53 protein-coding genes are annotated in these 56,752 nt (G+C 49.8%); 28 read left to right on the top strand and 25 right to left on the bottom strand.

Features of this window, described 5'->3' with window-relative positions:
- Positions 1–229: 229 nt before the first annotated feature.
- Positions 230–1,336, top strand: coding sequence for a phosphoserine transaminase (gene serC / locus ACTHUF_RS03295; protein WP_440407039.1), 1,107 nt, complete (start codon positions 230–232; stop codon positions 1,334–1,336).
- 62 nt (positions 1,337–1,398) lie between these two features.
- On the opposite strand, the gene ACTHUF_RS03290 is transcribed toward serC, so the two are convergent.
- The 3 genes from ACTHUF_RS03290 to rnhA all read right to left on the bottom strand — a co-directional run bounded on the left by ACTHUF_RS03290 (position 1,399) and on the right by rnhA (position 3,822).
- Positions 1,399–2,592 carry an LD-carboxypeptidase gene (locus ACTHUF_RS03290; protein WP_440407037.1) on the bottom strand — a complete coding sequence of 398 codons (1,194 nt, stop codon included), beginning with the start codon at positions 2,590–2,592 and terminating at the stop codon, positions 1,399–1,401.
- Positions 2,593–2,665: 73 nt separating this feature from the next.
- A complete protein-coding gene (locus ACTHUF_RS03285; RefSeq protein WP_036491586.1) occupies positions 2,666–3,064 on the bottom strand; it encodes an HIT family protein in 399 nt (132 codons plus the stop codon).
- A 320-nt stretch (positions 3,065–3,384) separates the two neighbouring features.
- The gene (gene rnhA, locus ACTHUF_RS03280; protein ID WP_036473212.1) at positions 3,385–3,822 is read right to left on the bottom strand and encodes a ribonuclease HI; all 438 of its coding nucleotides are present in this window, start codon (positions 3,820–3,822) and stop codon (positions 3,385–3,387) included.
- Positions 3,823–3,941: 119 nt separating this feature from the next.
- Here rnhA and ACTHUF_RS03275 point away from each other — a divergent pair, with 119 nt between their 5' ends.
- Together ACTHUF_RS03275 and tehB are read left to right on the top strand one after the other, a co-directional pair.
- On the top strand, positions 3,942–4,331 hold the full coding sequence (locus tag ACTHUF_RS03275) for a PH domain-containing protein (protein WP_154954311.1): 390 nt from the start codon (positions 3,942–3,944) through the stop codon (positions 4,329–4,331).
- A gap of 12 nt (positions 4,332–4,343) precedes the next feature.
- Positions 4,344–5,213 (top strand): SAM-dependent methyltransferase TehB, encoded by an 870-nt coding sequence (gene tehB, locus ACTHUF_RS03270; RefSeq protein ID WP_315094759.1) that lies wholly within the window; start codon positions 4,344–4,346, stop codon positions 5,211–5,213.
- Positions 5,214–5,269: 56 nt separating this feature from the next.
- Here the strand turns inward: tehB and ACTHUF_RS03265 are convergent, their stop codons facing one another.
- Positions 5,270–5,770, bottom strand: coding sequence for a GNAT family N-acetyltransferase (locus ACTHUF_RS03265; protein WP_315094761.1), 501 nt, complete (start codon positions 5,768–5,770; stop codon positions 5,270–5,272).
- A 13-nt stretch (positions 5,771–5,783) separates the two neighbouring features.
- A complete protein-coding gene (locus tag ACTHUF_RS03260) occupies positions 5,784–6,320 on the bottom strand; it encodes an isochorismatase family protein (protein WP_315094763.1) in 537 nt (178 codons plus the stop codon).
- Positions 6,321–6,473: 153 nt separating this feature from the next.
- On the opposite strand from ACTHUF_RS03260, the gene argS reads away from it, so the two are divergent.
- Complete coding sequence (gene argS, locus ACTHUF_RS03255) at positions 6,474–8,192, top strand: arginine--tRNA ligase (RefSeq protein ID WP_315094765.1); 1,719 nt, start codon at positions 6,474–6,476, stop codon at positions 8,190–8,192.
- A 155-nt stretch (positions 8,193–8,347) separates the two neighbouring features.
- Here argS and ACTHUF_RS03250 read toward each other — a convergent pair whose 3' ends face one another.
- Complete coding sequence (locus ACTHUF_RS03250; RefSeq protein ID WP_003686136.1) at positions 8,348–8,704, bottom strand: STAS/SEC14 domain-containing protein; 357 nt, start codon at positions 8,702–8,704, stop codon at positions 8,348–8,350.
- 18 nt (positions 8,705–8,722) lie between these two features.
- Complete coding sequence (locus ACTHUF_RS03245; RefSeq protein WP_003745712.1) at positions 8,723–9,613, bottom strand: DMT family transporter; 891 nt, start codon at positions 9,611–9,613, stop codon at positions 8,723–8,725.
- Between the two features lie 174 nt (positions 9,614–9,787).
- On the opposite strand from ACTHUF_RS03245, the gene ACTHUF_RS03240 reads away from it, so the two are divergent.
- Positions 9,788–10,135 (top strand): hypothetical protein, encoded by a 348-nt coding sequence (locus ACTHUF_RS03240; protein ID WP_315094768.1) that lies wholly within the window; start codon positions 9,788–9,790, stop codon positions 10,133–10,135.
- 73 nt (positions 10,136–10,208) lie between these two features.
- Here the strand turns inward: ACTHUF_RS03240 and ACTHUF_RS03235 are convergent, their stop codons facing one another.
- Positions 10,209–10,961 carry a CPBP family glutamic-type intramembrane protease gene (locus tag ACTHUF_RS03235; RefSeq protein ID WP_440407031.1) on the bottom strand — a complete coding sequence of 251 codons (753 nt, stop codon included), beginning with the start codon at positions 10,959–10,961 and terminating at the stop codon, positions 10,209–10,211.
- 204 nt (positions 10,962–11,165) lie between these two features.
- Between ACTHUF_RS03235 and ACTHUF_RS03230 the strand changes: the two genes are divergently transcribed.
- Positions 11,166–11,564: a DUF350 domain-containing protein gene (locus ACTHUF_RS03230; protein ID WP_039861961.1), complete on the top strand. Its 399-nt coding sequence runs from the start codon at positions 11,166–11,168 to the stop codon at positions 11,562–11,564.
- A gap of 201 nt (positions 11,565–11,765) precedes the next feature.
- Here ACTHUF_RS03230 and ACTHUF_RS03225 read toward each other — a convergent pair whose 3' ends face one another.
- The gene (locus ACTHUF_RS03225; RefSeq protein WP_039861962.1) at positions 11,766–12,596 is read right to left on the bottom strand and encodes an outer membrane beta-barrel protein; all 831 of its coding nucleotides are present in this window, start codon (positions 12,594–12,596) and stop codon (positions 11,766–11,768) included.
- Positions 12,597–13,026: 430 nt separating this feature from the next.
- Here ACTHUF_RS03225 and ACTHUF_RS03220 point away from each other — a divergent pair, with 430 nt between their 5' ends.
- The 8 genes from ACTHUF_RS03220 (at position 13,027) to ACTHUF_RS03185 (ending at position 20,830) form a co-directional block, all read left to right on the top strand.
- Positions 13,027–14,040 carry an SPFH domain-containing protein gene (locus ACTHUF_RS03220; protein ID WP_049335400.1) on the top strand — a complete coding sequence of 338 codons (1,014 nt, stop codon included), beginning with the start codon at positions 13,027–13,029 and terminating at the stop codon, positions 14,038–14,040.
- Positions 14,041–14,201: 161 nt separating this feature from the next.
- Positions 14,202–15,722: a DUF4178 domain-containing protein gene (locus ACTHUF_RS03215; protein WP_224783367.1), complete on the top strand. Its 1,521-nt coding sequence runs from the start codon at positions 14,202–14,204 to the stop codon at positions 15,720–15,722.
- 1 nt (position 15,723) lies between these two features.
- On the top strand, positions 15,724–15,870 hold the full coding sequence (locus ACTHUF_RS03210; protein ID WP_162837292.1) for a hypothetical protein: 147 nt from the start codon (positions 15,724–15,726) through the stop codon (positions 15,868–15,870).
- Positions 15,867–16,250, top strand: a complete 384-nt coding sequence (gene speD, locus ACTHUF_RS03205; protein WP_049335402.1) for an adenosylmethionine decarboxylase — start codon at positions 15,867–15,869, stop codon at positions 16,248–16,250. Before ACTHUF_RS03210 ends, speD begins: the two co-directional genes overlap by 4 nt.
- A 25-nt stretch (positions 16,251–16,275) precedes the next feature.
- Positions 16,276–16,857 (top strand): hypothetical protein, encoded by a 582-nt coding sequence (locus ACTHUF_RS03200; RefSeq protein WP_440407029.1) that lies wholly within the window; start codon positions 16,276–16,278, stop codon positions 16,855–16,857.
- Between the two features lie 167 nt (positions 16,858–17,024).
- On the top strand, positions 17,025–18,716 hold the full coding sequence (locus ACTHUF_RS03195) for a DUF4178 domain-containing protein (protein ID WP_315094775.1): 1,692 nt from the start codon (positions 17,025–17,027) through the stop codon (positions 18,714–18,716).
- Positions 18,717–18,783: 67 nt separating this feature from the next.
- The gene (locus ACTHUF_RS03190) at positions 18,784–20,394 is read left to right on the top strand and encodes an NAD(P)-binding protein (RefSeq protein ID WP_315094776.1); all 1,611 of its coding nucleotides are present in this window, start codon (positions 18,784–18,786) and stop codon (positions 20,392–20,394) included.
- A 199-nt stretch (positions 20,395–20,593) separates the two neighbouring features.
- Entirely contained in the window at positions 20,594–20,830 is a 237-nt protein-coding gene (locus ACTHUF_RS03185; RefSeq protein WP_315094777.1) for a hypothetical protein, read from the top strand.
- 103 nt (positions 20,831–20,933) lie between these two features.
- Here the strand turns inward: ACTHUF_RS03185 and ACTHUF_RS03180 are convergent, their stop codons facing one another.
- Entirely contained in the window at positions 20,934–21,572 is a 639-nt protein-coding gene (locus ACTHUF_RS03180) for a bifunctional 4-hydroxy-2-oxoglutarate aldolase/2-dehydro-3-deoxy-phosphogluconate aldolase (protein ID WP_003745733.1), read from the bottom strand.
- 194 nt (positions 21,573–21,766) lie between these two features.
- Entirely contained in the window at positions 21,767–23,602 is a 1,836-nt protein-coding gene (gene edd / locus ACTHUF_RS03175) for a phosphogluconate dehydratase (RefSeq protein ID WP_003745735.1), read from the bottom strand.
- A 481-nt stretch (positions 23,603–24,083) separates the two neighbouring features.
- On the opposite strand from edd, the gene zwf reads away from it, so the two are divergent.
- The 5 genes from zwf (at position 24,084) to pgi (ending at position 29,961) form a co-directional block, all read left to right on the top strand.
- Entirely contained in the window at positions 24,084–25,529 is a 1,446-nt protein-coding gene (gene zwf, locus ACTHUF_RS03170) for a glucose-6-phosphate dehydrogenase (RefSeq protein ID WP_063076069.1), read from the top strand.
- A 63-nt stretch (positions 25,530–25,592) separates the two neighbouring features.
- The gene (gene pgl / locus ACTHUF_RS03165) at positions 25,593–26,288 is read left to right on the top strand and encodes a 6-phosphogluconolactonase (RefSeq protein WP_440407026.1); all 696 of its coding nucleotides are present in this window, start codon (positions 25,593–25,595) and stop codon (positions 26,286–26,288) included.
- Entirely contained in the window at positions 26,269–27,249 is a 981-nt protein-coding gene (locus ACTHUF_RS03160) for a glucokinase (RefSeq protein WP_003745741.1), read from the top strand. Before pgl ends, ACTHUF_RS03160 begins: the two co-directional genes overlap by 20 nt.
- A gap of 76 nt (positions 27,250–27,325) precedes the next feature.
- The gene (hexR, locus tag ACTHUF_RS03155) at positions 27,326–28,174 is read left to right on the top strand and encodes a DNA-binding transcriptional regulator HexR (protein ID WP_004519348.1); all 849 of its coding nucleotides are present in this window, start codon (positions 27,326–27,328) and stop codon (positions 28,172–28,174) included.
- 143 nt (positions 28,175–28,317) lie between these two features.
- Entirely contained in the window at positions 28,318–29,961 is a 1,644-nt protein-coding gene (gene pgi, locus ACTHUF_RS03150) for a glucose-6-phosphate isomerase (protein ID WP_440407024.1), read from the top strand.
- Between the two features lie 51 nt (positions 29,962–30,012).
- On the opposite strand, the gene ACTHUF_RS03145 is transcribed toward pgi, so the two are convergent.
- The 6 genes from ACTHUF_RS03145 to ACTHUF_RS03120 form a co-directional block, all read right to left on the bottom strand.
- Positions 30,013–31,110 (bottom strand): NnrS family protein, encoded by a 1,098-nt coding sequence (locus tag ACTHUF_RS03145; RefSeq protein WP_440407022.1) that lies wholly within the window; start codon positions 31,108–31,110, stop codon positions 30,013–30,015.
- Between the two features lie 31 nt (positions 31,111–31,141).
- Positions 31,142–31,756: a CadD family cadmium resistance transporter gene (locus ACTHUF_RS03140; RefSeq protein WP_036491903.1), complete on the bottom strand. Its 615-nt coding sequence runs from the start codon at positions 31,754–31,756 to the stop codon at positions 31,142–31,144.
- A 309-nt stretch (positions 31,757–32,065) separates the two neighbouring features.
- Complete coding sequence (locus ACTHUF_RS03135) at positions 32,066–32,758, bottom strand: ATP-binding cassette domain-containing protein (protein ID WP_009310824.1); 693 nt, start codon at positions 32,756–32,758, stop codon at positions 32,066–32,068.
- Positions 32,758–33,555, bottom strand: a complete 798-nt coding sequence (locus ACTHUF_RS03130; protein ID WP_440407020.1) for an ABC transporter permease — start codon at positions 33,553–33,555, stop codon at positions 32,758–32,760. Before ACTHUF_RS03130 ends, ACTHUF_RS03135 begins: the two co-directional genes overlap by 1 nt.
- 234 nt (positions 33,556–33,789) lie before the next feature.
- A complete protein-coding gene (locus ACTHUF_RS03125; protein ID WP_440407018.1) occupies positions 33,790–34,767 on the bottom strand; it encodes an ABC transporter substrate-binding protein in 978 nt (325 codons plus the stop codon).
- Positions 34,768–34,825: 58 nt separating this feature from the next.
- Positions 34,826–36,745 (bottom strand): TonB-dependent receptor, encoded by a 1,920-nt coding sequence (locus tag ACTHUF_RS03120; protein WP_440407016.1) that lies wholly within the window; start codon positions 36,743–36,745, stop codon positions 34,826–34,828.
- Between the two features lie 308 nt (positions 36,746–37,053).
- Here ACTHUF_RS03120 and fumC point away from each other — a divergent pair, with 308 nt between their 5' ends.
- Positions 37,054–38,442 carry a class II fumarate hydratase gene (fumC, locus tag ACTHUF_RS03115; RefSeq protein WP_440407014.1) on the top strand — a complete coding sequence of 463 codons (1,389 nt, stop codon included), beginning with the start codon at positions 37,054–37,056 and terminating at the stop codon, positions 38,440–38,442.
- 50 nt (positions 38,443–38,492) lie between these two features.
- Here the strand turns inward: fumC and ACTHUF_RS03110 are convergent, their stop codons facing one another.
- Positions 38,493–39,017 (bottom strand): hypothetical protein, encoded by a 525-nt coding sequence (locus ACTHUF_RS03110; RefSeq protein ID WP_315093828.1) that lies wholly within the window; start codon positions 39,015–39,017, stop codon positions 38,493–38,495.
- 167 nt (positions 39,018–39,184) lie between these two features.
- Positions 39,185–40,564, bottom strand: coding sequence for an argininosuccinate lyase (gene argH, locus ACTHUF_RS03105; protein ID WP_440407012.1), 1,380 nt, complete (start codon positions 40,562–40,564; stop codon positions 39,185–39,187).
- 92 nt (positions 40,565–40,656) lie between these two features.
- On the opposite strand from argH, the gene ACTHUF_RS03100 reads away from it, so the two are divergent.
- A complete protein-coding gene (locus ACTHUF_RS03100) occupies positions 40,657–41,694 on the top strand; it encodes a sensor histidine kinase (protein ID WP_049344383.1) in 1,038 nt (345 codons plus the stop codon).
- Positions 41,695–41,893: 199 nt separating this feature from the next.
- On the top strand, positions 41,894–44,479 hold the full coding sequence (acnB, locus tag ACTHUF_RS03095; RefSeq protein WP_440407010.1) for a bifunctional aconitate hydratase 2/2-methylisocitrate dehydratase: 2,586 nt from the start codon (positions 41,894–41,896) through the stop codon (positions 44,477–44,479).
- Positions 44,480–44,663: 184 nt separating this feature from the next.
- Here the strand turns inward: acnB and ACTHUF_RS03090 are convergent, their stop codons facing one another.
- Positions 44,664–46,127, bottom strand: coding sequence for a DEAD/DEAH box helicase (locus tag ACTHUF_RS03090; protein ID WP_371464924.1), 1,464 nt, complete (start codon positions 46,125–46,127; stop codon positions 44,664–44,666).
- Positions 46,128–46,487: 360 nt separating this feature from the next.
- Here ACTHUF_RS03090 and ACTHUF_RS03085 point away from each other — a divergent pair, with 360 nt between their 5' ends.
- The gene (locus ACTHUF_RS03085) at positions 46,488–46,820 is read left to right on the top strand and encodes a hypothetical protein (RefSeq protein WP_137040409.1); all 333 of its coding nucleotides are present in this window, start codon (positions 46,488–46,490) and stop codon (positions 46,818–46,820) included.
- A 206-nt stretch (positions 46,821–47,026) separates the two neighbouring features.
- On the opposite strand, the gene clpX is transcribed toward ACTHUF_RS03085, so the two are convergent.
- Complete coding sequence (gene clpX / locus ACTHUF_RS03080; protein WP_440407008.1) at positions 47,027–48,292, bottom strand: ATP-dependent Clp protease ATP-binding subunit ClpX; 1,266 nt, start codon at positions 48,290–48,292, stop codon at positions 47,027–47,029.
- A 313-nt stretch (positions 48,293–48,605) separates the two neighbouring features.
- Here clpX and ACTHUF_RS03075 point away from each other — a divergent pair, with 313 nt between their 5' ends.
- Together ACTHUF_RS03075 and ACTHUF_RS03070 are read left to right on the top strand one after the other, a co-directional pair.
- On the top strand, positions 48,606–49,514 hold the full coding sequence (locus ACTHUF_RS03075; RefSeq protein ID WP_371440889.1) for a serine hydrolase: 909 nt from the start codon (positions 48,606–48,608) through the stop codon (positions 49,512–49,514).
- Positions 49,515–49,622: 108 nt separating this feature from the next.
- Complete coding sequence (locus ACTHUF_RS03070; protein WP_049329845.1) at positions 49,623–50,396, top strand: M48 family metallopeptidase; 774 nt, start codon at positions 49,623–49,625, stop codon at positions 50,394–50,396.
- 63 nt (positions 50,397–50,459) lie between these two features.
- Here ACTHUF_RS03070 and ACTHUF_RS03065 read toward each other — a convergent pair whose 3' ends face one another.
- The gene (locus ACTHUF_RS03065) at positions 50,460–50,954 is read right to left on the bottom strand and encodes a DMP19 family protein (protein WP_049352179.1); all 495 of its coding nucleotides are present in this window, start codon (positions 50,952–50,954) and stop codon (positions 50,460–50,462) included.
- Between the two features lie 113 nt (positions 50,955–51,067).
- Here ACTHUF_RS03065 and ACTHUF_RS03060 point away from each other — a divergent pair, with 113 nt between their 5' ends.
- Positions 51,068–51,265 (top strand): zinc-finger domain-containing protein, encoded by a 198-nt coding sequence (locus ACTHUF_RS03060; protein WP_036491686.1) that lies wholly within the window; start codon positions 51,068–51,070, stop codon positions 51,263–51,265.
- A 3-nt stretch (positions 51,266–51,268) separates the two neighbouring features.
- Complete coding sequence (locus tag ACTHUF_RS03055; protein ID WP_070823323.1) at positions 51,269–51,625, top strand: hypothetical protein; 357 nt, start codon at positions 51,269–51,271, stop codon at positions 51,623–51,625.
- A gap of 6 nt (positions 51,626–51,631) precedes the next feature.
- Here ACTHUF_RS03055 and mutY read toward each other — a convergent pair whose 3' ends face one another.
- Entirely contained in the window at positions 51,632–52,666 is a 1,035-nt protein-coding gene (gene mutY / locus ACTHUF_RS03050; RefSeq protein WP_315093838.1) for an A/G-specific adenine glycosylase, read from the bottom strand.
- 162 nt (positions 52,667–52,828) lie between these two features.
- Between mutY and ACTHUF_RS03045 the strand changes: the two genes are divergently transcribed.
- Complete coding sequence (locus tag ACTHUF_RS03045; protein ID WP_440407005.1) at positions 52,829–53,869, top strand: zinc-dependent alcohol dehydrogenase family protein; 1,041 nt, start codon at positions 52,829–52,831, stop codon at positions 53,867–53,869.
- Positions 53,870–53,938: 69 nt separating this feature from the next.
- On the opposite strand, the gene trmA is transcribed toward ACTHUF_RS03045, so the two are convergent.
- Together trmA and pta are read right to left on the bottom strand one after the other, a co-directional pair.
- Positions 53,939–55,021 carry a tRNA (uridine(54)-C5)-methyltransferase TrmA gene (gene trmA / locus ACTHUF_RS03040; protein WP_070849400.1) on the bottom strand — a complete coding sequence of 361 codons (1,083 nt, stop codon included), beginning with the start codon at positions 55,019–55,021 and terminating at the stop codon, positions 53,939–53,941.
- Between the two features lie 117 nt (positions 55,022–55,138).
- Positions 55,139–56,641: a phosphate acetyltransferase gene (gene pta / locus ACTHUF_RS03035; protein ID WP_315093843.1), complete on the bottom strand. Its 1,503-nt coding sequence runs from the start codon at positions 56,639–56,641 to the stop codon at positions 55,139–55,141.
- Positions 56,642–56,752: the final 111 nt, after the last annotated feature.

Genomic DNA, 56,752 nt, shown 5'->3' with positions numbered 1-56,752 from the left:
TGGATTTTTTGAAGTGATTGCTTAACTGGAAGAGATTGGGATGAGGCAGTCTGGAAAGGGAATTGTTGACAAGTTTTGATGTGGTGTTTCTGAAATTATTTTGGAAAACAAATAATTGGTATTGCTTTGTTTTCAGACGGCCTTGGATTTCCTGATTTTTCATGCTTGCACAATGTGCAAGGCGGTTCTACAATTTCTTCATACCCTCCGAATAAGAAAGATGGCCGCTATGTCCGCACACCCGATTTATAATTTTTCCGCAGGTCCTGCCGTATTGCCGGAAGCCGTATTGCGTACCGCGCAACAGGAAATGCTCGACTACAACGGTACGGGTTTCCCCGTGATGGCGATGAGCCACCGTTCGGATATGTTTTTGAGTATTCTGCATCATGCCGAACAAGACTTGCGCCAGCTTTTGAATATTCCGTTCAACTATAAAATCCTGTTTTTACAGGGCGGTGCGACCACGCAATTCAATATGGCGGCCATGAATTTGGCGCACGGTTTTGCGACTGCCGACGCGGTGGTAACGGGCAACTGGAGCCGTATTGCCTATGAACAGATGAGCCGTTTGAGCAATGCCGAAATCTGTTTGGCCGCGCATGGTGGCGAGCAATATGCCTATAAAAACCTGCCTGCGGTTGAGGATTGGGATGTCAACCCGAATTCCGCGTTTGTTCATTTTGCGATTAATGAAACCGTAAACGGCTTGCAGTATCAAAACGTCCCCAAACTTTCAGACGGCCTGCCGCCGCTGGTGTGCGATATGTCCAGCGAGATTTTGTCGCGTGAGTTTGATGTATCAGATTACGGCTTGATTTATGCCGGCGCGCAAAAAAATATCGGCCCTGCCGGTGCGACCGTGGTCATTATCCGCGAGGATTTGCTGGAGCGTTGTCCGAACGATATCCCCGATGTGTTCAACTACCGTTCTCATATCAACCGCGACGGTATGTACAACACGCCGTCCACTTATGCGATTTATATGTCGGGCTTGGTGTTCCGCTGGCTGCAAACGCAGGGCGGTGTGAAAAAAATTGAAGCGGTCAATCGAATGAAGGCGCAAACCTTGTATGAGGCGATAGACGGCAGCAGCGGTTTTTACATCAACGATATTCATCCTGATGCGCGTTCCAAAATGAACGTGGTCTTCAAAACCACAAGCGAGGATTTGGACCGCCGCTTTGTGTTGGAAGCCGAGTTGCAGGGCTTGTGCCTGCTCAAGGGCTATAAAACCGTCGGCGGCATGCGCGCCAGCATTTACAATGCGATGCCGCTTGAAGGTGTGAACGCGTTGGCCGAATTTATGAAAGATTTCCAACGACGTTACGGTTAAGACTTAAGATAAAAAGGCCGTCTGAAACTGGGTTTCAGACGGCCTTTTGATTTGAACAAGCCTTATTCGGTCACTTCTTCAGTAATGCTGTCGCGGTAGATGGTGCTGTCGTAAGTCGGTACGGGAGGTGGCAGCAGGTTGTCGAGTGTCAGCGCGGACGGGTTCAGTGTCGGGTAGCTGCTGAAGGTGACGGAATAACCGCCGTTGCCGGTACTGCGGACTTTGGCATGCGCGCCCAACGGGAAAGTGGTTTTGTTGGTGATGTGGCCGAATGGGAAGCCGGTCAACACAGGAATCTTGGCGGTGCGCGAAATGTGGTTGACAACGGCGGAGAAGTCGTAGCTGGAATCGTACGCGTCACGGATGGTGCCCATGCGGAAATCGCCGAAGATGATGGCGCGTTGTTTTTGCAAAACACCTGACAGATAAAGCGTATTGAGCATGCGCTCGATGCGGTAAGGCTGCTCGCTGACGTCTTCGATAAAGAGGATGCCGCCTTGAATATCGGGCATGTAGGGCGTACCGGCGAGGGAAGCGAGTACGCTTAGGTTGCCGCCCCATAATGTACCTTCGACGTTGACATCAGCGCGTTGGATGGTTGGAACATCAACGATGTTGACGTTGTTGGTCGTGCCGCGGATGAAGGAATCCATGGTAAAGACGCTGGGGTCTGCTTTGCCGAATTCGCTGTACACCATCGGGCCGGCAAAGCTCATCATATTGCCTTTGGCCAACAGGGCGAGTTGGACGGCGCACACGTCGCTGAAGCCGAAGAACAATGTGCCGCGTTCGCGCATTCTGGCGCCGAGTGAGGCAAAGTCGATTTGCGGCAGGATGCGTGCCGCACCGTAGCCGCCGCGCAGACCCATCAAGACTTTAGGCGTTTCGACGCGGCCGCCGGCAACGTCTTGGAAGTCGGCGGCGCGTTGGGCATCGGAGCCGGCAAAGCGTTGATAGCGTCGGCTGCCTGCTTGTTGGTTAGTCACGGTAAAGCCTGCATTGTAGAGGCGGGTCAGGCCGGTGGTCACGCGGTTGGGGTCTTCGGCAAAGCCTGACGGCGCAACAATGCGCAGGAGGTTGTCGCCGGAACGTGGCGGATGGGGTTGCTTAGGTTGCACGGTTTGGGCTTTCGCGGTGGTGGAAGTGGTTTTGGTTTGCGGCGTGGTGGTCGTGCCTGTACCGCAGGCTTGCAACAACCCTGCGCCTGCCGCGGCAGAGCAGGTGCGCAGGAAATGGCGGCGCGTGGTGGAAGTCATTGAGGTTTTCCTTTCGTTATATGTTCAGACGGCCTGAATTGGGCGTGTCGGACCTTGCAGGCCGTCTGAAAGTTTAAGCGATTAAGTTTTTGATTTGTTGCGGCCAATTTTCGGGCAGGGTCATGCCGTGTTCGCGTACGGGCGCGGCCCAAATCGGCGCGGGGAAGTTGGCGTCGTTTTCAAAGCGGGCGATAACGTGCCAATGCAGATGGGGCACAACATTGCCGAGGCTGGCCAGATTGATTTTGGCCGGGCGGAAGACTTGGCGCATTGCGGCTTCAACCTGATACACCATTTCCATGATTTCGTTGCGCTCGGCAGGAGAAAGGTCGGTCATCTCGGAAACATGGTTATTCCAAATCACGCGGCAGAATGCCGGTGCGCCGGCTTCGTTGTGGACGGCGATCACGCGCAGGTTTGGCGTTTGCAGCAAAATGTCTTCGTTGTCGGCAGTGCAGATGGGGCAGGTCATGGGTTTTTCTTTCTCAGTCTGAATAGGAATCGGATGATTGCCATCAGGATTTTTAGAACGAGGTAAATGGCAGTCAGAGATATGAATGCGAAAAGCCACGGTTCAGGTATAAACCACCAAAATAAATAGGCGGGCGTGATTAAGTCGGCACATTCTTTGGCACTCTTAACGTGATCGCACAAGCCAAAGCGAAAAAAATCATCGACATCATGAAAGGGCGAATAGGCGAACATAAGCGCTATGGGCATCACACAAATCAATGCAATGATGGCAATCCAAAAGAATGGTTTGAGATGTTTGAGTGCAGTTATGGACGAAGTTTATGCAAATTTTGCCGCCCCCTGATTGGCAAGTTCGTCGGCTTTTTCGTTTTCAGGGTGTCCGGCATGGCCTTTCACCCACGTCCAGCGGACATCGTGCTGTTGAACCAGACTATCCAGTTCTTTCCATAAATCATCGTTTTTGACCGGTTTCTTGGCGGCGGTTTTCCAGCCGTTTTTTTTCCAGCCGTGTATCCAGCTTTCCATGCCGTTTTTGACGTATTGCGAGTCGGTGCAGATGACGACTTGGCAGCGGCGTTTTAGGGACTTCAGCCCTTCGATGACGGCGGTCAGCTCCATGCGGTTGTTGGTGGTTTCGGCTTCGCCGCCGAACAATTCTTTTTCATGTGTGCCGTAGCGCATAAATACACCCCAGCCGCCTGCGCCGGGGTTGCCTTTGCATGCGCCGTCTGTGTAGAGGTAAACGGGTTTATCCATGGGCATGTCTTTGTCGAATAAGGCGGTATCATAACATAAGGCCGTCTGAAATATCGGCAAATACGGTTTGCGCGTGTAAAATACCCTGCACTTATCACTCGTATAGAAAGCAGGCAGATATGGGATTATTCAGCGGCCTTTTGGGCAATGCTTCGCAAAAAGACGCCGATGCGGTGGAACGCGATTTGGCGAATATCCTGATTGATGGCGAACAGGTAAAAATGGCATTCAGCCTGGTGCGCGATTTGATTGTGTTTACCGAATATCGGCTGGTGTTGGTGGATAAGCAGGGTTTGACCGGCAAGAAAGTGTCTTACCGTTCGATTCCGTATCGTTCCGTATCGCGCTTTTCGGTGGAAACCTCAGGTCATTTCGATTTGGATGCCGAGCTGAAGATTTGGATTTCTTCTAGCGAGGCGCCAACCGAAACCTTGCAGTTTAAAAGCGACAAGAGCGTGATTGCCATTCAGAAAGCCTTGGCAGAAGCCGTATTGAAACCGTCAAAATAGAAAGGAAATATGATGAGCGAACAGCAAGAATTGTTTTGTTACAAACAGATGCCGGTGTGGACGGCGGACGAGATTCCCGAAGCCTTGTTGTCCAAACACAATACCGCCGCCGGTACTTGGGGCTGCCTCAATGTCCTCCAAGGCCGTCTGAACTTCAATGAATTGGACGAGGCGGGCAATGTTACGGCCACGCATGAGCTGACGCCTGAGAGCGGCGATTGGATTATCCATCCGCAAGCATGGCACTTTATTGCGCCGCAAACGCAAGACACGGAAATTCAACTGTCGTTTTACTGCGAGGCGGCGGACTATTTCAATAAGAAATACGGCATGAGCGCGACACATTCGGCCGTCCGCGCCGCCGAAGGCATCGTGCCTGTCGGCAAGGTTTTGGATATGGGCTGCGGCCAGGGGCGCAATGCGCTGTATCTGGGTTTGAAAGGTTTTGACGTTACCGCTGTCGATAATAATCCCCATGCGGTTCAAAACGTGGAAGAGCTGGCGCGTATTGAAGAGTTGAATGTTCGCGCGTTTGAATACGACCTCAACGCCGCCAATATTCAGGAAAACTTCGATTATATGGTGGCGACCGTAGTGTTTATGTTCCTGATGCCGCGTTATGTTCCTGATGTGATTGCCAATATGAAGGAACACACCAACCCCGGCGGCTACAACCTGATCGTGTCTGCGATGGATACGGAAGATTTTCCTTGTCCGATGCCTTTCCCGTTCAAGTTTGGCGAGGGCGAGCTGCGCGAATACTATAAGGATTGGGAATTGGTGGAATACAAGGAAGAGCTGGGTTCGATGCACGCGAAAGACGAATTCGGCAATCCGATTCAGTTTAAATTCGTTACCATGCTGGCGAAGAAACCGGAATAAAGGTTTTTCCGTCAAAAGGCCGTCTGAATTCAGTTTTCAGACGGCCTTTGCCGTAATCAATCCACAATCTTTTTGCCCAAAATCACCACATCTGCCAACATGGTTTCCAAATCGCAGACTTGCGGCAGCCGCCCCCATTCTTCAAAACCGAAACGGTGAAACAGGTTTAGGCTCGGATAGTTGTGGCCGAACACAAGCGCGATGACGTTGCGGATGCCTAAGGACGGCGCGCGTTCGAGCATATGGCGCAACAGGATTTTGCCCACGCCTGCGCCGCGCATATCGTGGCGGACATAAATGCTGACTTCCACGCTGATATGGTAGGCGTAGCGCGGATGGTAGTCGCTGAAACTGCCCCAGGCCAATACGGTGCCGTCGGCATCGTAAAGGGCGTAGATCGGCCGTTTGTCCGTGTGCGCGGCAAACCATATTTCGCGTTCGGCAACCGTGGTCGGCGACAAATCGGCCGTGGATTGGCGCGTGGCCACGGTGCTGTTGTAAATATCGACGATGGCGGGCAAGTCTTGGCGCAGGGCAGGGCGGATGGTGTATTGCATTTCAGACGGCCTTTTATTGAATCAATTTAGAGATGGTCTTAAAGGCCGGATGTTTGGCATCGCCGAGTAGTTGGAACAAAATACTTTCGACATTGGAAACGGTAATGCCCTGACGGCTCATTTGCGCCAAACCATTGTCGCGGTTCGCCGTTGTACGTGAGGCGGTGCATTCAAAAGGCAGGGATACGGCGTAACCTTGCGTTTTCAAATCCAAGGCCGTCTGAAGCATACAGATATGCGCTTCTGCGCCCACTAAAATAACGTTTTTAATGTCGTTTTTGCGTAAGATTTCCTGAATTTCGGGCAAAAACGCAGAAAATCGGGTTTTCTCGGCAACAGGCGTGCCTTCGGGCAACAGCAGCGATACAGCGGACACGGTGTTGCCCAAACCTTTCGGATATTGTTCGGTTACGGCAAAGGGTACGTCCAAAGCCGTTAAGCCTTGAATCAGCAGGCGGCAGCGTTCCAACATTTCGTCCGCGCCGGAAAGGGCGGGCAGCAGGCGTTCTTGAATATCGACAATCAGACAAAGCGTATTTTTAGAGTTCATGGCTTTTCCTTTCAGACGGCCTTTACAGCAAAATCGTTGAATCAGAATGCAATCATATAACAAGCCGCTGGAAAAGTATTGCAGCTTGCCCTGTTTTAAAGACTGAAATTCTTTTAAAATACCGCCTGATTTGAATTGATAGAGACCGACAACATGAATTTATACCAAACCGTCGAACGTGAAGCCCAAGCAGCCTTTGCCGCTGCCGGTTTGTCCGACAGCCCCGTCGTATTGCAGGCGGCGAAAAATCCCGACTTTGGCGATTTCCAAATCAACGGCGTAATGGGTGCGGCGAAAAAAGCCAAACAAAATCCGCGCGAATTGGCGCAAAAGGTGGCCGAAGCATTGGCCGACAACGCCGTAATTGAAAGCGCGGAAGTCGCCGGACCCGGCTTTATCAACCTGCGCTTGCGTCCTGAATTTCTTGCCCAAAACATTCATGCGGCTTTGAACGACGCGCGTTTCGGTATAGCGAAAACCGACAAACCGCAAACCGTCGTTATCGACTATTCCTCGCCCAATCTGGCCAAAGAAATGCACGTCGGCCATCTACGTTCCAGCATCATCGGCGACAGCATTTCGCGCGTATTGGAATTTATGGGCAACAACGTTATCCGCCAAAACCACGTCGGCGACTGGGGTACGCAGTTTGGCATGTTGGTCGCTTATTTGGTCGAGCAGCAAAAAGACAATGCCGCGTTCGAGCTGGCGGATTTGGAGCAGTTTTACCGCGCCGCCAAAGTGCGCTTTGACGAAGACCCTGCCTTTGCCGATACCGCACGCGAATACGTTGTGAAGTTGCAAGGCGGCGATGAAACCGTGTTGGCATTGTGGAAACAGTTTGTCGATATTTCGCTCTCGCACGCCCAAGCCGTTTATGACACACTGGGCTTGAAACTGCGCCCCGAAGACGTGGCGGGCGAGTCGAAATACAACGACGATTTGCAACCTGTGGTCGATGATTTGGTCGAAAAAGGCTTGGCAGTCGAAGACGACGGCGCAAAAGTCGTGTTCTTGGATGAGTTTAAAAACAAAGAAGGCGAACCTGCCGCATTTATCGTGCAAAAACAAGGCGGCGGCTTCCTATACGCTTCCACCGACTTGGCGTGTTTGCGCTACCGCATATGCCGTCTGAAAGCCGACCGCCTGCTGTACGTCGTCGACCACCGCCAAGCCCTGCATTTCGAACAACTTTTCACCACTTCCCGCAAAGCAGGCTATCTGCCGGAACATGCAAAAGCCGAGTTTATCGGCTTCGGCACGATGATGGGTAAAGACGGCAAGCCGTTTAAAACGCGCAGCGGCGACACCGTGAAACTGGTTGACCTGCTGACCGAAGCTGTTGAACGCGCCACTGCTTTGGTGAAAGAAAAAAATCCCGAATTGGGTGCGGACGAAGCGGCAAAAATCGGCAAAACCGTCGGCATCGGCGCGGTCAAATACGCCGATTTGAGCAAAAACCGCACCAGCGATTATGTGTTCGACTGGGACGCCATGCTTTCGTTTGAAGGCAACACCGCTCCTTACCTGCAATACGCCTACACACGCGTGCAAAGCGTGTTCCGCAAAGCAGGTGAGTGGGATGCGGCCGCGCCAACCGTTTTGACCGAACCTTTGGAAAAACAACTGGCTGCCGAGCTGCTGAAATTTGAAGACGTGCTGCAAAGTGTGGCAGATACCGCGTATCCGCACTACCTCGCCGCCTACCTCTATCAAATCGCCACCTTGTTCAGCCGCTTTTACGAAGCCTGCCCGATTTTGAAATCAGAAGGCGCAACCCGCAACAGCCGCCTGCAACTGGCGAAGCTGACCGGCGACACGCTGAAACAAGGCTTGGAGTTGTTGGGCATTGATGTATTGGATGTCATGTAAGTTTTTGAATAAAAACGATGAAAGGCCGTCTGAAACTTTGCAGGTTGCAAGGTTTCAGACGGCCTTTTTTATGCTTTGAAAAATATTGTAATACCATTGTTTGAACCTAAGCGGTTTTGAATTTGCTCAGGTAATGCGCTTAGACAGCCTTATCTTTATTTCAAATTGCTTGCCAACAGCCAAGCCTGTGCTTCGGTGGCGTCGCTGAAATATTTGGGATGTTGGTTGGTCAAGAGGCTGGACAGGCGCGCGCCGAGTTTGATCCAAATGTCGTCGGTAATGACGGCAACGCGGCCGAAGTCGGTTTCGTGTTGGTTGAGGAATTTGATTTGCTCGACCGCCATATCGATGGTGAAGTCTTTCAGCATGGACAAGTCTAACAGGATGTCGGGCAGATGGACTTTTTGTTTCGCGGCCAACAAGGCTTCTTCCAATTGGCGGAAATCGTCCAAAGTGAACTCGTTGTACAGCGCTACGTTTAAGCCGTAAGATTGTTCGCGGATGGAAATCATGGTGTTCTCCTTGTTAAATTATTGCTTCATCAGAAATTTTTTGATTGAGGCCGGAGTAAAGCTGCTGAACACGCCGCCTGCAACAATGATAACCATGCCGACAGCTTCCTGCCAAGTGATTTTATCGCCGAAAAGCAGTACGCCGGACAGGGCGGAGAAAACGACGGTCAGGTAGGAAAGCGAGGCAACGGTAAATTTCTTGCCGACCTTGTAGGCGCGGGTCATGGCCAGTTGGGCAATCATGGCGGAGATACCGATGCCGGCCAGATAGGGCAGGGAAGAGACGGTCAGCGGATGCCAGCCTGTGATGGTGCTCCAGACTGCGCCCATAATCAGGCCGGTAAGCGAGAGGTAAAACACCACGCGCCAGCCCGGCTCGCCCAAAAGCGAGAGTTCGCGCACCTGCAAATATGCCCAGCCCGACATGGCGCCGCCTGCCAAACTGACCAGTGCGGCAAACTCCTGTCCGCCTTGAAAAGAGGGGTTGAGCAAGAGGATAACGCCGATAAAGCCCATAACCAAAATGGCTTGGGTATAAAGCGTAATTCTTTCTTTTAAAATGAAAAATGAAAAGATGGCCAGCCAGATGGAAGACGTGTAGTTGAGTGTGACGCCTGTTGCCAGCGGCAGATGCATGACGGAATAAAACGTGCACATCATGGCAAGCGTGCCGATGACGCTGCGGTTGAGATGGGTTTTCCAATACGGCGTGGAAAACGTGTTGCCTTGCGCTTTGGCCATGATGCCTAAGAACAGGGTGGAGACCAGCATACGCCAAAAGACCAGCTCGCCGCTGGAAAAGCCGAATTGCGTTGAGGCGGCTTTGATGGAGAGGTTCATGACGGTAAAGCCGAGCGCGGCGATAACCATCCATGCCGAGCCGAGCGGATCTTTTCTGACGGTTTCCATTTGATGGTATGTAAAGCGGTTTTATTAATAAGAGAATATTATACAGGCCAATCAGGCCGTCTGAAAAATATCGTTGGATTTCAGACGGCCTTTAGATTAAGAAATGAGAATTATTATTGAACAATATAGTGGTTTTTTGTAGAATAAAAGCCCTGTTTTCAAGAAAGGCTTGTTATGAAAGTTGCCAATATTGCTGCCGTATTGCTGTCCGCTTTGTTTTCTGTTGCCGTTTCTGCCACGCCTTTGGGAGAGGTTTCTTCTGAAAACGGTAAGATTTTCAGCGGTGAAAATTACATGGTCGTTAAGAAAGACATGAAAAAAGGGGAGCAGATTAAGCCGCACGATCATCCGGGTTTTAAAACGCTGATTTTTGCCGTTGGAAAAGGAAGCTTTGACGTAACCTTGAATCAGAAGGAAAAACATACGGTCGGTGCAGGCTCGGTGTTGCGGTTTGGCGGCGATGTCGTGATTGAGGCCGTTGCAACGGAAGATGCGGATGTGGCGATTACTTTAATTAAGTAAGCCGATTAATCATAAAAGGCCGTCTGAAAGATGATGTTTCAGACGGCCTTTTTTATTCAGTCAACCGTTGCCATTAAGCGCAAATCAAATAGATGAAGCCGGAGCCGAAGATATCTGCCAAGGCATGAATCAGGAAAAACGGCAGCAGGTTTTTGACTTTGTATTTGTAGAAGAAGTAGTACATCAAGCCGAAAACGACGCCGATAACGGTCGCCCAAAGCATACCTTGGTAAGTATGGAAGGAGACGCGCACCAAGGTTGAATAGGCCAATGCCTGCCATTTGTATTTGTCTTCCACGCAGGTTAAAAGGCCGAGGAAACAGAATTCCTCATAAAAGCCGTTTAAAAGGCCGTAGAGGATGGCCATCGGCGCAAGGGCGGCGAATTTGTCGAAGATGGATAATGGTTTGATGTATTGAAAGATTTCAGTGGTAAAGTAATTGTAGCCGCCGCTTAACGAAGTTACCGCATCGGCGGTCAGACCCATCAGGATAAAAATCACAGGCGTCCAAAACAACACGCCTAAGTTAAAACGAATCGGCAATTGTTTGAAGTCGAAACGGCGGATAATGAGGTAAATCAGAGCAATAGCAAGCAGTGTCAACTGCAGGCTCATGTTTTCCGAATAAGCCACGCCGGTTACCGCAGTATCGCGTGCCTCTTCGGCAACGGCGGCCGTTTCCACTTGCGGCATCAGGCTGGCGATATAAAGTTGGGTGGAGCGGTAGGCAAATTGACCGAACAGGATAGCGGTTACAATCAGCATATCAAACCAGCGCAAATGGCGCAAAGGCTCTTTAGGGCGGATAGCGGCGAGTATGCTCATATTCTCCTCTTTAATCTAATAAATAGCGGTGTGCAATAGTTACATAAATATACAAAAATCGTCAACAATTATCACAATAAAACATGAATTAAAAATCAGGCTGTTTCAGACGGTCTGAAGTGCTTCCAAAATGCCGTATTTTCTAAAGGGATTATCTTCAAAAGTATGGCATAATCACTTTATTGCAAACCAAGGAATCTTATCGTGAGTATTTCTCTGTCCCAATATCTGCTCTACCTGCAATATATGTTGGCAGGTATCGCCATGACTGTTGTTTTTGCCGCCGTATATCTGCGGATTACACCCGTTGAGGAATTGCGCCTGATTAAAAACGGCAACCTTGCCTGCGCCTTATCATTTGGCGGCGCGTTGGTCGGTTTCTGTCTGACACTGGCTTCAAGTATTGCACACAGCGTCAGCTTCATCGATTTTATCCTGTGGGCCCTTGCCGCAGCCGTAATTCAGATTTTTGTCTATTTCGCTGCGACAATGATGATTAAAGGCGCTACCGCAGAACTCATCGGTAACAATGTTGCCGTCGGCGCGTTGTTTGGTGCAGTGTCCATCTCGATCGGCATTTTGAATGCGGCTTGCTTGACTTGATTTTGATGGTCGGTTGGATAGCAAAAGATGTGCTGTTCCTGACTCCTACCTAGAAAAATTATCGGTAGATTTTTTTGACTGATAAGGTCTTATGTCTGATGGTATTGGCGTTATAGTGAAATTCTGAAAGCATCAAAAAATTCAGACGGCCTGTTATATACAAGGCCGTCTGAAATGTTTTAACTACTTAAGTTTGCTAAATTAGAACGAGTATTGCAATCTTATGCCTGTTTCACGGGTGCGGTTTTTAGGTTCGATCGCGCCCAATTGAATGAAGCCATAGTCTTCTGTAACGGTGAAGTTTGAATCTTTGACTTTCCAGCCGCGATAGAACGGGGTCAGACTGATTTTAGAACCGTTAGAGAATTTTTTAGATACAGGTACTTCAACCTCAATACCTTGTCCACCGCCTTGTTTCATTCTGGTTTCTTCTCGATCTGGCTCGTAAGAATACTGGCGGCCCTTAACGGCACGATTGTAGGCAATACGAGGAGCAATCTCAAAGTTTGCTGGAAGTGCGATATTTACACCGGCATTGATTTGCGCATATGTGGTTCGGTTTTTGCGGTCATAATCATCAGGATCGACACGTCGGCTCAAATCTCTCAGAACACGGTGTCCCAAGCCTGCACCGGCAGTCAGGCTAAAGCGATCGTTAATTGGATGTGTATATTCATATAAGGCACGGATATCGTATGCGCGGCGAGGTGCATTTTTGAGTGTGGCAGAACCATAACCTGTGGATTCACCAAATCCATTTTGGAAGCTTCCTGTGTAATCTGATTTACCACGGGAATAACGGCCTTCCAATTTTGCCGCATGGCGATCGTTGAAACGGTATTTAACCCCCGCATTAATAGACCACAGGTTGCCTTTTTGTTGCATTATTCGACTACCATCTTGTTCATATTCGCGATAGGTTTCGTTGTAATATTCGCTGCCAACGGTAAATTCAACAGGGCGGGCAGCCTGTGCGCCTACTGCAGCAGACAGTGCTAACACAGCAAGACAGAAATGAGCAGAATTTTTCATGTAAATTCCTTTTAGTTTGGGAAAATCAGTGTGATAATTTAATGTTATTGCATGGCAAAGTTTATAATATTTAATGAACATTAACAATGCTGATGGGGTAATATATTTACTTTTATTATATTCTTTAATGATTTATCGCAAATATTTGTCTTTTTTATGAGACAGTATGGATAAAAAACCTGGAAATAGTGTAAAACTGAGTCGGTAAGAGGTTTAATTTCGAAGTTTTCAAAAGTTAATATCTATATAGTTATTATTTAGTTTGCGATAAAAGTATATGCAGCCACCCACTCTATTCCCATGCATAAAGACATTTTGAATGTTAATATCGTATGACATTCTATTTATATAAAATAAGCGATATAACCGACTAGGCAAATTGACCTGACTGCCCATAAGTTATCCTTTCTTCTTCAAATAAGGAACTGCGATGTTCAACTTTATCAAGAAACAGTTTATCGACGTCATTCAATGGCCGAATCCCGATGACAGCCTGCTGATGTGGCGTTTTCCGATTGCCGATGAGGAGATCCAAAACGGTGCAAGCCTGACTGTGCGTGAGGCGCAGATGGCGATGTTTGTCGATGAAGGCGTAACCGCGGACGTGTTCGGTCCGGGGCGTTACACGCTCAATACGCAAACTCTGCCAGTGCTGACCAACTTGAAAAACTGGGACAAGCTTTTTGAGTCTCCGTTTAAATCGGATGTTTACTTTTTCAATACCAAACAACAGCTCGCACGAAAATGGGGTACGTCTCAACCAGTTACCGTGCGCGATGCTGAGTTTGGCGCGGTGCAACTGCGTTCGTTCGGTATGTATTCTTACCGCATCAGCGATCCGGCAAAATTCTTTAAAGAAGTCAGTGGTGTGGCGGCGCAATACAGCGGCGTAGACTTGGAAAACCAACTGCGCAATATCGCAGTCACCCAGTTGGCGGCCGCGTTCGGCAGCTCCGGTATCCCATTCTTGGATATGGCGGCGAACCAAGTTTTGCTGTCGCAAAAAATCGGCGAATTGCTTGGCGCGGAATTTGCCAAGCTGGGTTTGGCACTGGAAAACTTCACTGTTGAAAGCATTACTTTGCCCGCGTCTATTCAGGCTGCGTTGGATAAGAAAATTTCGATGGGTGTTATCGGCGATTTGGGACGCTACACCCAATATCAAACCGCCGAATCTATTCCGCTTGCGGCACAAAATGAAGGCGGACTTGCCGGAATCGGTGCAGGTTTGGGCGTAGGTGCCGGTATTGGTCAGGCGATGGCGGGTGCCATGGCTGGCATGATGCAGCCGAATGCGCAACAGGCTCAGCAAAATGCTCAGCCGGTTGCCGAAGATCCGCAGGCTAAATTGGTGAAACTCAAGTCTTTGCTGGATGGCGGTTTGATTTCGCAAGAAGATTTTGACAAAGCCAAGGCTGAAGTGTTGAAACAGCTGATTGGTTGATCAATTGAAGGCCGTCTGAAAAATATCATTCAAAAGAAGCGTTGAGCTGCTTCTATGAAAAGGTTTCAGACGGCCTTTCAAATGATTTGATTAAGCCTGTCCGACTTCAAAAACGTTAAGGCCGTCTGAAACACTCCAACCCATTCTGAAAAAGCAAACCCATGTCTCAAACTCCTTTCTTCAAAACCGACTGCCCAAGCTGCGGAGCACCTGTCGAGGCGCATTCTGCTTCTGCCGTGACGCTGGTGTGCGGCTATTGCAACAGCATGCTGGTGCGGAAAGATAACGGCGTTGTCGACTCCGGCCGCGACTCCGCATTGCTGGAAGATTTTAGTCCGCTGCAAATCGGAACCAGCGGCACATTTGTCGCACAACGCTTTACCTTGGTTGGACGGCTTCAGGTGCAATACGACGATGGCGCGTGGAATGAATGGTATGCGCTGTTTGACGACGGCAGAGCCGGTTGGCTTTCTGAGGCGGGCGATTTGTATGTGATGACCATGCCGGTCGAAATCGATAATCCGCCGAAATTTGAAGATACGCGAGCCGGATTTAGCGAGCTGACTTTTCAAGATAAGCACTATATTGCCTCCGATGTCCGCAACATCAGCTTGAAACATGCGGCTGCGCAGGGCGAATTGCCGTTTGTTTTGAAAGAGGATACAGAAAATCGGGTTTCCGACTGGCGTTGCGAAAACCTTTTCATCACGCTCGATTACAACAATAAAACTCCCGAAGCCTTCTTCGGGCGGATGGTAAACCTAGATGGTTTGAAGCTGGAAAACACGCGCCACGAAGATGAAATTAAAGAAAGCGCAGGCCGTCTGAAAGGCAGTATTACTTCAGAAAACTGTCCTAACTGCGGCTCGTCCATTCATTGGGTAAACGGGCTGACTTCCCATCTGAACTGTCAAAGTTGCGGCAGCGAATTGGCAGTCGGCAAAGATAAAGCGGAGCTTATTACCGCCAATAATCTGCGTTTGTCGCAAAATACGATGTTTACTTTGCCTGTCGGCTCGACAGGCAGTCTGAAAAATAAAGAGTTTCATGTTATCGGCGCAATTAGATATTTAGAAACAGATGCGCAGGAAACATTTGATAACTTGTTCAAAGGTGCCAAACATACATTGGCACCAGAAGGGCAGTGGACAGAGTATCTGCTTTACAACCCAACTCAGGGTTTCTTATGGCTGGTTGAAGCTGATGAAGGTTGGAATATTTCCGAAACCTTGAACGATTGGCCGCGCCTCGACCGCAACCGCCAACCGCAAGGCTATGGCAAACTTTATGACTATGGCGGACGGGTCAGGATTGCCAGCGGAGCGTTTTATTGGCGTGTCCGAAACGGTGATTTGAACTATTACAGCGATTACAGAGACGGACAAAGCCGTAAGATTGGCTCCGAACTAAACAGTCACGAAATGGCATGGACTAGAAGTGCCCCAATTGCTTATCGGGAGATTGCAGACGCGTTTAATCTGACCAGCCAAGCTCCGCATTACACTGCAAACATGGCGGCGGACGGCATTGATAAATCATTAAGAATCATAATGACCGTCATCCTGGTTGTCGTCAATCTCCCTGCGCTTCTGACCGGCGATAGTTCTGCCGCACTTACCGTCATCTTTATAGGATGCTGGTTGTTGTGGACCATGGGCAAAAAAGACGAGGACGAGGATTAACATGTCGAGAATCACTTACATCATTTTCAGTACCATCATCATCGTCATCTCCATGATCATCAGCTACGGCTCTTCCGATTCCGACGGCTCGCGTATGCACTCCGGCGGCTATTATGGCGGCAGCGGTTATTCCGGAGGCCATAAATGACCCATGCGCCCGGTAATCATGGCCTATTGGACTTATACGGTTGCGATGAAGCCATCTTAAAAGATGAAGGCCGTCTGAAAACCGCTTTGGTGGCTGCCGCACAGGCTGCAGAAGCCACCATATTGACCGAACACTTCCACACCTTCGGTGGCGCAGGCGGCGTAACCGGTGTTTTGCTGCTCGCCGAGTCCCATATCAGTATCCACACTTGGCCTGAACACCGCTTCGCTGCTATTGATGCATTTATTTGCGGCGGTATGAAATTGGAAAAAGTGAAGGAAATCTTGTGCAGGGAGTTGGTGGCAGCAAGGGCTGTTTGGACGGTTGTGCAACGTGGCGAAGGTATACTGGACGATGTACAACCATCGGTTGAACAATAAAATCTGTCGGGCCGTCTGGAAAAAATTGGCTGATAGTAAATTAGATAACAAATTTTGTATAAAAAGGCTTTTAAACAAAATGCTTAAAATAAAAGATTGGAAGAGAAACAGAAGTTTGCCATTGGTTATTTACTTGCTTGCAGGTTTGTTTTTGCTTGGAGTGGAAAGTGCCGAAGCAAAAAAATTAACACATGATCGTACCGAGTATTGCCGTAATCAAGTTTATGTCAGTAATAACCAAGGCGCATCCCTGCAAGCTCAACCGGACGATAAAGCATCTTCAATCACTCAATTGCACCATATGCAATACCTTTGCGTTGTCGGTAATGACAGCAAAAATACCGAAGAAGGATACTCTTGGATAAAAGTAAAAAAAGTACCTTTGGCAATCAAAGAAAACCAAATCAGTTGTCATGATATGGGCCTGCCTGACAACTGCACCAAACCTACCGATTTCCCGACTGAATGGAAAATCAAACCGCCCAAAGGCAAAAAATGTCGTCTTTCCACTCATGTTGATGATGAAAGTCAGTTGCTTATTGTCGCAAAAGGCGTTTGCCCGACCGGATGGGTAAAAGAGAGAGATGTACAATTTTTTGCCGATTAGTAAACTTGGCTTTAGTTAAAGAAAACAAAGTTCATCATATGGCAGAACAATCAAGAAAAAAGATTTAACTTATTCTTTATTAAAAGACAGGCCGTCTGAAAGCATATTCAATCCGTTTTCAGACGGCCTTAAACCTTGTGCTGATTAAACTGAAATATTGACGTTATATGGAAAAAACGCCTTTTTTTAAAACCGATTGCCCAAGCTGTGGCGCGCCTGTGGAGGCATATTCCGCTACTGCCGTGACGCTGGTGTGTGGCCATTGTCACAGTATGCTGGTTGCTAGAAGCGGTAAGGGGAGGAGCGGATATTTTGTTGCCAATTCTGGGCGTGATTCTGCGTTGCTGGAGGATTTTAGTCCGTTGCAGATTGGAACGAGAGGCGTTTTTGATGATCGGAAATTTACGCTGATTGGGCGATTGCAGGTGCATTACGATGTCGGCGCATGGAATGAATGGTATGTCTTGTTTGATGACGGGCAGACCGGCTGGCTTTCTGAGGTTGGCGATTTATATGCGATGACATGTTTGCTTGCCCAGAAGAGGAGACGGGGGCCGAAAAATTTTAAGTCGGTGAAAGTCGGATCCAGTTCGTTGATCTTTAATGGCCAAACCTTTATTGCGTCAGACGTCCGCACCATACATTACCGTAATACCGATGCGCAAGGCGAGTTGCCGTTCAACCTATCTGGGAATCAAGCGACAGGCGAGGTTTGCGACTGGCGACGCGGCAATTTGTTTTTGACCTTGGATTATTCGACTTTTCCAATGGACTCCTACTTCGGACGCATAGTCAGTTTGGACAGTTTGAAGCTGGAAAATAAGCGCAGTGATGATGAAATCCGTGAAAGTGCAGGCCGTCTGAAAGGAGAGATTCTTTCTGAAAACTGTCCTCATTGCGGCGCTCCTGTCCATTGGCCAAGTGGTGTTACTTCTTTCCTTTTGTGTCAGTCTTGCGGCAGCAGTTTGAACACGACAAAAGATACTGTTGCGTTGATGAAGGCAAATGCCCAAAGGAAAGAACAAGAAAACCTGTTTACGCTTTCCATTGGTACGAAAGGCCGTCTGAACGATACAGAATATCTGATTATCGGGGCTGTAAGATTTGCCGAAATATCGTCCTATAACCAAAATCAGTCCGAATACTGGACGGAATATCTGCTTTATAACACTCAACAAGGGTTTGCCTGGCTGATTGAGTCTGGAAAACGCTGGCGGCTGTCAGAAACCTTACACACATGGCCGGACTTTGATTCAAGTGGCAATCCTGCCGGTGAAATGTTGATTGATCATTACCGCGGGCGGGTCGAGGCAGCGGCTGGCGCTTTTTATTGGAAAGTCAAACAAGGCGATTTGCTTCATTACAAGGAATATAGCGGCAAGAAAAGTTATGGCCGGAATGTCATTCTGTGTTCCGAGCAGAGCAAGGATGAAATTGTCTGGAGTAAAAGCATTCCTGTGTCTTACCGTCAAATGAGAAAGGCATTTGGCCTGTCTTTTGATACTAAGGAGATGCTCTCTTACTGGCTGAAGGGCGAAAATAGAAATGTTGGGAGTAGAGATAATGTAGCCCGTATCATTGCTATGCTGATTCTTATCATCGTCAACCTTCCGGCCTGGCTGTCGCCGCACCTACGTAGTCCTGTCGGCATAGTGGTCAGTCTGTGTGCGTTGGTATGGATATGGATTTCTGACAGATATAAAAACGATCGTGATTACGAAGAAGAACGGGTGGGGACGATTATTTTCTTTGCTTTCATCATTTTCCTTACCGTCTTGTTCAACTATGTCAAAGCGGAAGACAGCGACTCATCGCATTCCGGCAGCTCCTATCATGGTTATTCGGCAGGGCATAAATAATGTGAGATCTGTTTAACCTCGTTGTACCGTTTTACTTTTATTTTTTCAGACGACCTTTTTATAAAACATGTTAACCCGCCGTCAATTTCTCAGCTATACCGCCGCGCTTGGTGCTGCCTCTGCTTTCTCTTGGCAGACTTACCAATACCTCAACCGCAAACCGCCGGTTTCTATTAACCGTGTCGGCTTGCCGTTGGGGCATTTGTTGCGCGACGGGAAATTACTTAGTCCGCCGACTCGTCGTTATGAATGCAATACGCTGATACTCGGCGGCGGTGCGGCGGGTTTGGGGGCGTTGTGGTATTTGGCGAAGCATAATCACCGCGATGTATTGTTGGCAGAAGGATTTGAACGCAATGGCAACAATGCCGCCTATACATCTTCAGACGGCCTGAAAGCGCCGAGCGGTGCGCATTATTTGGCTTTGCCGTCGAAAGAAAGCGTGTATGTGCGCGAGATGTTGGCAGATTTTGGTATCTTGCAGTCGGACGGGAGCTTTAGGGAAACCGATTTGGTCTATGCGCCCGAATCGCGCCTCTTGTATCAGGATAGATGGGTGGAACATTTATTTCCGAAAGAAGATGCGGATTCCAAACGTTTTTTTGATTTAATCGGCCGTCTGAAACAGGCTTACGGCAATGACGGTAAGAAAATTTTTGCCATTCCGATTGCGTTGTCATCGACAGATGAAACATGGCGCAAACTTGATAGCTTGACGTTCAAACAATGGCTTGAGCAGGAAGGTTATAACTCGTCCGAGCTTTTGTGGTATCTCGATTATTGTTGCCGCGACGATTACGGACAGGGCATAGCGCAAGTATCCGCCTTTGCCGGACTGCATTATTTTGCCGCCCGCAACAGTGCAGAAACCGTCCTCACTTGGCCCGAAGGTTTGGCACATCTTTCTGAAAACCTGCGCCGTCATGCCGGTTTGCAGGAAGGTTGGCAATGGCCGTCTGAAAATCGTATCTATTTGGAGAAACCCGCTTCGGTTAATGCTTCCGCCGTTAAAATCAAACCGCTTTCAGACGGCCGGATTGAAGTGTGGCTGCGTGATAATGCAAAAGGAGAAACCGTTGCCGTCACTGCGCAACACCTTATCTCCGCCATGCCGCTGATGGTTGCCGCCCGCATTATTGAATCTCCTGAAAAATTTGGTCTGGATATTCCCGAATACGCGCCATGGCTGATTTCCAATTTTGAACTGCACAGTTTCCCGAAAGAAAAAAACAACAGCGAACTTGCGTGGGACAATGTGGTTTACGGCAGCCAAGGGCTGGGCTATGTTGTTGCGACCAACCAGCTTATCCGGGTTGTCCGCCCCGAATGCACGATTTTTACCGCCTACGCCGCGCTCAACCACGATACGCCGCAAGCCGTCCGCCGCCAGCTGCTTGAAGCAAGCGACAAAGAGCTGCTCCGGCTTGCTGCCCAAGATCTGCTTACCGCTTACGGCGAAGGCTTTTGGCGGCATGTTTCCCATGTTGACATTACCGTCCGCGGGCATGGCATGAGTGTGCCGAAACCCGGCTATTTAAGCGATGAGGCTTTATTAAAAATCAGAAATCGAAATACTGGATTATTGTTTGCACACAGTGATTTAAGCGGCTATTCGGTATTTGAAGAGGCTTTGTATTGGGGCGTGGAGGCGGCACGGAAAGTGTTGGAACAGGGATAATTTGAATTAGGCGGATACTGGACTAAATATTTGTTTGTATTTAAATTTCAATTCTAAAAGGAAATATATGAAATATTTGAGTTTTTCTTTGATTTTTGCATTAGGGTTAGGGAGCGCGGCATTTGCCTCTGCTGAAAAAATACTGCCTCTGAACGAAACAGGCTGAATTGACCAACCCTTACAGGTTAAACGTGGCCAAGTGTATGGTTTTAATAGCTCGGCAGATGCCGGTTTAGTGCTTTCATTCGCGCCTGTCAGTCCCGGTGTCGTTGTAAAAGACCCGAAAGGCAAACGGATTGCTTTGGAAGTAGGGGCTGATGGTGATGCGCCTGAAAACCGCTTCAGCTTTGCCGAAATCGATCAAAAAGGACGTTACACCATCCGCTTCCCGAGGACAGGTAAGATTGAATCTTTGTGTGTCAATGCCGCCAGTTAGGATAAATATCAAGCTGAATAATGCTTGATTCAGTATGCTTGCAGTAAAGAAAAGGCCGTCTGAAATCATATTCAGACGGCCTTTTCTCTTTCCTATAACCTGATTAGGCTTTGGGTTTCAAAGCGGCAGCTTCGCGAGCCAGACGGGTGATGGTATCCCAGTCTTTGTTTTTGATGGCTTCTTTCGGAGTCAGCCATGAGCCGCCGACGCACAAGACATTAGGCAGTGCCAAGTATTCGGGTGCAGTTGCCAGGCTGATGCCGCCGGTCGGGCAGAAGCGCACGTCGGCGTAAGGGCCGTACAGGGCTTTGAGCATGGCTTTGCCACCGACGACTTCGGCAGGGAAGAGTTTGAGGGTGTCGATGCCGTGTTCCAAAGCCAGTTGGACTTCGCCCGGGGTGGCAACGCCGGGAATCAGGGGGATGCCGCTGTTGTGGCTGGCTTTGGCAAGGGATTCGTGCAAACCCGGGCTGATGGCAAAAACCGCACCTGCGTCTTCAACGGCTTTGAGTTGCTCAGGGTTGGTAACCGTACCTGCGCCGACGATGGCGTTGGGCACTTCTTTGGCAATCAGGCGGATGGCGTCGAGGCCGACGGGGGTGCGCAGGGTGATTTCGAGGGTGGGGATGCCGCCTTCGACAAGGGCGTGGGACAAATCGACGGCGGTGCTTAAGTCGTCAATCGCCATCACAGGCACAACTGCGCCGGCGGTCAGGATTTCGCGTGGGGTCAGTTTGGACATTTCAGTTCTCCAAGTGGGATAGGGGCATTTTTGTTGAGGTCAAACGGGAAGGGGCTAAGTTTTCAGACGGCCTTTTTGAGAAATGGAGGAAGTTGTTTATTCGCGGGAAAGCTCACGCTGCGTCTGATCCGTTTAAACAGCTTCAATAATTTTTCAGACGACCTTCTATTCACGAAGGCCGTCTGAAACGGACATCAGGCAAATTCGCCGCCGAAGCTCATGGCACCGGTTTCTGCGCTGCTGGTCATGCTGCGGAAGTTGGCGAAGAGTTCGCGGCCGCAGCCTTGTTGGTTTGCGCTCAAGTCGATGTGTTCGACTTCGCGGGCGTTCCATTCGGCTTCATCAATCAGGACGTTGAGTTCGCCGGTAACGGAGTCGAAGCGGATCAGGTCGCCGGTACGGATTTTGGCGATGTTGCCGCCCATCAGGGCTTCGGGCGTCATGTGGATGGACGCGGGCACTTTGCCGGATGCGCCGGACATACGGCCGTCGGTTAGCAGCGCCACTTTGAAGCCGCGGTCTTGCAGGATGCCCAAAGGCGGGGTCAGTTTGTGCAACTCGGGCATACCGTTGGCGCGCGGGCCTTGGTAGCGGACGACGCAGACAAAATCGCGTTCCAACTCGCCGCGCTCAAATGCAGCCAAAACTTCGCGTTGGTCGTTGAACACGATGGCAGGCGCTTCGATGATGCGGCAGCCTTCGCGCACGGCGGACACTTTAATCACGCCGCGACCGATGTTGCCTTTCATCAGGCGCAGACCGCCGTCCGGGGAGAACGGGTTGTCGGCTTTGCGCAGGATGTCGTCGTTGCCGCTGGTTTCGGGAGCTTCACGCCATTCGAGTTTGCCGTCGATGAGGAAAGGCTCTTTGGTGTAGTGGCGCATACCGTGTCCGACGACGGTATCGACATCGTCGTGCAACAGGCCTGCGTCCAGCAATTCGCGGATAACGAAAGGTAAGCCGCCGGCAGCAGTAAAGTGGTTCACGTCGGCTTTGCCGTTGGGGTACACGCGGATGAGCAACGGGATGATGGAGGAAATTTCGTCGAAGTCGTCCCAGTTCAAAATCACGCCTGCGGCGCGCGCCATGGCGACGAGGTGCATGGTGTGGTTGGTCGAGCCGCCGGTCGCCATCAGGCCGATCAGGGCGTTGATGAAGGATTTTTCGGTCAACATTTCGCCCAAGGGTTTGATGGTGCCGTTTTTGATGCCCCGCGCGAGGTGTCCGGCAGCGTAGCGGGTCAGTGCTTCGCGCAGGTCGGTATAAGGGTGGACGAAGGCGGCGGCAGGCAGGTGTACGCCCATCATTTCCATCATCATTTGGTTGGAGTTGGCGGTGCCGTAGAAGGTACAAGTACCCGGGCTGTGGTAAGAACCCATTTCGCTTTCAAGCAGGGCATCACGGCCGACTTTGCCTTCGGCGAAAAGCTGGCGGGTACGGGCTTTTTCCTTATTGCCGATACCGCTGGACATCGGGCCTGCAGGGACAAAGATGCCTGGGATATGGCCAAACGACAACGCACCAATCATTAAGCCGGGAACGATTTTGTCGCATACGCCCATAAACAGACCGCCGTCAAACATTTGATGCGACAGACCGATGGCGGTACTCATGGCAATCACGTCGCGGGAAAACAGCGATAATTCCATGCCGGCGTAGCCTTGCGTGATGCCGTCGCACATGGCGGGTGTGCCGCCGGCGACTTGGGCGGTCGCACCGTTTTTTTGTGCTTCGTCTTTGATTTGGTCGGGGAAGTCTTTAAACGGCTGGTGTGCGGAAACCATGTCGTTATAGGCGGTGATGATGCCTAAGTTGGGGACGGTTTCCTGAAGCATTTCGATTTTGATGCTTTTGGGCATGGAGGCGTAGCCGTGTGCCAAGTTGCTGCAGCCGAGCTGGTTGCGCTCTAAGCGTCCCATCTGTTTGGCGCTGCGGATTTTCGCCAAATATTTCTCACGCGTCGGGCGGCTGCGCTCGATGATGCGCTCGGTAATTTCGGCGAGTTTCGGGTGAATAGGAGTGGGGTTCATGTGCGGTCTCCTGGCTAAACGATATGATAGGGATTTTGTTTGCGCGTTTCTGATTTTTGTATTGGGTATGTTTCAGACGGCCTTGAGCTGTGGGAATGAATAATAAGGGCCGTCTGAATATTTGAAGATTTCTCTTCGAAGCGTCCGCATATTATAGTACAAAATCTGTAATTTTGTTACAAAATAATTTGCTAAATGTAAGAAATTTGATTTAAATCGAGGTATGGTCAATTCGTAAAACGATGGGCTGTAAAAGTCATCAAACTTTTATGTTAAATCAAACAATTTGTAAAAATGAGAATAGACAAAATGTGTAGCCATGTGTAGTATTACTACTCATTAGCCCGCTTGTTTGAAATTTTGGTGCAGGCGATTGGTTTTTTACTGCTTATTGCTTAAAGGCTTTTGATTCTAATCGATTTTTATGGATGATGACAGTCCAAAAGTTTTGAAGCAAGCTTCCTCAACGAGAGATGAAACAATGAGTACACAGACAAATTTTGATTTGGTGTTGTTTGGCGCGACCGGCGATTTGGCAATGCGTAAACTTTTGCCTTGCCTGTATCAGGCGCATGTAGCCGGTTTGCTTCATCCCGAAGGTCGTATTTTGGGCGTAAGCCGCAGCGAATTGGATACCGCCGGCTTTTTGGCCAAAGTGGAAACGAATTCTAAAATCCATGTCAAACAAAACTTTTCAGAAGAAGCGTGGGCATCGTTCATCCAACGTCTCGAGTATTTAAAAGTCGATGTGACAAAGAAAGATGACTTTATTGCTTTGGGCGACTTGGTAAAAGCACGTAAGAATACTGAAAATGTCGTGATCTACCTCTCAACTGCGCCGAAATTCTTTGCACAAGCCTGTGAAAACCTTGCCGAAATCGGTTTGAATGCCGATAACGTGCGCGTGGTTCTGGAAAAACCGCTGGGTACAGACCTGGCCTCTTCCCAACAGATCAATACAGATGTGGCCCGTTATTTCAAAGAAGAACAAATCTACCGTATCGACCATTACTTGGGTAAAGAAAGCCTGCAAAACCTGCTGGCCCTGCGTTTTGCCAATGTGATGTTCGAGCCTTTGTGGAACAACAAATACATTGAAAGCGTACAGCTGACCATTGCCGAGCAGTTGGGTGTGGAAGAGCGCGGCGAGTTCTACGATATTACCGGCGCATTGCGCGATATGGTGCAAAACCACTTGATGCAAATGCTTTGTATGACCGCCATGGAAGCGCCCGCCAGCTTGGATGCCGATGCCGTGCGTGATGAAAAAGTGAAAGTCATCAAGGCTTTGAAACCGCTGACCATCGAATCCGTCAATGAAAATGTTATTCGCGGCCAATATGTTGCGTCAAACGGCATGAACGGCTATCTGGAAGAAGTCGATGTACCGAAAGACAGTTTCACTGAAACCTATGTCGCCATCAAAGCCGAAATCGAAAACGAACGTTGGAAAGGCGTACCTTTTTATCTGCGTACCGGCAAACGCATGGCAGGCAAAGTAGCGGAAATCGTGTTGAATTTCCGTCCGCTGCAAAACCATATTTTCGACAACAGCCAAGCTGCGCCGAATCGTTTGGTTATTGAACTACAACCGACCGAATCTGTCCGCCTTTACACGCAAGTGAAAACCCCGGGTGCAGGCAATAAAGTGGAAGTAACGTCTTTGGGCGTGGATTTGGGCAAAGCCGTAGAAGGCCGCCGCGCCGAGGCTTATGAGCGTCTGCTGCTGGATGTGATTAACGGCAAACTCGCTTTGTTCAACCGCCGCGACGAACTCGAAGCCGCTTGGGAATATGTGATGCCGATTTTGGAAAACTGGGCGAACAATACAACGCCTCCGCATGCTTACGAAGCCCATTCTTGGGGCCCTGAAGCTGCGCGTGCGCTGTTGGCGCGCGACGGCAACAAGTGGCACGAAGAGCAATAATATTTCTTTCAGACGGCCTTGTTTTCCAACAAAAGGCCGTCTGAAACCATGAAAGGACGAAACATGTTTGTTTGGCACGAACAAGAAAACGCCGCAACTGCCGCGCAAGCTTTGGCCGATGCCGTTGCCGCCGCACTGCAAACCGCATTGAATGAGAAAGGCCATGCGGTTTTGGCCGTTTCCGGCGGTCGTTCGCCGATTGCGTTTTTCGAGGCTTTGTCGCAAAAAGATTTAAATTGGCAAAACATCGGCATTACTTTGGTGGACGAGCGTATTGTCCCGACCACGCATGCCGACAGCAATACGGGCCTGGTGCGCGAATATCTGCTCAAAAATAACGCGGCCGTTGCCACATGGATTCCGGTTGTTGAAGACGGAAAATCTGAAACTGAATTACAACCTGAAGTTGTCGTTGCTTACGCATTGAAACATTACAAGCAACCTGACGTGCTGGTGTTGGGCATGGGTTCAGACGGACATACGGCGTCGTTGTTCCCTCAAGCGCCTCAATTACAGGCTGCAATCAATGAAGCCGATGACCCGACATTGATTCATACCACGCCGGTTACCGCGCCGCATGAGCGCGTAAGCATGACTTTGGGTGCGATTGCCAAAACGCCGAATGTGTTTTTGGCCATTCAAGGCGCAGAGAAAAAAGCAGTATTTGATAAAGCTGCCGTAAGGGCCGATACCGAATATCCGACCAGCCTGATTCTCAATCATCAAGGAATTAACTGTCATGTCTACTATGCACACTGAAGCTTATCCCCGCCTGGTCGCCGATATCGGCGGTACGAATGCCCGTTTTGCGCTTGAAACTGCACCGCAAGTGATTGAGAAGGCTGAAGTTTTACCATGCAAAGATTATGATACCGTCGTTGATGCCGCCAAAACTTATTTGGAACGCGCAGGCAGCCCGAAAGTTTTGCATGCCGCCTTTGCGATTGCCAATCCGATTTTGGGCGACTGGGTGCAGATGACCAACCACCACTGGGCGTTTTCCATCGAGACCACCCGTCAGGCTTTGGGTTTGGAAACCTTGATTCTGTTGAATGACTTTACCGCCCAAGCTTTGGCAGTGACCAAAACCGAAAAGAAAGACCTGGTACAAATCGGCGGGCAAAAGCCCATCGAATTTGCGCCTAAAGCCGTCATCGGCCCGGGTACAGGTTTGGGTGTCAGCGGTTTGGTGCACAGCGCCGCAGGCTGGGTGGCTTTGTCAGGCGAGGGCGGCCATACCAGTTTTCCGCCGTTTGACGATATGGAAGTGTTGATTTGGCAATACGCTAAAAACAAATACGGCCATGTTTCCGCCGAGCGTTTCTTGAGCGGCGCAGGTTTGAGCCTGATTTACGAGGCATTGGCCAAACGCGACAACATCAAGCAATACCGTCTGAAGCCGTCTGAAATTACCGATAAGGCATTGAGCGGGACTTCTCCGCTTTGCCGTCAGACTTTGGATATTTTCTGCGCCATGCTGGGTACGGTTGCTTCCAATTTGGCTTTGTCATTGGGTGCGCGCGGCGGCGTGTATTTGTGCGGCGGCATTATCCCGCGCGTGTTGGATTACTTTAAAACGTCCCCGTTCCGCAGCCGCTTTGAAAATAAAGGCCGCTTTGAGGCTTATCTTGCCGCTATTCCCGTGTATGTCGTATTGAGCGAGTTTCCGGGCATCGTCGGCGCAGCGGCGGCATTAGATAATCATTTAAATAACGTTTAAACACACAAACGGCGGTGCAGGGCAGGGGTGGAGAAAACCTTTGTCCTGAACGTCAAAAAATCAAAGGGTAGAGTATATGTTAAGCAAAATCAGCGAATCATTGTCCAACCTCTCCGGCGCAGAACGCAAAGTTGCCGAATCTGCGCTGGCCGAGCCGAAGTGGTTCGTTCATGCCGCTGTGGCCGAAATCGCCGAGCGTGCATCCGTCAGTCAGCCGACAGTAATTCGTTTCTGCCGCAGTTTGGGTTATAAAGGCTTGCCTGAGTTCAAACTCGCTTTGTCTGCCAGCATCGGCCACGAAGGCATGCCTTACGTTCATGAAGAATTAAACGCCGATGACAACATGGGCAGCGTGGTCGAAAAAGTATTGGGCAATGCCGCAGCCTCCCTCTTGGGCGAGCGCCGTTTCCTGAAAGAATCCGAGCTGGAAAACGCGATTGCCATTCTGATGCACGCGCGACGCGTTGAGTTTTATGGTGTCGGCAACTCCGGCATCGTTGCCCAAGATGCGCAACACAAATTCTTCCGCTTCGGTATGTCCACCGTTGCCTATGTCGATACGCATACCCAGCTGATGGCGGCTTCCGTATTGACCGAGCAGGATGTGTTGGTGGCGATTTCCAATACCGGCTCATCTATCGAATTGTTGGACGCGGCCAGTATCGCCAAAGAAAACGGCGCAGCCGTTATCGCGCTGACCCGTAATGATTCGCCGTTGGCTCAAATGGCCGACTGCGTATTGAGCATTGCCACTCAGGAAAATGCCGAGCTTTATACGCCTATGGTGTCCCGTCTTCTGCAGTTGGCCGTTATCGACATTCTTGCCATCGGCTTGGCCTTGCGTTTGGGCGACACTGCCAGCACGCAATTGCAAAAAAGTAAAAAAAGCATACATAACAAGCACATCGAATACGATAAAGATTGATTCTTCACTGACATTTTCAGACGGCCTCGTCCCATATCAAGGCCGTCTGAAACCTCAAAAAACGGAAACCATCCCGTTCCCGTTTCAGACGACCTCACGGCCGTTTTCTCAACAAAACTGTCCACTATCCAGGAGAGCATCCGATGAAACACCTTCACGATTTACCAGCTTGGTCAAAATTATGGATACATTTTGACGAAACCAAAGAACAACACATGCGCGAAATGTTCGAGCAAGATCCCGAACGTGCCGAGCGCTACTGGCTGCAGGTTGGCGGTCTAACTTTGGATTATTCTAAAAACCGCATCAACGACGAAACCATGTCGCTTTTGTTCGAGCTGGCGCGTGAAGCAGGCGTGCCGGAACGGATGCAGCAAATGTTCCACGGCGAAAAAATCAATACGACAGAAAACCGCGCCGTACTCCACGTTGCTCTGCGCAACCGTACCAACGCCCCCATCGTCGTAGACGGCGAAGATGTGATGCCTAAAGTCAACCATGTCCTGCAACGCATGGGCGAGTTCGCGCATGAAGTCCGCAGCGGCAGCTGGTTGGGCTATACCAACCAAGTCATCACCGACGTCGTCAACATCGGTATCGGCGGCTCCGACCTCGGTCCGCTGATGATGTGTACCGCGCTCAAACAATTCGGCCATCCGCGTTTGAACATGCACTTCGTCTCCAATGTGGACGGCTCCCAACTGCGCGACGTATTGTCCAAAGTCCACCCCGAGACCACCCTCTTCATCATTGCCTCCAAAACCTTTACCACCCAAGAAACCCTTACCAACGCCCTGACCGCGCGTAAATGGTTCTTGGATCATGCAGGCGATGAAAGCGCCGTGGCCAAACACTTCGTTGCCGTATCGACCAACCAAAAAGCCGTTGCCGAATTCGGTATCGATACCGCCAATATGTTTGAATTCTGGGATTGGGTCGGCGGACGATACAGCCTGTGGTCGGCCATCGGCCTGCCGATTATGCTGTATCTCGGCGAAGACAACTTCATCGAAATGCTCAACGGCGCGCACCTGATGGACCAACACTTCATCAACACGCCGCTAGAGCGCAACATGCCCGTCATCCTCGCCCTCATCGGCATCTGGTACATCAATTACTACGGCGGCGGCAGCCACGTTATCGCGCCTTACGACCAACATCTCCACCGCCTGCCTAAATTCATTCAGCAGCTCGATATGGAGAGCAACGGCAAACAAGTTACCCTTGACGGTAAACCGGTCGGTTACGAAACTTCCCCGATTATTTGGGGCGAAACCGGTATCAACGGCCAGCACGCCTTCTTCCAACTGCTGCACCAAGGTACGCACATCACACCGATTGACCTCATCGCCTCTCTTGAAAAACGCAGCAATTTGCAAGGCCATCACGAAATCCTGTTGGCCAACGTCTTTGCCCAAGCCGAAGCCTTTATGCGCGGCAAAACGCCTGACGAAGTACGCGCCGAGCTTCAAGCCCAAGGCATGGAAGCAGAGCGTATCGAAGAGCTGGTTCCGCATAAAACCTTCTCCGGTAACCGCCCGACCAACCTTATCCTCATGGACAAAATCAACCCGCGCAATATGGGCAGCCTAATTGCCATGTACGAACACAAAACTTTCGTTCAAGGCATTATTTGGGGCATCAACAGCTTTGACCAATGGGGCGTAGAACTCGGCAAACAACTGGCCAAAACCATTCTTGCCGAATTGACCGGCGAGACCGAAGTGCAAAAACACGACAGCTCCACTACACGCCTAATTAATCTTTATTTGAACGCCAACAAATAAAGCATTTATTTAAAGCTAAGGCCGTCTGAAAGTTTCAGACGGCCTTTTGTTTTATTCCGGATCATCCGTAAACGCATTTTCCCGAAATATCGGTACAAACGTGAAAAGATACAGTACGAACACGGCGATGGTCAGAAGCGCAGGGACGGTGATGAAAAATATTGGGTTCACGTTCATCAAGAAAGCGCGTGAGATGGCGGCCATAAAGAGTAGGAGGACGGCAATGCGGCAGAGTTTCGGGTAGTCGAGTTTGGTAAAGCCGCTGTGCCACAGCCCGGCGGTCAGCCACACCATCATCACGCCCCCCATCATGCCGCCGAGGGTAATCAAATGCAGGGGGGCAGAAGCGGGCAGGTTTTGCAGTTTCGCCGCGCCTGTCCACAGATAGCCGGCTGCGGCAAAAAGCTGGAGCAGGTAATAAGTGCAGACGTAGTGTTTGCGCAGGAGTTCGTGATGGTGGAGCTCACGCAGCTTGGCGAGCAGGATGAATCCGACGGCAAGCGCGGTAAAACCGGCGGTTTGCGCGGGCAGCCAAAGTTCGGCGGCGGCGTGCAAGAGCAGGAAAGTAATGGCGATGTTTTTATAAACGATATTTGGAATAAAAACAGGGTCTTTCAGACGGCATTCTTTAAGGGCTTCCGCGCCCAAAAGAATGCTGACGCGGACGGATACAAACATGACAGCTGCCATGTTCAGATGTACTTGCGCGCGCAGTAAGTTCAAATCGCCGCTGACGGCATAGGCCGTCTGAAAAATAGTAAATGCGGCAAGCAGCATCAAGAGGGCGAAGTTGTCAGTGTTGCGGTCGAGCCAAATCAGCCAGGCGCAGAACAGCAGTAATACCAGCCAATAGGCGGCGACGAAAAACGAGGCGGTTTGCGGAGAAAAGGGCAGTATGGCGGATGCGGCGAGCAGTAATGCCGCCATCAAAGTAGCGACAGGTTTCAGACGGCCTTGATAGCCCGTCCATTCGAGCATGGCGGCAGTCAGAAAACCGCCGTATGCCGCAGGCAGCATGAGTTCTAAGAAGATTTGGCGGTGCAAAATGACGGCACCGGGGCTGATGAAAAACACCAACGCGCCGAGTATGGCAAGCACCGCCGCACCGACGAAAAACGGCCGCATGGGGTGGGTGAAAAACTTATTCATGGTTTGTCAGATACTCAAATGCCCGTATCATTCATATTATTGATATTATTGTTTGAATTGTATTATTTTCAATAATAATAAATAATCCTAAACCAATATAAATAACAGCCATTATCCAACGACTAAACTTCTCTACAATTTCACCAACACCTGAAATATTAGCCAATCTTTGTGCTGTATATACTAAAACAAAAATCAATATTAAAAATACAAGAAGAGTAACTAATAAGTCGACAAGATCTAAAGTCACAAAGTAAGGAACAAAAAGTCCAATATTATCTGCACCACAACTAGCAACTGTAACCAAAGCAACAATACCGACTAATTTTGACAACCCTTTTTCATCCAATTCTTTTTTAGCTCTTTTTTCGCCCTCACAATCGTCGTAAATAGCAACTTTAATACCTAAGTAAATCGGTATTAAACCTAATAAACCCAACACCCATTTTTCCGGAACATAATGCAAAACAAAAGCTAGAAATAAACTAACTAATATTAAAATTACAGAACCTAAATATTGTCCGATATAAATATCTCGATATTCTTTTCTAGTATTTGCTCTAGCAAAAAATATTAATAGTATTACCAACAAATCTACTGCTGTAGCAATATATAAAACAGCAGCAGTAATCACAGTCGAAAACATAAAGCACCTCATAATGAATCCCCTGCCCCCTTGGTACCACGGCTTTTTCAAAAACCGAATCGCGTTCGGATAACAGATTCGTATCTTTCGCTAAAGAGGCAAGCCTGCGGCTTGCTTACCCTCTCCCTAGCCATCTCCCACGGGGAGAGGGAATTGGGCTGTCGAGCCTGAACATTTTCAGGTTTACCTGACATCTGATTCCCAATTCTACGGCTCTCTGATTTTGAGAAACCTGATCCCCTTTCCCCGTGGGAGAGGGTTAGGGAGAGGGCAAAGAACCGCAAGGTTTGTCAGAAATTTAAATTCCTATCACTCATAATAATGAATCCCCTGAAACTCTCTTGCCACCACGGCTTCTTCAAAAGCCGAATCGCGTTCGGACAGCGGCGTAGGCAGGGTAATCACGTTTTGCACGTTCATGCCCTTAGTGGAAAGCAGCATGATTTCATGGCTCAGGCGTGCGGCTTCGAAGCGGTCGTGCGTTACCAGCATACACGCCATGCCCTGCCGCTCGATTTTTTCCACCAGCATGGCGACCAAAATATCGCGCAAATCGCGGTCCAAACCGACGAACGGCTCGTCCAGCAAGGCAAGGTCGCAGCCGCACAGCAGCAGGCGCAAAAATGCTACCCGTTTCGCCATGCCGCCGGACAATTCGGTCGGATATTTGTTCAAATCGCCCGCAGTCAGCCCGACTTTCGCCGCCAGCGCGATGATTTCGCCTTCATCGGGTTTGTCCATAAAAATAGCGATATTCTGCATCGCGGTCAAGTTTCCCGGCAGGCGGTTTTCCTGAAACAGAAAACCCGTTTTGCGGAAAGTATTGCGTATCGTGCCCGATTTCGGCGTTTCCAAGCCCGCAATCAGCCGCAAAACCGTCGTCTTGCCGCAGCCGCTCGGCCCGAACAAGGCCTTCACTTCGCCATGTTGCAGGTTCAAACTGAAATCGCGCACGATGGGGTCGCGGAGAATTTCAAAACGCACGTTTTCAAGACAGAGCATCATCTCCTCCACGGCATAAACAAAATTTCCAAAGGCTTGGTAATCAGGTATTCAAACAGCGACACAAACACAATAACCAACACCACATAAGCCATCACCGTCGAAGTCTCCAGCATCGCCCTCGCGTCCGCAATCCGCGCGCCCACGCCTTCGCTCGCGCCCAAGAGTTCCGCCATAATCACCACCTTCACCCCCATCGCCACCGCCACGCCGATGCTGGAAATCACATAGCCTGTCAGATGTGGGATATACAGATAGCGGATTTTTTTCAGACGGCCTAATTTATAAGCGTCAAACAATTCCTCATGCTGCTTGTTCACGCTCGCCATCCCGACCGCCGCACTCGCAAACGTCAGCGGTGCAACCAACACAATGATGGTAAACAGCACGCTCGGATTGCCGAAACCGAACCAAAACAACGCCATCACCACCCAAATAATCGGCGGCATCGCCAACAAAACCGTAATCACAGGCTTGAGCAACGCCATCGCCGTCTTAAAACTGCCCGCCACCAGCCCCGCTGCCAGTCCTGCTACCAAAGCAACCGAAATGCCCACCAAAGAACGCCACAGCGAAATCCCGATTTCGTTTTCCTGAAAATGTTTCAATAAATCCAAAGACTTTTGAAACACCTCCACCGGCGCAGGCAGCATAAACTCACCGAACACGGCGCTGCCCCACGCCCACAACGCCACCACCACCATCGCCACGCCCAGACCGGCGAAGCCGCTCCAAAGGTAGTCGATGATGTAAAACACCGCAGGCTGCGGTTTGCGGATTTTGTCGGTTTTAATCATGGTTTGAGTGTTGGTTTGTCGTTATGTTTTGGCAAGGATAGGCCGTCTGAAAAAAGTAGGTTGGATACTCGTATCCGACAGCCCCCGTTTAGCCGAAATGTCGGATTCAAGAATCCGACCTACGCCGCTGGGAATTGATTTAACCTACGCAGCGGATAATGCTCTGAGGTCGTCTGAAAATAGAAGATTGAATACTTGCAACTATTCTACACTTTCAGACGGCCTTTCTCTCATTTAAGCCAAGAAGAACCCGTTATCCGGCAGCTTGCCGCCCAAAAGTTTCGGGTTGAACTGCATCAGGATTTCGTAAAACTTCAAAATCTCGTTCTTCACTTCGCTGCCTTTGGTTACCGTCAGCCGCGCGCCGTCCAAGCCCATGACTAGGGCGGGTTCGGGGGCGGGGAGGTAGTTTTTGCCGATTTTCGCCGCGCTTTGGCGGTTGGCGAGTATCCAGTTGAGCGCGTTTTTCAAATCCTGATGGAAGAGGTCGAACTGCGCTTTGTGTGCGTGGAAATATTCTTCGTTGGCGATGATGCCCGCCATCGGAATCAGCGGTTTAGTGTCAAACGCCTGCCCCCATGATTTCACTAAGTCAAAGCCGCGCACGACGTTTACGCCCATGGTTTTGCCTTTAAGTAGGCTGGCGGTTGCCATCGGTTCAGGCAGGATGGCGGCGTGGTAGTCCTTACTCAAAAATAGGCCGACTGCTTCGGGCGGTGTGGCTGTGTAAGTGATGCCGACTTTGTGCGCGTCGATTTTCAGTTTTTTCAACAAGGCTTGCAGCACGATGTCGGGCATGTCGTTTTTAAACGGCACGAGGATTTTTTTGCCGACCAAATCCTGTGGCGAGGTAATCGCGCTGCCTTTGCACATCAGCTGAGTGATGCCGTTGGTCAAAATATTGACCATGCCGACTTTCTGCCCTTGGTTGCGCAGGTTCACGCCGACATTGCTCGGACTCATCATGACTTTAAATTGTCCGCTTGCTACGCCTGCACGCAGTTGGTCGGGCGAGCGCCAAATTTTTAGCGATACATCCGCCTGCTTTGCCAGCTTGCCTTGCAACGCCGCTACGGCAATGGTAACGCTGGGCATTGCCGGTGCGCCGTATACGGTAAATTGTTCTTTACCGGCTGCCAACAATGAAGGCGAAACGCCTGCGGCTGCCAGCGCGGCGGTCATTTTTAAGAAATCACGTCTTTTCATATCCATTTTTTATCTCCTAATTCTTAAATAAGCCAGTGTAGGCATTCTTTCAGACGGCCTGATTTTAAAAAGCCGCGTGCAAACTCAACCAATATGTCCTGCCCGGTGCATACACTACACTGGGCGACAGGGCGAGGACGTGGTCGCCGCTGATGTATTCGGCGTATTTTTTGTTGAACACGTTGTTCACGCCCAAGCGTAAGCCGTATTTGTCTTTGATGTTTACGCCTGCGTAAAGGTCGGCAACGGTAAAGCCTTTGGCGGCTTCGCGTTTGTCTATGCCCAGACCGCTTGCCGCGTCAAAATCGCCGCGCGTTTGTTTGGCGACAAAGCGTGTTGCGGCGCCGATGTTGTAGCTGCCGTGGGCAAAGTAGTTTTTGTAGTCAGCTTGGACGGCGGCTTCAAACGGACGGATTTGATAGAGCGGCCTGCCGTCGGTTTCATTGTGTCCGTAGTTGTAGGCGGCTTTGATGCCTGCCGCCCAATGCGGATTGAAGTTGTAACGCGCGTAGGCCTGTGCGGTAAACAATCGTGCGTCCACGTTGCGTGTGATGATGCCGCTGCCGTTGGATGAAATACCGCTTTGTCCGTGTGCGCGGTCAAAAATAATCAGATCTTTGACTTTGTCCGCCACAAGCGTGCCGCCCACGTTCCAGCCAGCTCCTGCGAGCGAGTTCATATAGCCGTTGTAGTAGTCGTTGCGGCTGTCGGCGGTGAGCTTGATGCGGTTGTGTTTTTCGGTTTTCAGCAGGGGATTGCCTGCGATGGCGGCAGCTGGGTTTGGGTTCATCAATGCGCCGTTCATGCGGTTTTGCACGATGGCGGCAAGCGAGTTGAAGCGTTCGGTGTTGTCGCCGATTCGTTCTAAGTGAGCAAGGGAGACGCTGTATTTTTGCGTTTCAGACGGCGTGAAATCGTATTTGAGTTCGCCTGAGAAGGCATGACGGCGCACTTTGCCGTTGAAGTCGTAGCCGTAATGGGTTTTCCAGATTTGTTGTGATGAGGCGAAGGCGAGATTGCGGTTCATTGGATGGGCGGGTTGCGCCGTATTTTTGCGTACGTCCGCTTCATTGAGTTCGTAGCTCAAACCCAAGCCCAGTTTGTGTTGGTCGTCAAACTTGTAAGACAGGGTATCGGCAATGCGCCAGCGGTCGAGGTGTACATCGGCGAAACGGTAGCCGTTGAGGAAATCGCGCATGGCGGTGTGGGCGTTGCGTTCGCCGTTTTGGCTGTCGTTGCGGTAGCTGACGGCGGCATTGTTGTGGAACTTGCCGAAATCCGCGTCATGTTTGAGCGAGAAGTCGTACACTTTGCGGTCAAGCTCTACGAATACTTGCTGCGGTGTGTTGTTTGGGCGCAGGGAGTAATTGTCGGCATGGCGTTTGAGTTTGATGATGCCTGCTTCTGCGCTGACCGTATTGCTCAAATCGGCATTGCCCCAACGCGCGTTGAGTTTGGCGATGTGGCGTTCGGTATCCAATGCGTCGTTGACGAACTGCGGCTGGCGGTCGTTGTTGATGTCGTCGTGTAGGTAGGTGAGGCGGTATTCCTGGGTTTCAGACGGCACGAAACCGAATACCAAAGCTTGATTAAAACGGCTGTATTTCCAATCGGTCTGATTGCCGTCGCCGTCTTTGTAGCCGTTGGCCTTGGTGTGATTGAGGTTGGCCACGCCGTACACTTTTGCCCCACGCGCTTGCGCGGTAACGGAGTTGTAAAAGCTTTTGCCGTAAAAGCCGCTGTTTGCTTTCAACGGACGGAAGGCGTGGTCTATGTTTTCGGTAACAAAGTAGTGATCGCTGCGGTCGGTGCGGTCGAATTGGTTTTCAGGGAAATAGCCTTGTGCGGCGGTCGGCGCAATCGGTTTGGGAGGGGAGAAGGTTTTGACAGGCTGGATTTCATCAGGGTCTGCCAAGGTTTCGGCAAAGCTGTTTGCGGCGGCAAAACTGCTCATTAACAGGTAAACCAAATGTTTTCGTTTCATCTTCATCTCCTGATAATCATTTTTATTCATTATGCTCTTGGAGAGAAACAAAGTAAAGAAACGATAAGGTATTTATTGTCGATAAACACTTAGCGTAGAACACAAATCGGCAAGGAGAAAAATTTTTAGAAGAGGGGAGCGGCGGCGCAGGTTGTATTTGCTCCGAAATCGGGTTTTATCTTCTATTAGTATTTCAGGTTAATAAAGCAAAAGGCTGTCTGAAAACCTCTCTCTTTTCAGACAGCCTTTTGCTGGGTATAATAAATTTACGAATCATTATTATTTCTGTTTAAATGTAGGAGAAACGCATGAGTACCCGTACCGAACACGACACCATGGGCAATGTCGAAGTCCCGTCCGAAGCCTATTGGGGCGCGCAGACCCAGCGCAGCCGTAACAATTTCAAAATCGGCGGTGAAACCCTGCCGCAGCCGTTGATTTATGCTTTGGCGCTGGTGAAAAAAGCCGCCGCAGCAACCAATGTTTCCCTCGGCAGAATTAAGCCCGAGCAGGCGGATTTGATTACGCAGGCGGCGGACGACGTGTTGAACGGCAAGCTCGACGGGCAGTTCCCCTTAGTGGTTTGGCAGACCGGCTCCGGCACGCAGTCCAATATGAACATGAACGAAGTGCTGGCAAACCGCGCCAACGAAATCGCCGGTACGGGTTTGGCGGCGTATCAGCCCGTCCATCCCAACGACCATGTGAACCACGCGCAATCGACCAACGACGCGTTCCCGACCGCCATCCACGTTGCTGCCGCGATTGAAATCAATCGCCACCTGATCCCTGCCGTCCAAGCCTTGCGTGATACATTGGACAAAAAAGCCAAAGAATTCGCCCCCATCGTCAAAATCGGCCGCACCCACTTGCAAGATGCGACGCCGCTGACTTTGGGACAAGAATTTTCCGGCTACGTTTCCCAGCTCGATCACGGTTTAGGCCGTCTGAACGATGTGCTTAAAGACTTGTATGAACTCGCTTTGGGCGGCACGGCGGTCGGCACGGGCCTGAACAGCCATCCCGAATACGCCGAAAAAGCTGCTGCTAAACTCGCCGAATTGTCCGGCCTGCCGTTTGTCAGCGCGCCGAATAAATTTGAAGCCTTGGGCGGACGCGATGCTGCCGTTGCCGCTTCGGGCGCACTGAAAACGCTGGCGGCAAGCCTGAACAAAATCGCCAACGACATCCGCTGGCTGGCAAGCGGCCCGCGTTGCGGTTTGGGCGAAATCAAAATCCCCGAAAACGAGCCGGGTTCGTCCATCATGCCGGGCAAAGTCAACCCGACTCAATGCGAAGCGATGACCATGGTGTGCTGCCAAGTGTTCGGCAACGACGTTACCATCGGCATGGCGGGCGCGTCAGGCAACTTCGAGCTGAACGTCTATATGCCCGTTATCGCCTACAACCTTTTGCAATCCATCCGCCTGTTGGGCGATGCGTGCAACAGCTTCAACGAAAACTGCGCCGTCGGCATCGAACCCGTACCGGAAAAAATCGACTATTTCCTGCACCATTCCCTGATGCTGGTTACTGCGTTAAACCGCAAAATCGGTTACGAAAACGCCGCCAAAGTCGCCAAAACCGCCTATAAAAACGATAAATCGTTGCGCGAAACCGCCATTGAACTGGGCTTGTTGACAGGCGAAGAGTTTGACGAATTGGTCGTTCCTGCCGATATGGTTCATCCGCGTTAAGCTTTAATAATGAAACATGCCGTCTGAAAATGTGTTCAGACGGCATGTTTTTATGCTGCGCTTGTCTTTTCTTCGAATAGGGAAAAAATCATTGGCGTCAGATTGACGACCATTAGAAACATTATTGAGCTCAAAAATGTACGCCAGGCGTAATGCCACGCTTCCTTTCTGTCTGCTTGGGGTAGGAGCGATGCAGAATAGCGGTTGTGTAGGGTTTTTGCGGTGTCATTGTTTTCCAAATAGTCCAACGAAAGTACCAATAATTTGCCCGTGTCCTTGTGTTGTAAGAATTTGGCATGTTCAACCCAGATGCCCGGCTTGGCGTGTTCGCATAAAGATTCAATGCCGACGCAAGAGGCCAAGCTGTTTTGGTTGTTTTGCAAAATCGACAGCTCGTTTTTTTCAGCCTGCATGGTGGCGGCGGAGGTTTGATGAAGGTATGCGCTCATGCCGCTGCTCTCTATTGCTTGAAAATCATGGAGATGGCTGAATCCGCCATTTTCCCAGGCGACGAATACGGCATAGCATCCGCAGCATAGGCAGATCATGATCAATTTTAAGACAATGTTTTTCATCCTTGCTCCTTTTGTTTGAAGACGGCGGCAAAGTTAGGAGGCGTGTTTTCTCGTTTGAAGGTAAGTCAGGTTTTATCTGTTTTTATTGTGAGGTTGAGTGTAACACAGGTAATCAAAAGGCCGTCTGAAAATTTTCAGACGGCCTTTTATTATGTGTTTAGATGGGTTTAAGCCAATAATTCACGCCAGCGTTTGACTTGGAAACGGACTTGTTCAGGCGCGGTGCCGCCCAAGTGGTTGCGCGCGTTTAAGCTGCCTTCGGGTGTCAGCACGCTGTAAACGTCGTCGGCAATCAAACCGCTGAAACTTTGCAAGACTTCAAGCGGCAATTCGCTCAAATCAACGCCAGCTTCATCGGCATGGCGTACGGCTTGGGCAACGACTTCGTGGCTGTCGCGGAAAGGCATGCCTTTTTTCACCAAGTAATCCGCCAAGTCGGTAGCCGTTGCAAAGCCCTGCATGACGGCGGCGCGCATATTGTCGGGTTTAACGGTTACGCCGCGCATCATGTCGGCGTAAATGCGCAGGGTGTCGATAAGCGTGTCGGCAGTGTCAAACAAAGGTTCTTTGTCTTCCTGATTGTCTTTGTTGTATGCCAAAGGTTGCGATTTCATCAGGGTAACCAGGCCGATAAGGTGGCCAATCACGCGACCTGACTTGCCACGCACGAGTTCGGGTACGTCGGGGTTTTTCTTTTGCGGCATGATGGACGAGCCGGTGCAGAAACGGTCGGCAATGTCGATAAAGCCGAAACACGGGCTCATCCACAAAATCAATTCTTCAGACAGGCGGCTCAGGTGAACCATAATCAGCGAGGCGGCGGCGGTGAACTCAATGGCAAAATCGCGGTCAGACACGGCATCGAGCGAGTTTTGGCAGATTTGTTCAAAGCCCAACAGTTCGGCGGTGATTTCGCGCTGAATCGGGTAGGTGGTACCGGCCAGTGCGGCGGCGCCGAGCGGCATACGGTTGACGCGTTTGCGGCAGTCGACCATGCGCTCGAAATCGCGGCCGAGCATTTCAACGTAGGCGAGCATGTGATGCCCGAAGCTGACCGGCTGGGCAACTTGCAGGTGGGTAAAGCCGGGCATGACGGTTTCGGCGTTTTGTTCCGCCAAATCAACCAAGGCCGTCTGAAGGTTTTGAATCAGGTCTTGAATGACGGTAATCTGGTCGCGCAGCCACAGGCGGATGTCGGTAGCGACTTGGTCGTTGCGGCTGCGGCCGGTGTGCAGGCGTTTGCCGGCATCGCCGATTTTGTCGGTGAGGCGGCGTTCGATGTTCATGTGGACATCTTCCAAATCCAGCGACCAGGAAATCGTTCCTTCCTTGATTTCTGCTATAATCTCGGCCATGCCCTGACGGATGGCAAAGAGGTCGTCTTCGCTCAAAACGCCCGACTGTGTCAGCATTTGCGCGTGTGCCAGCGAGCCTTGGATGTCCCATTCTGCCAGCCGTTTGTCAAAATCAATCGAGCCGGTATATTTTTTGACCAGCTCGGAAACAGGTTCGTTAAAACGGCCTGACCAGGTTTTGTCCTTGCTCATATCAGCATCCTTAAAATATAAATAAAAAACAGGGTCTACGTCTTCAATATAGCAGACCCGTCTATACATTATGAAAGAAAACGGTTGAAATCATGTCTATTATACGTCAAATAAACCAGAATTTCGCAGTGCCGGATTTGCGCAATTCCGCAACTTTGGTGCGCCTGCTTATTGTTTTATTAATCAGTTTGTTTATCTTTCCGTTGATGACGGTATCGGGTGTGCCTTATCCGGAACAGATTTTCCAACATTTTTCATGGGCTTGCCCCGTCATCCTCTTAATTTTACTCAAGGTCTATTTCTTACAGGCATTTGCGCCTTCCCTGCTTCGCTCGCAGTACAGCGTTGTGGTTTCCTACGTCTCCAACCTGCTGATTTTCTTGTTTGTCGATCTAGTGATTTTGAAGACGGAAATTTGGCTGCTGATTCAACACTTCTTCTTGCTGACCTTTTTTTGTTTCAGTTTCATGTACATCGAAGCAGCCCGTCGCAATAGCCTTGCGCCTTCCATTTCCGAAGCCAGACTGAGAGCGTTGACAGCGCGTATCCGTCCGCATTTCTTGTTTAACAGCTTGAATGCCGCCATCAGCTTAATCCGTCTGCGTCCGTATGACGCGGAGACTTTGCTGGAAAATTTGGCCAACTTGTTCCGCGCACAACTGCGCGACGGTAGTCAAAACAGTACCTTAGGACAGGAAATCGAGTGGGCGCAGGAATATATTGCCATCGAGCAAATCCGCATGGGACATATGCGCGTACAGGTCATGTGGCAGCACCATGCGCCTGATGATGCGGAAACACCGCATCTGTTGTTGCAACCGCTTTTGGAAAATGCCGTATTCCATGGTGTCGAATCTATCCACCGTCCAGGGATAATTACGGTATTAACAAAATTGGAAAAATCATCTATTTTCATCAGTATCGAAAATCCGTGCGGAACGGAACCCAACGAAAATACCAAGCCGCATAAAGGTAATTCTATGGCCTTGCGCAATCTGAAAGAGCGCCTGACTTTGATGTATGACACCGACGCGAAAATCAGATATATCCAATCAGACGGCCTGTTCCGCGTTGAAATCATATTGCCGTACCGTAAAAAATCAGCCGAAGTTTCCCGTCTGTTTGGCTAAAACGCCTAGAATAGGGCAGCTTTAGATAATTAGACTATTAACACATTAAATAAAATAGTTTAAATTTATTACACTTAGTAACATAACTGTTCCCATTTTTTGAAAACTGGTCTATGATACTTAAAAGGATTGTTTACAATCCTTAATTGCAAATCATTTGCAATTGTCCAGAAGAAAAAACAGAAAAAGGAACAAAGAGATGTTAGAAGCCTATCGTAAAGCCGCCACCGAGCGCGCCGCCCTTGGTATTCCCGCCCTTCCTCTGACTGCTCAGCAGACTGCTGATTTGGTTGAGCTGCTGAAAAATCCACCTGCCGGTGAAGGTGAGTTCTTGGTTGAGCTGTTGGCTCACCGCGTACCGCCCGGTGTGGACGATGCCGCCAAAGTCAAAGCTTCATTTTTGGCTGCCATTGCCGAAGGCAGCGCATCCAGCCCGTTGATTTCCCCTGAGTACGCTACCGAACTGTTGGGTACCATGCTCGGCGGTTACAACATTCATGCACTCATCGAACTCTTAGACAACGACAAACTTGCGCCTATCGCTGCAAATGGTCTGAAACACACTCTGCTGATGTTCGACTCTTTCCACGATGTTCAAGAAAAAGCTGAAAAAGGCAACAAATACGCGCAAGAAGTATTGCAATCTTGGGCGGATGCCGAATGGTTTACTTCTCGTGCCAAAGTTCCTGAAAAAATTACTGTTACCGTCTTTAAAGTCGACGGCGAAACCAATACAGACGACCTCTCTCCCGCGCCCGACGCATGGAGCCGTCCCGATATTCCGCTGCACGCGCTGGCGATGCTGAAAAACCCGCGCGACGGCATCACGCCTGACAAACCGGGCGAAGTCGGTCCGATTAAATTGTTGGAAGAACTCAAAGCCAAAGGTCATCCGGTTGCCTACGTCGGCGACGTAGTCGGTACTGGTTCTTCACGCAAATCCGCGACCAACTCTGTTATTTGGCATACCGGCGAAGACATTCCGTTCGTTCCGAACAAACGCTTCGGCGGCGTATGCTTGGGTGGCAAAATCGCACCGATTTTCTTCAATACTCAAGAAGACTCCGGTGCGCTGCCGATTGAAGTCGATGTTTCCGCACTGAAAATGGGCGATGTCGTCGATATTCTGCCTTATGAAGGCAAAATCGTGAAAAATGGCGAAACCGTTGCCGAATTCAGCCTGAAATCTCAAGTATTGCTGGACGAAGTGCAAGCGGGCGGCCGTATCAACCTGATTATCGGCCGCGGTCTGACCGCCAAAGCGCGCGAAGCCCTGAAACTGCCTGCCTCTACCGAATTCCGCCTGCCTCAAGCACCTGCCGAAAGCAAAGCCGGTTTCACCTTGGCGCAAAAAATGGTCGGTCGCGCTTGCGGTCTGCCAGAAGGACAAGGCGTACGTCCGGGTACTTATTGCGAACCGCGCATGACGACTGTCGGCTCGCAAGACACTACCGGCCCGATGACCCGCGACGAGTTGAAAGACTTGGCTTGTTTGGGCTTCTCCGCCGATATGGTGATGCAGTCTTTCTGTCACACCGCTGCTTATCCGAAACCTGTCGATGTGAAAACCCATAAAGAGCTGCCCGCCTTTATTTCTACCCGTGGCGGTGTGGCTCTGCGTCCGGGCGACGGCGTGATTCACTCATGGCTCAACCGTCTGCTGCTGCCTGATACAGTCGGTACCGGCGGCGACAGCCACACTCGTTTCCCTATCGGTATTTCCTTCCCTGCCGGCTCCGGCTTGGTTGCTTTCGCAGCAGCGACCGGCGTAATGCCGCTCGATATGCCTGAATCCGTATTGGTACGCTTCAGCGGCAAACTGCAACCGGGCGTAACCCTGCGCGATTTGGTGAACGCCATTCCGCTTTACGCGATTAAACAAGGTTTGCTCACCGTTGCCAAAGCAGGCAAGAAAAACATCTTCTCCGGCCGCATCCTCGAAATCGAAGGCCTGCCTGATTTGAAAGTGGAACAAGCCTTTGAATTGACCGATGCGTCTGCCGAACGCTCCGCTGCCGGCTGTACCGTGAAGCTCAACAAAGAGCCGATTATCGAGTACATGAAATCCAACGTCGTGTTGATGAAAAACATGATTGCCGACGGCTATCAAGACCCACGCACTTTGGAACGCCGCATCAAAGCCATGGAAAAATGGTTGGCAAATCCTGAGCTGCTCGAAGCGGATAAAGATGCCGAATACGCTGCCGTGATTGAAATCAACATGGACGACATCAAAGAGCCGATTATCGCCTGCCCGAACGACCCGGATGACGTGTGCTTCATGTCCGAACGTTCCGGCACCAAAATCGACGAAGTGTTCATTGGTTCTTGTATGACCAACATCGGCCACTTCCGCGCTGCCTCCAAACTTTTGGAAGGTAAGTCCGACATCCCCGTCCGCCTGTGGATGGCGCCGCCGACCAAAATGGACGCGAAAGAGTTGTCCGACGAAGGTCACTACGGCGTACTCGGCCGTGCAGGTGCGCGTATGGAAATGCCGGGTTGCTCATTGTGTATGGGTAACCAAGCACAAGTACACGAAGGCGCAACCGTCATGTCCACTTCCACCCGCAACTTCCCGAACCGCTTGGGTAAAAACACCTTCGTTTACCTCGGCTCGGCAGAGTTGGCGGCGATTTGCTCCAAACTGGGCAAAATCCCGACCGTTGAAGAATACCAAGCTAACATCGGCATCATCAACGAACAGGGCGACCAAATCTACCGCTACATGAACTTCAACGAAATCGATAGCTACAACGAAGTAGCCGAAACCGTGAATGTTTAAGGTAACAAGGTAAACCGATTTTCAGACGGCCTTAAATAATAAAGGCCGTCTGAAACGGAAAAATAAAAAGGGCGTGTTCATCACGTCCTTTTTATTTTTAGTTTAATAAAAGGCCGTCTGAAAGATAAGTTTCAGACGGCCTTTGCTTAGGATAAATAATCAGAAACCGATTAATCAGCGTTGTTTACTTTACGCCAAAACCAGGTTGGAGCAGGGCGCAAGGCTGACGCTCGTGACGGCTGCGGCGTGTTCTGCCAGCAATTTTGCCGCAGGCAATACCCGGATCGTTTTTCTCTTCTGCTTTTTTCGAGTTTTTATCTGACTTGCTCGCGTATTCGTTGCGTTTGTTTCTATCATCGCGACGAGAGCAGCTGTCGTTGTGCTGAACCAGTTGTGCTTCGGCTTCATCTTGATTGTCGGTGCCCCACCAATGCGGCTCAAAGCCTTCGATGCGTTCCACATTCAAATCGCTGCCGGTTAGTTCTTTAATAGATTCAAACATTTTCTGTTCGGTTTTATCCATCAAGGAAATGGCAACGCCGTCGGCACCGGCCCGGCCGGTACGTCCGATGCGGTGGACGTAGTCTTCAGGTTGGGTTGGCAGCTCGTAGTTGATGACGAAAGGCAACTCGGCAATATCCAGACCGCGCGCGGCAACGTCGGTGGCAACCAAAACGCGTAATGTACCTTCTTTAAAGGCGTTGAGGGTTTCTAGTCGGCTTTGTTGGGATTTGTCGCCGTGGATGGATTGCGCGGCAATGTTGCGGCGGACGAGGTCGCGGGTAACTTGATCGACGCTTTGTTTGGTTTTGCAGAATACAATGACTTGATTCATATGCAAATCAACAATCAGACGTTCGAGCAGGTTGCGTTTTTTGAGTGCATCAACGGCAATGATGTGTTGCTCGACATTGGCGTTGGTGGTGTTTTGCGCAGCCACTTCAACCATTTCGGGCGTGTGCATAAAATCTTGCGCGAGCTTGCGGATAGGAGGTGAGAAAGTGGCGGAAAAAAGCAGGGTTTGTCGCTGTTTGGGCAACATCTGCATGATTTTGCGGATATCGTCGATGAAACCCATATCAAGCATACGGTCGGCTTCATCGAGTACAACGATTTCAACTTTGTTTAAATTAATATTTTTTTGTTTGACGTGGTCAAGCAGTCGGCCAACCGTAGCGACAACGATTTCGCAACCGGCGCGCAAGTCGGCAGTTTGTTTATCCATATTGACGCCTCCGAAGAGGACGGTGTGACGCAAAGGAAGATTTTTAATGTATGCCTGCACGTTTTGGTCAATTTGATCAGCCAGTTCGCGGGTTGGGGTCAATACCAACATACGAACAGGGTGCATGGCAGGGGAGGTGCTGGATGTGGCGTAGCGTTTCAGGCGTTCGAGGCTGGGCAGCATAAAGGCGGCGGTTTTACCTGTGCCGGTTTGTGCTGCGGCCAAAAGGTCGTGTCCTGCCAAGGCTTTGGGAATTGCTACTGCTTGGATAGGCGTCGGGTTTTCATAACCCTGATCGGTCAGGGCAGAGACTAATTCGCTGCCTAAACCGAGTGAAGAGAAAGGATTCATGATGGTGGCTTTCTGTTCAGACGGCCTTTTGAATGATAGGCCGTCTGAAAAATCTGATTCTGAAATGGACAAACCGCAGTATGATGTTGATTCTGCGGTTTGAAAAAAATGGGGAGCGGAATAATCCGTCAAGTAGTCCATTATGCCATAAAAAGAGGGACTCCCAAAATGGTGGTTGCGGCTAGGATTGACCATGTTTTGATATTTTTACAGTTCAAAAACAGAAAAATTTACTGGTCTGCAAGGTTTTGAGTTTATTAGGAATTAAGCATTTGTCTTAACATCAATAGAATTAATTTATCAAAAACTTACAGGCTGAAATGAAACTAAATTGTACTCACGTACTCAATATTGAGGTGCAGAGCTTGTTTTGTAGCCTGTATCTCCCGTTTAACGGTAAACCATAAAATCAAAATTTAGGAATATACAATTATGAAAACTTTATTGATCGCTCTTGCAACCGGTAGCCTGATGTTGGCAGCTTGTTCTTCTTCCAAACCTGAAGAAGCGGCAGCGCCACGCATCACTGTTGAAGAAGCAATGACTCAATGTCAACAAGCATCTGGTGAAAATGCTGATCGCGCTGTATTTGATGCCTGCATGAAAGGCAAAGGCTATCAACGTACGGCTGAATCAGCTGCCTCCGAGCCTGCTGCATCTGAACCAGTAGCTGCTCCTGAAACTGCTGCTCCTGAAGCTGCGGCTTCTGAACCTGCCGCCAAAGCTGCTCCAGCTAAAAAAGCTGTTAAAAAAGTAAAAAAATAAGCTTCATAAAATTCAAGGAAGTCACTCTCATCAATACTCCGGATGAAGGCAGACTTAGAGCAACTTGAAAACAAAGGCCGTCTGAATATGTTTCAGACGGCCTTTGTTTTTCATGTATAAGACCATTATTCAAAGATATACTTTTGGTTTTATTAAAAAATAAAAAAGACGTGTAGCGAGTACACGTCTTTTTCGGAGAATGATCCTTATTGCTTATATTCGCTGCCGTCTGCACGGAAAAGTTTTGGCTGTTCGCCTTTTTCCACGACCTCTTTATTGATGACGACTTTTGCTACGCCTTTCAAATCCGGTAGGGCGTACATGGTGTCCAAGAGGCAACGTTCGACGATAGAGCGCAGGCCGCGCGCACCGGTTTTGCGTTCCATCGCCAGTTTGGCGATGCTGTGCAAGGCGTCTTCTTCAAACTCAAGACCGATATCTTCCATTGCAAACAAGGTTTGATATTGTTTGACCAAGGCATTTTTCGGTTCGGTCAAAATGTTGACCAAAGCATCTTCGTCCAATTCTGCCAATGTGGCAATCACGGGCAGACGGCCGATAAGCTCGGGAATCAAACCGAATTTAATTAAGTCTTCAGGCTCGACTGTTTCAAACAGGGCTGAAATATCGGCGTTTTCATCTTTGCTGTGCACCGCCGCACCAAAGCCGATACCACCTTTTTCAGTACGTTGGCGGATGACTTTTTCCAAGCCGGCAAATGCACCGCCGCAGATAAAGAGGATGTTGGTGGTATCAACGTTGATGAATTCTTGGTTCGGATGTTTGCGGCCGCCTTGCGGAGGAACGCTCGCTACCGTGCCTTCAATCAGTTTCAGCAAGGCTTGTTGCACGCCTTCGCCGGATACGTCGCGCGTGATGGACGGATTGTCGCTTTTGCGTGAAATTTTATCGATTTCATCGATATAAACGATGCCGCGCTGGGCTTTTTCAACGTCAAAATCACATTTGCCCAAAAGTTTGGTGATGATTTGTTCGACATCTTCACCAACATAACCGGCTTCGGTCAAAGTTGTGGCATCCGCCATGACAAAAGGAACATCCAGTTTGCGCGCCAAAGATTGCGCCAACAGAGTTTTACCTGAGCCGGTAGGGCCGATGAGCAGGATGTTGGATTTGGACAACTCGACTTTGCCCTCTGCTTTCGGGTGGCGCAGGCGTTTGTAGTGGTTGTAAACCGATACTGCCAACGCTTTTTTTGCGTGTTCCTGACCGATAACGTGGTCGTTGAAGTTGGCAACGATTTCGGCCGGGGTAGGCAGTTTTTTCTCGGTGTTTTCTGCGTTCACTTTGGCAAGCTCGTTTTCAATCTCGCCTGATTCGTTGTCTTGCAGCATCATGCCGCAAGTTTCTACACATTCGTTGCAGATGAAGGCGTGTTCGCCTTCGATCAGATTTTTAACGTCGTTTTCGGACTTCCCGCAGAATGAACAGGTGCGTTTTTCTTCAGACATAATAATTTCTTCGTATGGTTGTATGGAGGCTGTGTTGTAAAGGGGGAACAGATATTTCGGGCGTATTGCCGGATTGAGGGAGTGCCTCTGACAAAGGAGCCTAAGTATAATAACTATCTTGTGTTTTTTCAAATCAGAGCAGGCATTGCGCCGTATCGTCTAAGAAACAGATGAGGGTGCTGGATTTGAATATCTCGCAAACAAACGCAAAGTTTTCTCAACTCGCTTTACAATTAGCAAAAAATTTAACAGAATGTTGAATTAAATGTATTTTTTTGAATTGGCAGATATGAAATTCTATAAAACTTTAGGAATGGTATGGACAGGTGTGGCATTGGCCTTTGCTTCTGCACCTGCCGTTGCCGATGATATGGATGTATTGGGACAATTTTTGGAACAAAATTTCCCAGTGCAAAATGACCCGATGGAAGCTTTTGCGTTGAGTCATGCCGACCAAGTCGAAGCTCAAGCCGCTTTGGCAGGTCCTTTGCTGTCTTCGCAATCTGCTTTGATTTTCAATAATAAAACCGGTGAAGTGCTGTATCAGAAAAACCCTGATCGTGTCATGCCGATTGCCTCTATTTCCAAATTGATGAGCGCGATGGTGGTGTTGGATGCGCATCTGGATATGAACGAGCCTATCACGATTACTGAGGCTGAAATCGACCGTCTGAAAGGTACGGGCAGCCGTTTGAGCATCGGCACGACACTGACACGCGGCGAACTGTTGCACCTGAGCCTGATGAGCAGTGAAAACCGTGCTACCCATGCGTTGGGCCGTACCTATCCGGGTGGTATGAGCGCGTTTGTTGCAGCAATGAATGCCAAAGCACAAAGCCTGGGCATGACCAGCAGCCGTTTCTATGAGCCTACCGGTTTGAATTTCCAAAACGTTTCAACTGCACGCGATTTGAACCGCATGGTTGCGGCAGCCAGCAAATATCCGCTGATCCGCAAAAATTCTACTTCAAATTATGGCTCGGTTTGGACGGCAAATGGTCGTCAAAACTACAAAAACTCCAATGCCTTGGTGCGTGAGGGCAGCTGGAATATTGAATTGCAGAAAACCGGCTATATCCGCGAGGCAGGACGTTCTATGGTGGTTAAGGCCAATGTACAGAATCAGCCGATTACCATCGTATTGCTCAACTCTCCGTCTTCCACAACACGCGTGAACGATGCGCGTAAGATTGAGTCTTGGATGTTGCAGCGCCGCTCTTAAATATTGCGCTTAAAGGCCGTCTGAAACCGTTCAGACGGCCTTTTGTGTAAAGTGTATTAAATTTGGGTACAATGTCGTTACATTAACTTAAAAACACAGAGAGAAAACATGTTGGGAAAATGGAATAAAAAATATTGGGCCGGCATGGGCGTGATTTTGGCGTTGACCGGCTGTACTTCCGTAGCGGATATGGTTGGCTACGATACTGCGACTTTAAATGAAGACGCGGCTAAAAGTTACTCACAAGTCATTCAAAAAGCGCGTGGTCAAAAAGCTTTGGATGTTTCATCTCCAACTGCTCAACGCGTTCAACGCGTGTTTGCACGTCTGCGTCCTCATGCTGAGCGCGCCAACAAAACCGGCGTGCCTTTCAACTGGCAGATGAACGTTATCCGCAGTGATGAAATGAACGCATGGGCAATGCCGGGCGGTAAAATGGCCGTGTACACCGGCATAGTAGAAAAATTGAAGCTGACTGATGATGAAATTGCCGCCGTTGTCGGCCATGAAATGACCCATGCTTTGTTGGAACACAGTAAAAAAGCTTTGGGCGGACAAGTATTGACCGGCTTGGGCGGTTCGATTTTGGCCAGCTCAACCGGTGTGGATGGTGATTTGGTCGGCTTGGGTGCAGATTTGTTGGCGACCAAACCGTTCTCACGTTATCAGGAAAGCGAAGCGGATGCCGGCGGTGTGCGTTTGATGGCTGAAGCAGGCTACAACCCTGAGGCAGCGGTAAGCGTGTGGGAAAAAATGAACAAAGTACAGGGCGGCAGCTCATTGGCTATTTTGTCGACTCACCCAACCAATCAGGCGCGTATCAATGCAATCCGCAAAATGTTGCCTGAAGTGATGCCGATTTATCAGAAAAACAAACGTTAATTTGACGTATTGATGATTTTGCCGGTTTGAACAGATGATTCAAACCGGCAAAGTTTTATGGTTTCAGCCTGACAGTTTGGCAAATTTATCCCAATTTGCCTGAACGTAGGCTGCTGCGGTTTCCAAGTCTTCGTCGGCAACATCATAATAATCGCCGTCAAGCTCTTCAAAATCGGGAAAAGCTTTGCGGATTTCGTCGAAACCCCTTTGCTCGTCTGCCATTTTTTCAATGGCTTCGCCATGTTTTTCGTACAGAGCTTTGGCTTTGTCTAAGATTTTTGGTATCGGTTTGATGCGCCAGCGGCGCAGGCTGTCGGCAACCGGATTGCCGAAGATGTATTCTCCGTATCCTGAAGCGATAAGCTGTACAAAGCCGCCTTCTTGAACCTGGCTGTCGAGGTAGCAAAGGGCAGTCAATGTATGCTGTTCGTCGTTGAGGCCGGACATTTCCTCGTCGCCTGCCTGTTCGGTGTGGTCCAAATAGGCTGCGCTGAGTGTATAAAGAAATGAAGCGGAATCGGAAGTATCGAAATCTTGAAGGCGGAGCAGGGTCGTCATAATCATCAAAGGCCGTCTGAAAAAAGTGATTATATAATGTTTTCAGTCTGAACCTAGCGGCCGTTTTGCTTTACAATATCGGAAGATAAGAAAACATAGTGAGGAACCAAACCATGAGTACACAGTCTGAAAAAAACGTTGTAGTCATCAAACCGCAGGATTTGCCGCTGCATTGCTCCGGCCCTAATCATGAAACATGGAACGGCCATCCGCGCGTGTTCTTGCCGATTCAGTCCAACAGTGAGATTGAATGCCCGTATTGCAGCACTTACTATCGTCTTGATGGCGAGATTCCGCATCACCATTACTAATCTATGCCTATGTTGAACAAAATCATCTGCGCTTTGTGCCTGAGTTTGTGCGCTGCGTGCGGTTCGTATAAGGCCGTGCGCCCTGACGCGCCGTTACCGGTCATCGCACAGGCGCAGACGTATTCTGTCCGTTATCAATCCGCACAAGGTCGGACGATTACTGCAATTTATATCAACAGCCACAGCCCGATGATGGTTGAGCTGCATGAAGGCAATACGGTTGAGAAACTGGTGCAAGTCCGCTTGCGCAGTCAGGGCGTCGAGTACGCCAATCCAAGCTCGCGTTGGCAGATTGGCGATGGGTTTGCCGTACTGATTCGCGGCGGAAAAGAAGTTGTATTTAAAGAGATTGTGGAATAGGGCGGTTTAGCCTTTAGCCAAATATTTGATTAAAGGTTTGGGCAAACCATAATCCGTCAAATGTTCCGATGATACCCAAAGGCCGTCTGAAAGATGTTCAGACGGCCTTTGTTGCGTCTGAAAAGGGGTAATCATCAATAAGCGGTGGGTCAGGCGGTGGGTAAACGTGGTTTGTTCTTCAAGGCCGTCTGAAATAATGCCGAAGCGTTCGGCGTAAGCATACAAATCGTCTAATTTTTCAAAACAGGGTACGCAATACAGACCGCCCCAAATACCTTTGGCAGGGCGTTTTTCAAGCAATAATGCACCGTCTTGGTTACGAATAATCAGCCAGTAAAGCGGCAGGGTATGTACTTCAAGGGCAGTTTTTTTGCGCGGCAGCTCGTCAATACGGTTTTGCTTTTTTGCTTCGCAGATGTCTACCATCGGGCATTGATGGCACAAAGGTTTTGTCCGTTTGCAGACGGTTGCGCCCAAGTCCATCAAGCCTTGCGTGTAGGCAGGCATATCGGCGTTTTCAGACGGCAGCAGGCTTTCGGCAAGCGTCCAGAGCGAGTTTTCAAATTTTTTGTCTTGCGGATTGCCGTCTTGGGCAAAGACACGGCAGAGAACGCGTTTGACGTTGCCGTCCAAGATGGTTTCTCGTCGGTTGAAAGCAAAGGCAGAAATGGCAGCGGCGGTACTTCTGCCTACACCGCAGAGCGTTTCCAAGTCTTTGCGCTCGGAAGGAAAGATACCGCCGAATTGTCCGACGACTTGTTGCGCGGCTTTGTGTAGATTGCGTGCACGGCTGTAATAGCCCAAGCCTGCCCATAAAGATAAAACCTCGTCTTGCGGCGCGGCGGCTAGCGATTGCACGGTTGGGAATTTAGCTAAGAAACGCGGATAGTAGTCCAATACGGTGGCAACCTGCGTTTGCTGGAGCATGATTTCTGAAAGCCAGACGGAATAAGGGTCTTTGACCTGCCAAGGCAAGTCGTGACGGCCGTGTTGCCGTTGCCAATCAATGAGTCGGCGTGCGAATGATGTGGGTGTGTTCATTAATATTTACCTTTTAATTATTTATTTTTAAAACAATAAGTTATATTATAACATTATAAATAATAATCAGAATTGACTTATCTGGTGGAGGGGTATATAAATATAGTTAACGTGGATTTACGCAGTATTGTTAAAGTTTATTAACCACTCAAGGAGATTCACATGAAAGCAATGGTTTATCACGGCGCAAACGACATCCGTTTTGAAGAAAAGCCCCGCCCTCAAATTATCGATCCGACCGATGCAGTCGTCAAAATCGTTAAAACCACGATTTGCGGTACCGACTTGGGTATTTGGAAAGGCAAAAACCCCGAAGTTGCCGACGGTCGTATTCTCGGTCATGAGGGCATCGGTATTGTAGAAGAAGTCGGCGATGCTGTAAAAAACATCAAAGTCGGTGATAAAGTCATTATTTCATGTGTCAGCAAATGCTGTACTTGCGACAACTGTAAAATCCAACTTTATTCACACTGCCGCAACGGTGGTTGGATCTTGGGTTATATGATTGACGGTACTCAGGCCGAATACGTCCGTACGCCTTATGCCGACAACAGCTTGGTTCCGCTGCCTGACAACGTCAACGAAGAAGTTGCCCTGTTGTTGAGCGATGCCTTGCCGACCGCCCACGAAATCGGCGTGCAATATGGCGATGTGAAACCCGGCGATACCGTATTCATCGCAGGCGCAGGCCCTGTCGGCATGTCCGCCTTGCTGACTGCACAACTGTATAGTCCTGCCGCCATCATTGTTTGCGATATGGACGAAAATCGTTTGAAACTGGCGAAAGAATTGGGCGCAACCTATACCATCAACCCTGCTTCCGGCGATGTGAGCAAGCAAGTTGCCACTATCGTCGGCGAAGACGGCGTAGATTGCGCCATCGAAGCGGTCGGTATCCCTGCAACTTGGAATATGTGCCAAGATATCGTGAAACCCGGCGGCCATATCGCTGTGGTTGGCGTACATGGTCAATCCGTTGATTTCAAACTGGAAAAACTGTGGATTAAAAACCTTGCCATCACAACAGGCCTGGTTAACGCGAATACCACCGAAATGCTGATGAAAGCCATTTCCAGCAGCCCAGTGGATTACACCAAAATGATGACCCACCATTTCAAATTCAGCGAATTGGAAAAAGCTTACGATGTATTCAAACACGCTGCTGAAAACCAAGCCATGAAAGTGGTTTTGGAAGCGGATTGATTTGAAAATCGCTTAATATGCTGTTAATTAAAGGCCGTCTGAACATTCAGACGGCCTTTTTGTATGGTTTTATTTTTTCTTCAACCAAACGCCACTTTCGATATGGTGGGTAAATGGGAATTGGTCGAACAGGGCGGTGCGTTCGATGGTATGGGTTTGACAGAGCGTGTCGAGGTTGGCGCGCAGGGTCTCAGGATTACAGGAAATATAGAGGACGTTGTCGAATCGGGCAACCAATTTGAGCGTCTCATCATCGACACCGGCGCGCGGAGGATCAACGAAAATAGTTGAAAAATCATAGTCTTTCAAGTCGATGCCTTGTTCTTGCAGACGGCGGAATTCACGGTTTTGCGTGTAGGCCTCGGTAAACTCTTCCGCAGACAGGCGGGCGATTTTGAGATTGGTAATTTGGTTGGCTTCAATATTCCACTGGGCGGCATTGACGGAAGTTTTGGAAACTTCGGTTGCCAGCACTTGATTGAAATGTTGCGAAAGCGGCAGGGTAAAATTGCCATTGCCGCAATATAGCTCAAGCAGGTCTTTGCCTAAGTTTTGCGCGGCATCACACGCCCACGTCAGCATTTTTTGGCACACTTGGGCATTAGGTTGGGTAAAGCTGCCTTCGATTTGACGGTAGCGGAAGGTTTTGCCGTTGACTGTCAATGCTTCGGTTACGAAATCTTGGCTCAATATGATTTTTTGTCCGCGGCTGCGGCCGATGATGTGGATGCCCAAATTGTGCGCCAGCTCTTGCGCGGCTTGTTGCCATGCTTCGTTCAGCTTCTTGTGGTAAATCATGGTAACCAGCATTTCGCCGCTTAAAGTGGATAAAAATTCGACGGCGTACCAGCGGTTTTTCAGCTCGGGATGATTGGATGCGGCTTCAATCAGTTTCGGCATCAAGGCATTGATGGATTCGGATGCGGCAGGAAATTGGTCGCAACGGATCAGGCTTGCCCCGCTTGCCTTTTGCCCGCGCTCAAACATGGCGTAAAACATTTCGCCGCCTTCATGCCAGATGCGGAACTCGGCACGCATTCTGTAATGCTGTTCCGGAGATTCAAAGACTTCGATTTCTGGAAAATCCAGTCCTTGGAAAAGTTGCTGAAGATATTGCTTTTTGTCGGCTAGTTGTTGCTGGTAGGCAGTCATCGGGGCAGTCTTTCAGAAAATAATGGCGAATTATAATATAGTTGGCGTAAAGATACGAAAGGCCGTCTGAAACATCGGTTTCAGACGGCCTTTGATTTCAAAGCATCAGCTCGTCAATCAGCCTTGCATTTGTTTGGCTTGAACGGCAGTCAGGGCGATGGTGAAGACGATGTCTTCAATCAATGCGCCGCGGGACAAGTCGTTAACCGGTTTACGCAAGCCTTGCAGCAATGGGCCTACGCTCAGGACGTTGGCGCTGCGTTGTACGGCTTTGTAAGTACAGTTGCCGGTGTTGAGGCTTGGGAAAATCAGGACGGTTGCCTGACCTGCGACAGCGCTTCCCGGAGCTTTGGATTTGCCGATGGATGGAACGGTGGCCGCATCGTATTGCAGCGGACCGTCGATTTCCAAATCAGGACGTTTCTCTTTTGCCAGTTTGGTGGCTTCGATCACGGCATCGACGTCAGGACCGCTGCCTGAGTTGATGGTAGAGTAGGAAATCATGGCCACTTTCGGATCGATACCGAAAGCTTTGGCGGTATCGGCAGATTGGATGGCGATGTCGGCCAGTTGCTCAGGCGTTGGGTTCGGGTTGACCGCGCAGTCGCCGAATACCAAAACTTGGTTAGGCAGCAACATGAAGAATACGCTGGATACGAGGCTTGCACCCGGAGCGGTTTTAATCAGTTGCAGGGCAGGGCGGATGGTGTTGGCAGTGGTGTGGACTGCGCCGGAAACCAAACCGTCCACGTCGTTTTGAGCCATCATCATGGTGCCCAGTACGACGGTATCTTGCAGCTGTTTGCGGGCATCTTCCGGAGTCAGGCCTTTAGATTTGCGCAATTCGCACATAGGCTCGACGTATTGCTCAACCAAAGAGGCAGGATCGATGATTTCCAAAGAATCAGGCAGGGAGATACCGCGTTCTTTGGCCACGGCTTCAACTTCTTCGCGGGTAGCCAACAGTACGCAACGGGCGATGCCTTTTTCGTGACAGATGGCGGCGGCGGCGACGGTGCGCGGTTCGGCGCCTTCAGGCAGAACGATGCGCATATTGGCTTTTTGTGCGAAATCGATCAGGTTATAACGGAATTGGGCCGGAGACAAGCGTTTGGCTTCACGTTTGGCCAAAGCGGATACGTCTTGTAGTTTGTCGCTGGAGCCGAAGAAAGTCAGGCCGGTTTGCTCGGCAACTTGTGCGCCCAAAGTAGCGGCTGCGCCGTCAATGATGAAGCCTTCCAATAAGCCCGGGGAATTGGTGTAGAGCTGTTTGGCGAGGTTTAATTGTTGGGCGAGGGCGGCCGCGTCGGTATTATCGGATTTCAGTGCTAAGACAACGCCTGCGTCCAAAGACAGCGCCAATTCGACGTTTTTGCCTGCCAAGAACAATTTGTCCGCATTAGGAGTGATGCCTTCGATAACGAGGTTATCTGCGTTCAATGCTGCAACTTTACCGACAAGCGCGTCAAACCAGTCGTCGCTCTTGCCTTGAGCCAACAGGGCTTCTGTAGTGGAGTCAACGGCTTGGAAAACTTGCGCATTCAATGCCGCTGCAAATGCTTTTGCCGCTGCATCGGCGTTCAGACCGGCGGATACCGGTGCGATCAGGATTTTTGCCATTTTGTGTCCTCTCATTCGGTGATTGTAGAAGGGTGTTGCTGTGGCGCAGCTGGTGCTGCATTTTATCACTTTGGGATAACATATACACGGTCATATTGACATATGTCATCA

The sequence above is a fragment of the Neisseria sp. P0024.S006 genome (genome assembly GCF_051956595.1).
Classification (GTDB): domain Bacteria; phylum Pseudomonadota; class Gammaproteobacteria; order Burkholderiales; family Neisseriaceae; genus Neisseria.
This window is presented reverse-complemented; position numbering and strand designations above follow the sequence as displayed.

What these genes read in the sequence shown, in the direction of transcription:
- fumC (WP_440407014.1), top strand. Translation starts at nt 37,054, where the DNA reads ATGAGTACCCGTACCGAACACGACACCATGGGCAATGTCGAAGTCCCG.
- ACTHUF_RS03140 (WP_036491903.1), bottom strand. Translation starts at nt 31,756, where the DNA reads ATGTTTTCGACTGTGATTACTGCTGCTGTTTTATATATTGCTACAGCA.
- ACTHUF_RS03060 (WP_036491686.1), top strand. Translation starts at nt 51,068, where the DNA reads ATGAGTACACAGTCTGAAAAAAACGTTGTAGTCATCAAACCGCAGGAT.
- ACTHUF_RS03085 (WP_137040409.1), top strand. Translation starts at nt 46,488, where the DNA reads ATGAAAACTTTATTGATCGCTCTTGCAACCGGTAGCCTGATGTTGGCA.
- pgl (WP_440407026.1), top strand. Translation starts at nt 25,593, where the DNA reads ATGTTTGTTTGGCACGAACAAGAAAACGCCGCAACTGCCGCGCAAGCT.
- ACTHUF_RS03250 (WP_003686136.1), bottom strand. Translation starts at nt 8,704, where the DNA reads ATGATTTCCATCCGCGAACAATCTTACGGCTTAAACGTAGCGCTGTAC.
- ACTHUF_RS03240 (WP_315094768.1), top strand. Translation starts at nt 9,788, where the DNA reads ATGAAAGTTGCCAATATTGCTGCCGTATTGCTGTCCGCTTTGTTTTCT.
- ACTHUF_RS03290 (WP_440407037.1), bottom strand. Translation starts at nt 2,592, where the DNA reads ATGACTTCCACCACGCGCCGCCATTTCCTGCGCACCTGCTCTGCCGCG.
- ACTHUF_RS03135 (WP_009310824.1), bottom strand. Translation starts at nt 32,758, where the DNA reads ATGCTCTGTCTTGAAAACGTGCGTTTTGAAATTCTCCGCGACCCCATC.
- zwf (WP_063076069.1), top strand. Translation starts at nt 24,084, where the DNA reads ATGAGTACACAGACAAATTTTGATTTGGTGTTGTTTGGCGCGACCGGC.
- ACTHUF_RS03265 (WP_315094761.1), bottom strand. Translation starts at nt 5,770, where the DNA reads ATGCAATACACCATCCGCCCTGCCCTGCGCCAAGACTTGCCCGCCATC.
- ACTHUF_RS03180 (WP_003745733.1), bottom strand. Translation starts at nt 21,572, where the DNA reads ATGTCCAAACTGACCCCACGCGAAATCCTGACCGCCGGCGCAGTTGTG.
- ACTHUF_RS03055 (WP_070823323.1), top strand. Translation starts at nt 51,269, where the DNA reads ATGCCTATGTTGAACAAAATCATCTGCGCTTTGTGCCTGAGTTTGTGC.
- ACTHUF_RS03100 (WP_049344383.1), top strand. Translation starts at nt 40,657, where the DNA reads ATGTCTATTATACGTCAAATAAACCAGAATTTCGCAGTGCCGGATTTG.
- ACTHUF_RS03070 (WP_049329845.1), top strand. Translation starts at nt 49,623, where the DNA reads ATGTTGGGAAAATGGAATAAAAAATATTGGGCCGGCATGGGCGTGATT.
- ACTHUF_RS03075 (WP_371440889.1), top strand. Translation starts at nt 48,606, where the DNA reads ATGGTATGGACAGGTGTGGCATTGGCCTTTGCTTCTGCACCTGCCGTT.
- ACTHUF_RS03160 (WP_003745741.1), top strand. Translation starts at nt 26,269, where the DNA reads ATGTCTACTATGCACACTGAAGCTTATCCCCGCCTGGTCGCCGATATC.
- ACTHUF_RS03145 (WP_440407022.1), bottom strand. Translation starts at nt 31,110, where the DNA reads ATGAATAAGTTTTTCACCCACCCCATGCGGCCGTTTTTCGTCGGTGCG.
- hexR (WP_004519348.1), top strand. Translation starts at nt 27,326, where the DNA reads ATGTTAAGCAAAATCAGCGAATCATTGTCCAACCTCTCCGGCGCAGAA.
- edd (WP_003745735.1), bottom strand. Translation starts at nt 23,602, where the DNA reads ATGAACCCCACTCCTATTCACCCGAAACTCGCCGAAATTACCGAGCGC.
- ACTHUF_RS03130 (WP_440407020.1), bottom strand. Translation starts at nt 33,555, where the DNA reads ATGATTAAAACCGACAAAATCCGCAAACCGCAGCCTGCGGTGTTTTAC.
- ACTHUF_RS03045 (WP_440407005.1), top strand. Translation starts at nt 52,829, where the DNA reads ATGAAAGCAATGGTTTATCACGGCGCAAACGACATCCGTTTTGAAGAA.
- trmA (WP_070849400.1), bottom strand. Translation starts at nt 55,021, where the DNA reads ATGACTGCCTACCAGCAACAACTAGCCGACAAAAAGCAATATCTTCAG.
- clpX (WP_440407008.1), bottom strand. Translation starts at nt 48,292, where the DNA reads ATGTCTGAAGAAAAACGCACCTGTTCATTCTGCGGGAAGTCCGAAAAC.
- ACTHUF_RS03245 (WP_003745712.1), bottom strand. Translation starts at nt 9,613, where the DNA reads ATGGAAACCGTCAGAAAAGATCCGCTCGGCTCGGCATGGATGGTTATC.
- ACTHUF_RS03285 (WP_036491586.1), bottom strand. Translation starts at nt 3,064, where the DNA reads ATGACCTGCCCCATCTGCACTGCCGACAACGAAGACATTTTGCTGCAA.
- ACTHUF_RS03235 (WP_440407031.1), bottom strand. Translation starts at nt 10,961, where the DNA reads ATGAGCATACTCGCCGCTATCCGCCCTAAAGAGCCTTTGCGCCATTTG.
- ACTHUF_RS03220 (WP_049335400.1), top strand. Translation starts at nt 13,027, where the DNA reads ATGTTCAACTTTATCAAGAAACAGTTTATCGACGTCATTCAATGGCCG.
- ACTHUF_RS03275 (WP_154954311.1), top strand. Translation starts at nt 3,942, where the DNA reads ATGGGATTATTCAGCGGCCTTTTGGGCAATGCTTCGCAAAAAGACGCC.
- ACTHUF_RS03190 (WP_315094776.1), top strand. Translation starts at nt 18,784, where the DNA reads ATGTTAACCCGCCGTCAATTTCTCAGCTATACCGCCGCGCTTGGTGCT.
- ACTHUF_RS03260 (WP_315094763.1), bottom strand. Translation starts at nt 6,320, where the DNA reads ATGAACTCTAAAAATACGCTTTGTCTGATTGTCGATATTCAAGAACGC.
- ACTHUF_RS03225 (WP_039861962.1), bottom strand. Translation starts at nt 12,596, where the DNA reads ATGAAAAATTCTGCTCATTTCTGTCTTGCTGTGTTAGCACTGTCTGCT.
- tehB (WP_315094759.1), top strand. Translation starts at nt 4,344, where the DNA reads ATGAGCGAACAGCAAGAATTGTTTTGTTACAAACAGATGCCGGTGTGG.
- pta (WP_315093843.1), bottom strand. Translation starts at nt 56,641, where the DNA reads ATGGCAAAAATCCTGATCGCACCGGTATCCGCCGGTCTGAACGCCGAT.
- rnhA (WP_036473212.1), bottom strand. Translation starts at nt 3,822, where the DNA reads ATGGATAAACCCGTTTACCTCTACACAGACGGCGCATGCAAAGGCAAC.
- argS (WP_315094765.1), top strand. Translation starts at nt 6,474, where the DNA reads ATGAATTTATACCAAACCGTCGAACGTGAAGCCCAAGCAGCCTTTGCC.
- acnB (WP_440407010.1), top strand. Translation starts at nt 41,894, where the DNA reads ATGTTAGAAGCCTATCGTAAAGCCGCCACCGAGCGCGCCGCCCTTGGT.
- ACTHUF_RS03195 (WP_315094775.1), top strand. Translation starts at nt 17,025, where the DNA reads ATGGAAAAAACGCCTTTTTTTAAAACCGATTGCCCAAGCTGTGGCGCG.
- ACTHUF_RS03210 (WP_162837292.1), top strand. Translation starts at nt 15,724, where the DNA reads ATGTCGAGAATCACTTACATCATTTTCAGTACCATCATCATCGTCATC.
- argH (WP_440407012.1), bottom strand. Translation starts at nt 40,564, where the DNA reads ATGAGCAAGGACAAAACCTGGTCAGGCCGTTTTAACGAACCTGTTTCC.
- speD (WP_049335402.1), top strand. Translation starts at nt 15,867, where the DNA reads ATGACCCATGCGCCCGGTAATCATGGCCTATTGGACTTATACGGTTGC.
- mutY (WP_315093838.1), bottom strand. Translation starts at nt 52,666, where the DNA reads ATGAACACACCCACATCATTCGCACGCCGACTCATTGATTGGCAACGG.
- serC (WP_440407039.1), top strand. Translation starts at nt 230, where the DNA reads ATGTCCGCACACCCGATTTATAATTTTTCCGCAGGTCCTGCCGTATTG.
- pgi (WP_440407024.1), top strand. Translation starts at nt 28,318, where the DNA reads ATGAAACACCTTCACGATTTACCAGCTTGGTCAAAATTATGGATACAT.
- ACTHUF_RS03120 (WP_440407016.1), bottom strand. Translation starts at nt 36,745, where the DNA reads ATGAAACGAAAACATTTGGTTTACCTGTTAATGAGCAGTTTTGCCGCC.
- ACTHUF_RS03215 (WP_224783367.1), top strand. Translation starts at nt 14,202, where the DNA reads ATGTCTCAAACTCCTTTCTTCAAAACCGACTGCCCAAGCTGCGGAGCA.
- ACTHUF_RS03125 (WP_440407018.1), bottom strand. Translation starts at nt 34,767, where the DNA reads ATGGATATGAAAAGACGTGATTTCTTAAAAATGACCGCCGCGCTGGCA.
- ACTHUF_RS03110 (WP_315093828.1), bottom strand. Translation starts at nt 39,017, where the DNA reads ATGAAAAACATTGTCTTAAAATTGATCATGATCTGCCTATGCTGCGGA.
- ACTHUF_RS03065 (WP_049352179.1), bottom strand. Translation starts at nt 50,954, where the DNA reads ATGACGACCCTGCTCCGCCTTCAAGATTTCGATACTTCCGATTCCGCT.